Below are 57,671 nucleotides of genomic sequence, written 5' to 3'. Positions count from 1 at the left end.
CGACTGCGACACCGAGCTTAACTCGATAGGTGCAAGGCCAAATATCGCCTCAAGCGGTGCGCCCATGATGGCGCCACTGAGCAGTAACCCACCCAGAAAATACCATTGCCAGCCCAAGCCTTTGGCTTGCGTCTTGCTGTCATCGCTACCCCATAGCGCGCCCGATAAAATGCCGCTAATGCCAGCTATTCGGCCATTGAGCAAGAGCAATAAAATCGCCCCTAGCCCCACTAATACGCCACCGCATAATGCAATCACATAAGATGAAAACATCGAATACTCCTTTCATCTAAAACAAACAGGGGTTTATCGGGGCCTAAGACCCCGTTAACGCTTATTAGACCTTGGCAAATTTATAGGTGCGATAACCACCAATTAAATTACGCGCCTTATAGCCATTATTCACCAGCTGACGATACGCCACATTGCCACGTAAACCGACCTGACAATAGATCACTATCTCCTTGTCTTTTGGCAGTTCATGCATGCGATCCCGCAGCTCATCGACAGGAATGTTGATCGCCCCATCGATAACATTTCCTTGTTGTAACTCGCCAGGATTACGCACATCCAGTAATAATTGCGCATCGCTAAGATGATCAATTTCATCAAAATGAATCGGCATCGCATCGCCTTTCATTATGTTACACGCAACGAAAGCGGCCTGATTTATCACATCTTTTGCGCTGCCAAATGGCGGCGCATAACTTAGCTCGAGATGCTGTAACTGCTCGATTGTCATCCCAGCGCGCTGGGCAACCGCCATCACATCGATGCGTTTATCAATACCATCTTTACCCACAGCCTGCGCGCCAAGGATCTTGCCTGAACTTGGGTCAAATAACAGCTTAAACGACACCACTTCAGCACCCGGATAATAGCTCGCATGGCTCGCGGTGTGCACGTAAGCTTTTTGGTACTCAATACCGTCTTTTTTAAGCTGCTTTTCATTTTTACCCGTGGAAGCCAGCGCTAGATCGAACACTTTACAGATCGCCGTGCCTTGAGTCCCCTGATAGGTTTCTCGAGCGCCAAACATGTTATCGGCCGCCATTCGCCCTTGACGGTTGGCAGGCCCAGCCAAGGGGACTAAGGTAGCTTGACCTGTGACGAAATCTTGCACCTCTACCGCATCACCCACGGCGTAGATAGCCGGATCACTGGTTTGCATCATCTCATTGGTATAGATGCCACCAAGTTGCCCCAGCGCTAACCCAGCATCACGGGCCAGTTGCGTTTCTGGTCGTACCCCAATGGCCATGATTAACAGATCAGTGTCGAGGGAATCACCGTTACTCAAAGATAAATTTAAGTGACCCTTAATATGCTGATGGGCAGTCTCTTCACCCGCCGCGTAGCTTGCCATATGGGTCTGTGGAATATACTCAACGCCAGATAAAGCGGTCCCCAAACGCAAGTCTATGCCCTTTTGCTTAATTTCAGCATGGGCAAATCCCGCCATTTCACGATCGATTGGCGTCATTACCTGATCCGCCAATTCCAACAGGGTGGTTTTAATGCCTAAATAGTGCAGCGACTCCATCATTTCAAGGCCAATAAAGCCACCACCAACGACGGTGGCGTGCTCAACATTATTCATCTGAATCGTCTGCAGAATGCGATCCATATCGGGAATATTGCGCAGTGAGTGGGTCAAAGGGTTATCGATGCCTGGGATCGGGGGCACGATTGGCGAGGCACCAGGGCTGAGAAGCAAGCAGTCATAAGACTCTGTATATTCAGTGCCATCGAGGCTATTTTTAACTGTGACATACTTATCCAGACGATTAATGGCAACCACTTCGTTCATCACTCGCACATCAACATTAAAGCGCGCCTTAAAACTCTCAGGAGTTTGCAATACTAAGGCACTTCGTTGACTGATTTCGCCACTGATATGATAAGGCAAGCCACAATTGGCAAAAGAGACATATTCGCCGCGCTCAAACATAATAATTTCAGCATCTTCACTTAATCGTCTGGCACGAGCCGCAGCCGATGCACCGCCGGCAACACCACCAATAATTACTAACTTCTTCATTTACTGTCTCCTGACTTGCGATTCAAATTCACCTTGGCTTATAGCGAGGTGCCCTAGGTGCTGTAGCTTTTTCCTATGCTTGAGCCTTAGCTTGTTTGGCTGGTTTACAGCAAGCGGTTTTGCAAGGCATCGAGCTGAGCTTTTATGAGCCGATGAGTGTATTACATCTATAGGTACATGCAAAATTCTTTTATTAGAAAAAAACAATAGATTAAGTTTTCATCATTCATATTGAAGTAGCACAGTTAATGACGAATGATGCGAAGCTGTCGCAATTATGGCTAAAGAAGGACTTAGACAGAGATAAACAGATGATTTATCGCCGATGGAGTGTCAATAAGTCTCCTTTTGGCTCTTTACAGCGCTCGCCTAGCCACATAAGATCCAGCCACTCTACGCAAAAGAAAGATACCTCAATGACCACAATAACCATTACTCGCCCCGACGACTGGCATGTTCACCTACGCGATGGCGACGTGCTTGCCGATACCGTTAGAGACACTGGCCGCTATATGGGCCGCGCCATCATCATGCCAAATCTCGTGCCACCCGCCACTAATCTTGACAGCGCCATGGCCTACTATGAGCGCATCAAAGCGGTGACCACCACCAACTTTGAGCCGTTAATGGTGCTGTATTTAACCGACAACACCACGGCCGAAGATATTCGCGCCGCGAAAGCGTCGGGCAAAGTGGTTGCCGCTAAGTTATACCCTGCTGGTGCCACCACCAACTCAGATTCTGGCGTGACCGATGTGAACAACATCTACCCAGTACTAGAGGCGATGCAAGAGGTGGGCATGCTGTTTTTGGTTCACGGTGAAGTCACCGACTCATCGATCGATATCTTCGACAGAGAAGCCATTTTCATCGAGAACACCTTAAAGCAAGTGGTGCGGGATTTTCCCAAGCTGAAGATTGTGCTTGAACATATCACCACCAAAGATGCGGTCGACTTTGTGATGAGCGCACCAGACAATGTGGCCGCAACCATCACAGCCCATCACTTACTGTATAACCGTAACCATATGTTAGCCGGTGGTATTCGCCCACATTTTTACTGCTTGCCCATTTTAAAGCGCAACACTCACCAGCAGGCACTGCTGGCTGCGGCGGCCAGTGGCAGCAAGAAGTTCTTCTTAGGCACAGATTCGGCGCCTCATGCTAAAGATCGCAAAGAGGCCGCCTGTGGCTGCGCCGGCTCATATACCGCTCATGCGGCTATCGAGCTGTACGCCGAGGCGTTTGAGTCGGTCAATGCACTCGATAAACTAGAAGCCTTTGCCAGCTTCAACGGCCCAGACTTCTACGGCCTAGCGCGCAACAGCGACACCATCACCCTAGTAAAACGCAGCTGGGATGTGCCAGCCACTTATCCACTGGGTGATACCGGTGTGGTGCCGATTCGCGCAGGCGAAACCATCGAGTGGCAAGTCGAGAACTAATTAGCCTCAATCTGATTGAACGCTAAGCAGGCCTGAAAACCCACACACCGCCAATTGGCGGTGTGTGGGTTTTCATTCTAGGATGAGTCTTTTTACACAGTGTAAAATTACCCTCATTGCGAGCGCTCATCGCTAGGTAACCAGAGTTTCACCATCAAGCCCGCATCCTCGCGATTATGCAAACTTATCCGCCCATCATGGGCTTCGATTATTTCGCGGCATAATGCCAAGCCTAGGCCCGTGCCTGAATGTTTGGTCGAGTAAAAAGGCAGCAAGGCTTGGGTCAACACTTCTGGGGACATACCGCTGCCCCTATCGTTAACCTCGATGATCACCCCTGAACTACCATCGGCCAAGACACTAAGATAGATCCGCAGCGATATAGCATCAGTATTAGAACCCGACTCGTGGGCATTTTTAAGCAAATTGAGTAACACTTGCTCAATCTGAATCAGATCGAAATAGCCCGGTGCAGTGGGCAGTTCACCTTCGAGAGTAAAACCATAATGTTGCGCCAACTGATCCGTTAAGCGCGCCCAATCGACTCGACCTTTTTTCGGCAAAGGCAACTTGGCAAAACGGGCGTAATTAAAGATAAATTGACTCAAATGGCTGGTTCTATCTTCAATGGTGTCGAAGATAAGTTGCAGTTTAGGGTCTGCTAGCGGCGCGGTGATCTTGCGCCCCGATTTCACCATGGATGCGATAGGTGCCACCGAATTATTCAGCTCATGACTGATGATCCTAATCACCTTTTTCCACACCGCAACCTCCTGACGATTAAGCTCACGGGTCATCTGCTTAAGCAAAATAAGGTGATGATACTGACCATTAAGCAAAAAACGTCCACGAGAGAGATGCCAAGTTTCATCCTCACTCTCTTCATTATCACCGGCGAGTGTAAATAAGCCCCCTTTAGGATTGTGAAGCGCTATGGCCAACTCTTCACTCAACCCGTTGAGCAATTCAGACAGTTTCAATCCTTCGATGCGTGCGCCTTGATTAAACAGGTGCCGTGCAGCATCATTGGCGTAGATAATCCGCTGCTGATCATCGAGCAGTAACATCACATTGGGCGAACTTTGAATCACCTTATCGAGCAGCAGTTCACGCTGATAGATATACTGACGCTCTTGGCGCAGCACTTGCGCCGACTGATTAAACAGGGTCGCCAACGCCCGTAACTGACCATCACCTTGCTCAGGAATATGCACGCTAAAATCGTTATCTTTAAAATTAAGTAGCCCGACCTCTAAAGCACTCAAGCTACGAGCCAGATCGCGGGTAAGATAACGGCTCACCAGCAGTGAGAACAGCACGCCAAACAAGACGGCTGTACCAATAAGCGACCAACCTAAATCACTTATGGCAACCGGGGTTAACCACTCCAAAAGTCCGATAAGTAATCCGATGGCGCATGCGCTAGACAGCATGCAGCCCAAAATGAGCTTAGTGCGTAGCGATAATCCAAGGTCTATTGGAGAGCGCTTATCGACATCTTTATTCGATGATGTAATCACTTATCGATACCAAATTTTTCCATGCGCCGATATAACGCTTGGCGACTTAATCCCAGCGACTTAGCCACCCGAGCAATAACGCCATTGTGCTCCGTAAGAGCAAGTTCAATCGCCTGTTTATCTGGGTCTGTTTTTGACGCCGCAAGAACATGGGTTTGTGTCGCAGCTTGAGGCGTTACCTTTGCAATCGCTTCATAACCCTGTGGCACCGATTCGGCAGCAGATGATGGCTCTCGACCAGTAGATAAATTTAACAGACCAAAATCGGCAATGGTCAGCTCCGGACTCGAGGCTAAAATTACCGCCCGTTTACAGGCATTTTCTAACTCGCGTACATTCCCCGGCCAAGCATGATTGAGTAATGCTTGCTGGGTCGACTTAGACAAGGTAAAGCCTGGGCCGATGAAATAACCTATCAAGGGAAGAATATCGTCTTGGCGTTGATGCAGTGGCGGTAAGGCTAGCTCAATCACATTGAGACGATAGAAGAGGTCTTCTCTAAAGCGGCCCGCAGCAATATCGTCAGCCAGTTCGGCGTTGGTCGCACTAAGCACCCTCACATTAACCTTGCGGGTTTGATGACTACCTAAGCGCTCAAATTCGCCAGTTTGTAACACCCTTAATAACTTTACCTGACCAGAGAGGGGTAAATTGCCTATCTCATCTAAAAACAGTGTGCCGCCATCGGCCGCCTCAAAGCGCCCGATACGCGCCTTATTGGCGCCAGTAAACGCCCCTGCTTCGGCGCCAAACAGCTCGGCTTCGAGCAGGTCCATGGGTAACGCCCCCACATTCACCTTGATAAAGGGTTTATGTTTGAGTGGAGAGTTTGCATGAATAATGTCGGCCAATTTATCTTTACCCGCCCCATTTGGCCCAGTAATTAATACCGACACATCAGATTTGGCAATTTGCAGCGCCAAGTCGATACAGCGCTGCATCGCGCCGCTACCAAACACTATGCCGCATAAGTCGGCATCTTTAATCGCCGCCATCCGCTGATGTTCACTGCGCGCCAGCTGAGTATTCTGTTTAGAGAGTGTGTGCAGCGAAATAAGATTATTCACACTATTGAGTAACTTATCATCATCCCAAGGCTTACCCATATAATCGGCAGCGCCCTGCTTAACCAATTCCACCGCTAATTCGAGCTGAGTCCAGGCCGTGAGTAAGATAATCGGCAGTTGTGGCTGCAACGCCCGCAACTCAAAAAACAAACGTTTACCCTCTTCACCGGATGTGGTGTCTTGCGTAAAGTTCATATCTTGGATCACTAGTGCAAACTCATGTTCGCCCACACAGGCTAAGGCCGCATCGGGTGACAGGCAAATATGTGTGTTAAATCCGTGTAGTTCTAACATCAATGCCAGTGCACTGCACACGGCTTGATTGTCGTCGACAATGAGAATGGTATCCATATCTTCTTATTAATTTTTATACATCTATGCAAGAACAATAAACCTACCCGAAAGTGCCAGCAATATAAAGACCATGGCACTTTCGAGCACTAAACGAGCGCTGAAGCTTAAACGCTACGGGTCGCCATGGCGGGTGAAATATTAGCCGCCTTGCGAGCCGGTAATATCACGGCCACCGTCGTCACCAACAACATCCCCACTACAGTCAACACTGGGTAGATGAGATTTAGCTGGGGCAAATCGTAATGTTGCATCAGTTGCTGCCCTAGTAATACCGCCAATACCCCCCCAATAAGACCACCGACGATGCAGATAATGTAATTTTCGGTTAGGAACAGGCTCAAGATATCACCCTTAGTCGCCCCTAGGGCACGGCGAGTGCCTATCTGCTTGGTACGACGCTGAATATTAAACATCACCATACCTGTCAGCCCTAAGCTGGTGATCAGTAGCAACAACACCACCATCATAGACAACACAGTCACCATTAACTCATGATCGCGATAAGAGTTCTCTTTTACTACAGCAATCGATTGGAAATTATCGATCACTCGGTTCGGGTTTTCTGTCATCAAGGCATCGAGGATCTGCTGCTGCAATGCCTCATGATGTTTGGGCTCGGCACGCACCATGTACGAATTACCGCTATAATCGACATTTTGAATAATGCTGTACTCTAGATCGCTACTATCGACCCAGGCGCCCTGCATCTTGTCGACAACACCGATCACTGTCACTTGTACGTCTCTTCCCGCCCACAGGGTCTTACCCACTGCCGACTCGTTGGGCCACACCTCATCGGCTAACGCTTTAGTGATCAGCAAGAGTATATTTGGGCTGTTGACATCATCAGTGATCTCATCGGCATAGAAATTACGCCCTTCGACTAACGTCACACCAAAGGTCTCCAAGGTATGCTCGGTCCCCATATACATGGCGACCTGCGGCGTCGACTTGGCAGTTTCGGGATCAGGCCCTAGGTTCAAGGTCGTAGACCAGCCACTGCCACTGAGTGGCAACATATTGGTCGAGGCTGCCGCCTTTACATTAGGCAGGCTACGTAAAATACGCTGATCGACCTTGTTTTGCAGGGTGGCATCTATACTGGGGTCGAAATTATAAATGGCAAAGGTGAGGATCTCTTGTTCAGCAATCCCTGAGTCACGCTGCATCATGGTTAGGCGCTCATTAATAATAAAGCTGGCATTGGCCACGATAGCAACCGATAAAATAATCTGCATTAACAGTAATATTGGGCCACTCTTGCTGCGCAGCAAGCTGCTAACAATTGGTTTAATATTAAGCATTTTTTAATCCCTTACTGGCTTTTTAAATAAACACTGGGCTTAGTTCTGCACACCACCCAAGCAGGATAGAGACCCGCTAGCATCGCCGTACCTACGGCAATCGCTGGCGTGATGACCCACATACTTAGCGACAGATGGGTCAGTCCCTCCGCCACACCAAAGCGTGCCGACAAGCCATAGAGCGCCCCCCATGCCCATGCCAAGCCGAGCAATCCACCAAACAAACCTATCACGCCGACTTCGACCATATATTGCGAGAAGATCTGACTTCGACTGGCACCTATCGCCCGCCTGACACCCACCTCGGGAGCACGCTTGAGAAACTTAGTCAACATCAAACCCAAGATATTAACCAAGCAGACACTTAAGAACAGCACACTCAAACCCAGCAAGATTTTATTGTCTTCAGGCACCACATGATTACGTTCAAGCCAAGCATCCACGTTAGACAGCTGCGCAGACTCCTCTGGCGATTTACCATCGGTAAAACGGCCCAGCTCTTTCTGCTGCTCAACATATTGGCTTAAGTAACGCTTATAGGATTGGCGGTCTTCGGCCGTTGGCAGATCAACCCAATACTGTATCCAGACCTTCTCCGACCCCAATCTATCCTGATAGTCATCGAGACGTTCATACTTCCAACCAGACATATTCCCCCAGACAGAAAACTCTTCACTGGCGGTTAGCGAGAAGGGAATATAGATCTGCTCCGCCTTAGAGAAAGCACCACTGGTAGGATCATAATACTTAGGTTGCGGGTGCCAGTCGTCTATCACCCCGACCACCTGATAAGGTTTACGGTTAAGGTAAATCGTCTTACCAACACTGTTTTCCCCCCCAAACAGCTTTTGATTCAGTTTTTTACCTATCACAGCCTGAAAAGCCGCCTGTTCATCGACCGATTTGTCCCAGCTATTGCCATAGATAAACGGCACCTCAAACAGGTTAAAAAAGCCACTATCGGTAACCCGTACCCCATTTAACGAAGGTAAGATTTGCGGATCATCCGTCTGCACCGCCATACCACTGCGAAACATAGCTGCCTGCTCGTTTGCCACCTTGCCCTTACGCAGGTTCATCACGTCCTGATAGGTCACCTGTGAATGATAGTCAGCCCAAGAGTCGGGGCCCTGGCTCCATAGCTGCACCGTATTTAGCTGCTCGGCACGCTCGCCTGCTGGGTTAAAAGCCATCATGTTATACACGTTAAGCGTTGTGATGGTGATGCCTATCCCTACAGAGATGGCCAGCACCATAAGCAGGGATAATATTGGCGTCTTCTTGATGCTGCGCCAAGCAAGATCAACATAGTATAAAAACATCCTATCGCTCCTTAGCTCGCCGCTTGTTCCATCGTATCGACCTGATGGTTTTGACCACCCTGATAGAGGGTAAAGTCACATACCTGACCATCGACAATCTGAATATTACGCTGAGCACGTCGTGCCAGCTCAGGATCGTGAGTCACCATGATGATGGTGGTTCCCGCCTTGTTGATCGCTTCTAAAAGCTCCATCACCTGACGAGCCATCAGGCTGTCCAAGTTACCTGTTGGCTCGTCGGCGAGGAGAAATCTTGGTTCGCCAGCCAAGGCGCGAGCAATCGCCACCCTTTGCTGCTGACCACCGGAAAGTTGTGACGGTAGATGTTTCATGCGTGCGCCAAGTCCGACCTTTTCCAGCGCTTCCTTGACTCGACGTTGGCGCTCCTTGGCACTAAAGCCGCGATAGCGCAGTGGCACTTCGACATTCTCGGCCAAGTTAAGATCGGGGATCAGGTTAAAGCCCTGAAAGATAAAACCAATTTTTTCATTGCGTATGGCAGCCGCCTTGTTATCGTTCAGGTTAGAGATATTGACACCATCGAGAAAATAATCCCCATGAGTAAACCCTTCTAATAGGCCGGCAATATTAAGAAACGTGGTCTTACCCGAACCCGATGGGCCTGTCACGGCAACAAACTCGCCCTCTTGCACCGATAGATTAAAATCGCGCAACGCATGGGTTTCCACTAAGTCCGTTTTAAACACCTTGTTGATATTTTTCATCGTTAACATGGTTTAAATTCCTTCAATTTTTCGCGTTATTCTGTCGGTTATTTCAGTAGCACTGTCAGTTGCGGTATCAGATACGTCAATAACCACTGGTTTGAATCATCGCCAACCTTGACGACGTCGGGAAGTTGGTTTGTGTCGACAGGTTGGAACTGGCCTCCTGTCATTTCGATAATGTTCAGCCCTAGCAGCAACCAATCTGAGGCATCTTGGGTGTAGACTTGCGCCGCTACCAGCAAGAACACTAAGGCGAGGGCTGCAATAAAACGCTCTGGATTCATAGTGATAATATTGCTTTTCATCGTATAGCCTTAGCGAACCAAAACTTGTTCGGCGTTATTAAACAGATCAATATTGGAAATCACCCACTGATCGCCCACCTCGCCACCTTCTAATACTTCTATGTGACTCATGCTGCGGGCTCCGAGTAGAATGTCGGTGCGCTGGGCGATCTCGCCTTGCATGCTATAGACCACGCGCCCTCCACCACTATTAACGAAGGTGCCACGCTTAACCATTAACACGTCCGGGCGGTTTTCTAGCAGCACTCGCGCCGATAGCCGCTGGTTCTGGCGCAGGTGTAGCGCTGCATCTTGCGCGAAGCGTACTCGGGTCGCCACCTCACGGTTGTGTACCTCGGGTGAGATAGATGACAGCTTGCCCATCACCATCACGCCACCAATATTCAACTCGACATCCATGCCCAGTCCCAGTTCATCGGCATAACTTTCGGGGACAGCAAGCTCGGCCTCGAAGGCGCTCAGATCCACCACTGTGAGTATGGGTTGACTCTGGTCGATACGGGCTTTTTGCTCGGTTAACCAATTACCTATGATGCCGCCAACGGGTGCGGTGATATTCAACGCCGCAACTTGACGCTCCAACTCTGCTACGACCAATGCCTGCCGACTCACCTCTGACGCCGTGTTCTGCAACTCGAAGCTTAGGGTGTCCTTCATCAACGCCGCTTCTTGCTTAGCATGAGCAAACTGCAATTTGGCCTTATGCAGCTCATCCTTATTCTTTTCGTAATCAATTTTTGAAATCAGATCGTTTTCGATCAGTTGATCGCCGCGGCGGCTCTCTCTATCGGCGGCGTCAAGATCCACCTTAGCCATATCCAGTGTCTGTTGGGCCTTAAGTTGCTCGCGACGGGCATCTAACTTGGCACGCTCTAGCGTACTCTTCATCCCCTCTAGTAAAGCTTCTTGCTGTTTAAGGCTATTTGTCAGGCCGTGACTCTCTATGGTCGCCACCACTTGTCCCTGCTCCACCTTGTCACCTGGATGAGCGATAAGGCTAACCGTGCCCTTTTCTGGGCTGTAAAGGATCGGCGCATTGGCAGCCACTATTTTCCCTGTCGCCGCGATATCTCGAACTAAGGTACCACGCTCTAAGGTGGCAAAACGCAGCTCACTGCGAGCAATAGACTCGCTCACGCTACTGCCACTAACACTGGCCCACACCAAGCCTGAAACCAAAAGCACGCCAGCACCGATAGTCACCGGCCATTTAATACGGCGTCCGAGACTGGGCGCCACTTGCTTATCTTGTCCGCTGGTATCTTGAATCATTTCTCATCCTTAACAGTGTCCGTTAGCACAAAACCTCGCTATTTATTAATAGTGTTTACAATTGCCATGCCAAAACATATAATCACATCAAAATCAATAATTTAGAATTAATACTGGGTATATTGAGGAGGCGTAAATGTCCGCGAACACCTATAAGTGTCCGGTTATTGAGAGGCGAGTGTCCGATTCATGAGCGGGAAGTGTCCGTCTAACTGGAGTGAGCCAATCGGCTCAATTGGAGCAGGCGCTTTTGTGTTTACCCGAGCGCTTCCGAGAGCTTGTCTGAGTCATAGTGCTAACGCTCTAAGTGCATCACACTCAGCTCATTAGCGCCTATGTTCGGCCGTTAAAAGGCCTGAGCGAAAATGGCAAAGCTGCAGCCGGTGGCGACAAACCATGAGAGTGAACGTAAGGTGCTTTTATCCAGCAGATACAAAATATGGTAAGCCACCCGCGCAATAATATGCCCCACAGCAAGTAACGCCACAGTGTCATTCACCTTATCTAGCGCTATTACGCACAACACCGACAAGCCAAAAATCAGCAGCGATTCAAAGGCATTTTGATGCCCAGCGACCGCTCGCGCGCCAAAGCCGGTTAACTGCGCTTGCTGGGCTCTAGGCTGATGATTGTCATAGCCACCCAATTTTTCCATCGCTACCGCCACCGGCCCCTTGGCCAAATAAGGCAGTAACATGGCTAACAATAAACAAGTTAATAAAGTGGTCATGATGCATATTCCTTTTAGCAAATAACGGGCAAGGGGTTAGTCAGCGTACTTTATGAGCGCGCCTTATCCAGCGCTTGGCACAGCGCCTGGATACCTAGGATAGCGCGCGGCGCGGCGCGATGAAGTAAATCGGCATTAAGTTGATAAATGTGCTGCTGTTTTACCGCTGGGATCTCCTGCCAACTCGACCAGTCTACCCCATTAACATTGCCCTTATCTTGGCTTTGCAAAATCACCTGTGGCATCTTCAATAACACGGCTTCGAGGCTCACCTGCGGATAGGCGCTGGCTGCATCGGCAAACACATTTTCGCCATGACACACCTCGATGATCTGCTCTATCCAACTGCCTTTGGCCACCGTCATTAGCGGCGTCGACCATAACTGATAAAACACCTTTACCTGTGGCTTATCTTGATTTTGCTGTCGCAATTGTTGCAACTGCTGCAGATACTGGCTGGCCGCCTCTTGCGCCTGTGCCTCATGGCCGGTGAGCTGCCCCAATGCCAGTAAATCCTCTGCCACTGCGGTTAACGATTTAGGGTCGCTGTTATAAATGGGGTAGCCTAATTGGCTTAGACGCTCAATCTCTTCGGCCTTATTGCCACTGCCCCACACCACAATTAAGTCAGGGTTGAGCTCAATCACTCGCTCAATTTGAATCCCATAATAGCCACCGATGCGGGGGATCTGCTTTGCCGCCTCGGGAAAATCGGCGTGATCTGTGGTGGCGACAATATTATCACCCGCGCCAATGGCATAAAGCATCTCAACGCCATGGGGCGACAGGGCAATAATCTTGCTTGCCGGGGCCGCCAATGTCACGGTTGGCCAACTTAACAGCAGGGCTAACATCCACTTTTTTATCATTTTATTCTTATCCTTTAATCGCATCACTATCCTTTATACATCTTACGCTGCTTGTCAGGATATCCTCGGCCGCTAGCTGGAAACGGCTCATGGGGCTGCAACCTAAGCCTGACACAAACGACAACATACGTTCTTTTTCTGGATCACGAGTATATCGCTATGCGCTCTGTGGGGGAATCCACCCGCCATCGACAGGGGATGTACGGCTAACGCTGTGGACGTTCAAACATGTCGCCGCGCTTGATATACCACAGGGCTGTACGCGCAAGGAAAAGTATGGCCACAAAAACTAAGCCTCTATGTATTTGCATGCTGGCTGTTGCACCTTAGGTGCCGATTGAAGCCTTGAGGAGATCGGTATTTGAAGATAAAAACAGTCCATGTAAGCAAGCTTAAATGGACTGCGTTCTAGTAAGGTCAGGGGTAGATCTAGGCTAGGTATTAGCGAGTTTAAGCCCTGCAATACCCGCACAGATCAGCGCTAAACTCACCAACTTAAGCACGTTAGCTGACTCACCAAACAGGTATATTCCTAAAATAGCAGTACCAACCGCGCCGATCCCCACCCATATAGCGTAGGCCGTACCGACAGGTAACGTTTTCAGGGCCAAACCTAGCATTAGAAAACTTGCAACCAATGAAAACACCGTACCGACCGTAGGCCAAAACTTCGTAAAGCCATCGGTATACTTCAAGCCAATTGCCCAACTAATCTCTAAAAGACCCGCGATAAATAAAATGATCCAGCTCACATGCACCTCTCAGTTAGTATTGGGGCCGTCCCCTAACGAAATTAGAGAGGTGAGGTCGTCCCCACTTCGGAGTGCATGGCGCCACATCGACTTTGATACGCGCTACTGCCTAACCAAAAGCATTATACATACCACGAACATCAAACCCAATCGAGGATAATGTTAGGTGTTGAGATCACGCTTACACCTTTGCTATGTTCGCTCTCGCTACTTGTCTAGAATGAGATCAAACCCGCCATAAATGAGTCGCTTACCATCAAAAGGCATTGGGCAATTTTCTGGATGCATTCTAGAATCTTGCATCATTTTCTGCCACCCCGTATCTCGAATGGCTTTAGACGGCCAGATAATCCATGAAAACACCACAGTCTCATTGCTCTCGGCTTTCACCGCCATTGGAAATGAGGTGATTTCACCATCAGGCACATCGCTCCCCCACGTTTCAACAACCTTTAATGCGCCGAATTCTTTAAACATTTCCGCCGACATTTCTGCGTATTCAATATATTGTGCTTTATTTTCTGTAGGTACAGCCGCAACAAAACCATCAACATACGACATAGTTAAACTCCTTGTAATAAATGAGCAGAGTTATAACCATAGCTCAAAGACACGGGAGCACGGCGCTGTATCAAGGAGCCAAGACAATGGGTAAAGTCGGATTTCGGTTTATATGCTCTCTCATGCCTATATTTTGACAGGATAACGACTTGAAATAGCAATACGGTTCCATGTATTGATGACAATCGCAAGCCACTCAATGGCAGATATTTCTTCTTTCGAAAGTTGACTTGCTGCTTGCTTATAAATGGCATCAGGCAGTTGACCATCCCAGATCAGGGTGATTGCCTCTACAAGCTCCAACGCTGCACGCTCTTTTAGGGTAAAGTATTCAGTCTCTTTCCATGCGGCAACAACGGCGACACGATCAGCGGTCTCCTCGCTGGCAAGTGCGTCGCGCGCATGTAACCTGACACAAAAAGCACATTGATTTATTTGAGATGCACGCAAGCGCAAGAGATGCGAGAAACCTGTGGCAATGCCAGCATCAGTTATGGCGACAGAAGCAAGTCGATCAAGCTCAACGACTGCCTGATACAACGCTGGTGCCGACTTGCCAATATTCACTCGTTCAATCATGCGACCTCCTTACTTCTGTCTGACTCACATCCAATTTAACTGGACTATTAAGAATCGACTAAACCACCTTCACAGACCCAGAACTTCATACGCCACGCATTAACCATCGCTTGCAGCGCTAATGACTAGCGACTTAGTCGAATAAAACTTCCTTAAAATGGGGATTATCAACGACAATCGTTAGCTTTGCCATCGAGTCTAAAACAACCAATAAATCATCGTGTTCAATCTTGAGTTTTATGCACTCTTCACCTTGATGATTTTTTGCGGTATCAATAGCTTTGCCTGTGAACACCTCCCCCGATTTTAATGTGATTTCGACAGGATAATTAAACAAGCAAACTATCTCTATGTAATCATAATTAGCGCAACTCATCATAAACCGCGTCCTGCTCACTTGGATAGAGTAGGCAGAATAACACCACTTTCAGGTACGTGTCCCCAATGCTAACCTTAGAGGCAACCGCCAAATGAAATTGCCCTTAAAAGAGCCAAACGGTGGACTTCAAGGTTAAGCCAAACAAGATTGAGCCCATGCATGGCGTCCACTTAACTTTTATCAGCTTTGATTAATTAGTGAATAGATCGAAAATATTACCTAAGGCACTCGTCTTACCGCGATAAAATTCGGTATAAGTACAGTTAGTGCAAATTACAGCGGTAAATTTTCGGTTTTGCATATCAAATATTTTAGACCAACCACTTCCCGTCGTTGCAATAGTATCCGTATCATAATCACAACAATCACATTTGGGGCATTTCCAATTTTTAGACATATGAATTCCTTTGTTATAAATATTACCCAATAGATATCCAGACGTTATTAATCAACAACATAACTAAGTTCCTAACCAATATCAATACACATTGTCATGCCCTACATCGGCAAATACACTTTCAACGCCTACTGTTATTTATGAATAAGAAAAACGGTTTATTTGAGTCGAATAGTGAGTTTTATGATGCGGATGGCAAACTCTTTTGGCTAGAGCATTAACTATGCCTGTCTATGTATTCGCTACTTTTAAAAGCGTTGTTTAAAGCGAAAGAGTCAATCAATAAGCACTGAACGAGAGCCCAGAACAAATAGAAACTAAGGCAAAACCGCCTCGGTTAGCGAAGTACAGCCTTGACTAACCGGGGGCGTCCATATATGTCTATTTATTTTCTATAACTATGAATGATTTTTACCACTTTCATACGACTTAGCTTTAACAATCATAAAATAAAATACAAGGAAGCCTAACCAAGAAAAAAACAAAGTCAGAAAGAACCAAGCCAGTTTATGGTAACCGGATACAGCCTTTGACTTTAAAGATAAGATTAACGGCATAATAAAAAGAATAAGGGCAATTATTTGACCTAGTGAAGTAGCATTAATATCCATTTAAAACTCCTTACTTTTATTTACTTATAACGATCTAGTTCACGAGCCGAAGGTCTCGTGTAACGGCTTGTTCTTTACTTTCGGAGAGAGGAGGTTATCGCTACTCAATCCGTGAGTTCATATTCCATGCCCTTGGGGCTGATGTGAGCCCCCTGCGGCGTGAGGGAAGCATCGCTGCTTTACTTGAAGACTCTTGCAGGTCTCTTTGAAAGCTTCGCTTTACGAGCCTTAGCAAGGGCCTTCAAGCTACCATAAATAAGGCGTTTCTTCCATCGCGTTTGGCTCTATCTATGCCTTCGGCTAGACTTAAATATCACTTCTTTTTTGCTAAAAATCGTCTACCGCAGGTCAAGAACGCCCAATTAAGGGGTGAACAACGCCCCCCCCAAACCTAAAGCATTGTGCCATAAACACTAAATTTGAAGTAGAAGCAAAAATGCCGAGCGTTGTGAATCCCTCTTAAATTGCTTGTTATGTTAAAATATGTTCAACCCGCCCCACAGCACTATGCAAGCAATCAGCAATGGTTTAGTCCAAGCCCAAAAATTTAACGCATCAATAGATAACTTTGGTGTAAATATCAAAGTTAATGCCCAAGATAGTACAAAACTTGCTACGAATGACAGCCCACCAATGACCCAGCCTCGTTGAGAAATTAGAATAATGGATGGACCAAAAAGCATTACGGAAGTATATAGTGTTTGGAAAGGTGTCATAGATTAATCTCGAGAAAAACAACTTTAATTTTATCGTGCAACATTATGATTTAGTTAATATTTTTACATAACGCCTCACTAAGAGGCAAAAAATTGTTGGCTAAACTTAGCGACGAAGGAGCAAAAAGCCAACTTTTTTTTGTCCTGCTTGAGTGCCTTGTTAGCAGTTTTTATCTGATGTAGCTGTACTTTTACCTACGATAATTATCGTGACTAGATATACAATCCACAATACACACGAAGCATTGTATACCCAATCAGCCCTCCATGTGACTTGGAGTTCGCCTAAACGTAGAAACGAATCTGCAAGAGAATATAAGCATTGACTTATTAGCAAAAAACCAAGAACTTGAAAATACAACCGGATAGGATAAACAAGTTTTTGGTTCAAGACATTTTTAAATTCTTGCTGAATAAATAATTTCATGTACATCCTCGACTGCTAACGCCGCGTTCACCGGCTTGTCCGGTGCAACGCTTTGTTAGCTATTGCTGTGCATTCTAAAATAATACTATCTAAGATTCTTTCAAGCTTGCGATAGTCATAGCCAGAAACGATTTCATTCTGTTTAAGAAACGCTTTTTTATATTTATCTTTAGCTATCAATGAACCGTGATAGCATTGAGTATCTTCTCTGTAATTAGTCCATCGTATCTTTGCATCCCCGCCATTATCCAAATAGCATTCTATTGCAGCTGCCTTGCTATTAATATTTGATTTCGCTTCACTATTTGGTCCAATGGTTGGAAAGCAATTAAACTCGTCAAGGTCAGGCAATTTCATAATTCTCATATTTTTTGGTAGCTCAAGCTCTAAACAACGATTCATTGCTTGAACTCCTTCAACATCATTATCAAAGATCACTAGAACGTCATTCTGGATATTAATACTGCCTAAACCTTTAACAAAATTGAATAAGTTGCCTGTTCCCGTAAAAGGGTAGCCACCCTCCATATCAACAAAATAGAATAAGTCATTGATATGTGGCCTTAATAGGTCAATTGCTTTTCTCAGTATCCGTGAGTCAGACGTTCCTTCAGTTACTATTAGAAATTTGTTAGTAACCCCATGAGTAATTGCGTCGCGCTCCACCCACCCATTTCTTACTACTTCATCAAAGTTCCATACAACGGGCAACTCTAAGTTCAGTGGGCTTTCAGCGAGAACTCTCAGTTGAGAATATGGACAAAAATTCTCTAATAAAGCACTTAGATCCCAATGATCAAATGCAAAATCTAAATTTCGTGAGGAATAAATCAATTCTTGAATGTGTTGTGGAGCAAACTCGCCTGGCTTCGCCTTCTCACTAAACTCATTTGTTACTTTACTCACATCAACAGTTTTGAGGATTTTTAACACTTCCTCAAAGCTAATAGATAACGGGTCTTCATCACTAAATGGTGATGGGTTTTCAAACTGCTTCTTAGCATATTCGAGTGTGTAGCCTAGAAGTTCTAGCCTATCTTTGACCAGCTCTAGTTTAAGTTCATACCACTCTTTTTTGGCTTCATTCTCGGAATCATCATACGGGGAAGATAGAAGGCAGTTCTCCTGAAATAGTTCACTGTGACTCAGCAGAAGTTCATTTTTGCTCCAAGCAACTTCTAATTTCCCTAAACTTAGATCTGCATATGATCCCATTCCTTGTAACCCTTATAGATGACAAAATATACCGAAGATAGCTAACATTTTATTAGTGCGCATGCGCGTTTACCTCGTTGGACCAGTGAAAACGCGCACAGTTAACTATCTGTATGTAATGAACTTATCAGCATTTTGCTAAATACACCATCTGGAAAAACGCGCATGCGCGTTTTCCAAACCTATTATCTATTTAACGAATATTCTAAGAGATTGACTTTAAACACATTAATCTAAATTGAAATGAGAAAACGCGCATTAACATAGGATAAAAATCGTTCAAAACCCTTATGATTTTAATATGACTGTATACTGATCCAGTTTTTTTGATGGGTAGTAGTGGATTACATCATGCGGGTGTAGCGATAAAAATTTCTAGGCCAGAAAGTCTGATCGTTACTGAACCACCGACAACACGTTAACTCACTTTGGGGCAAAAGCTTCTTAGCCTTTAACTCACTAGTCGTATCAAATGAAGTCCAATCGAAGAGGCGTTAGGTAGAGGTGTAAGCGCGGTTTTGGCCTTCGAAATCATGGATGATTTCGCAGAGCCCACACGGACGTGCTTGCGGCGAGCCAAAAGAGCGCTTGCACATTACCCGCCGGGCAGGCGAGTAATAACAGTGAAGGTTCGACCTTCAAACACTTTCAATAAATGAAAATACAGCCAGCCGCTACTCAAACAAATGTCATCGTTCTTCATTCCAAGACCTGCAGACTTTGGGGCAAAATCTAATTAGCTTTTGAACTGGCAACTCACATAAAATACGGCTAAATCGAAGAGGCGTTAGAGATCGGTGTAAGCGCGGTTTTGGCCCTTGGTGGCATGGCCAAAAATGTTCCTTACATTTTTTTGACATTCCCTCCATCCATGGAGGTCAGATGCCGGCGTGGAGCGTATAGGGATGGCGCACAACGATATCCCTATCTAAAAGCCAGTTCGACAATCCCAGTCTCTCGTTCGTTAGCATGAAGCGACACTTCACTCACCGAGCCAAAAAAGCGTTTGCACATAAAGCCTGCAGCAGGCAATTAACAACCATGAAGGTGTGGCCTTCAAACACACTTAACAAATAAGATACGGCCAAATGCTACTAAAGTTAATCCCAAAAATGCCAAGCCTTCATTCCAAGACCAGCACACTTTGGGGCAAAAGTACCTTAGCCTTTAACTCACTAGTCCAAACTCTCTCTAACTTAATAATCAAATCCGATTTGCGCTTTAACTCCGGCCTCAAAGGCATGTTTTATCGGCTGCACTTCGCTCACAGTATCGGCTAATTCAATAATGGCGCGATGGCACGCCCTGCCAGTGATGATCACATGTTGCATCGGCGGCCTATTTTTAAGAGCCTCAAGAACGCGCTCGAGCTCAATATAGTGATAGCTCACCATGTAGGTCAGCTCATCGAGTAAAATAATGTCGATACTGTCGTCTTTAAGCAAGGTTTCGGCCGCTTCCCAAGCGCTTTGCGCCGCGGCGGTGTCTTTGGCTTTATCTTGTGTCTCCCAAGTAAAGCCTGTGCCCATGACATGAAACGCAACCCCGACTTTTTCTAATACGGCGCGTTCACCACAGGGCCAATTGCCCTTGATAAACTGCACCACGGCGGCTTTTTTGCCGTGACCCACTGCGCGGGTAATATTGCCAAAGCCGCCTGTTGACTTGCCTTTGCCGTTACCGGTTAACACTAACAGCACGCCCTTTTCCGTTTGCGCCTGAGCAATTTTGGCATCGACCGCCGCCTTCACTTTTTGTTGGCGCGCCTTATGACGCTCGGCTTTATCCTGCTCTCTGCTGTCGTGATCGCGCTCAGGGCTGTTATCAGTGCTGCTCTGGTGATTGTTTTCACCCTTGTTAATATCCGTCATCATCTTTGTCTCTTGTGTGGTATCGCCGTGATGTAACGGCTTGTAATTGGGTTAATTTTTAAAGCTAATACTCAGCTCACCTTACTTATATTGGGCTCATTTTATACTGGCTTAAACGCCAGCGATGAGCTGCTGCAGCTTATCCATGTCCATATTTTCGGCCAACATATCGGCTAAGCGATCTAACTGTTGCTGCCTAAGCTCATCGATATCGATGGCGGGGGCGTGGGTCATTCCCGCCCAGCGCAGCAGTAGCTGGCACGCCTTGGGCTGATCAAAAATGCCATGCAGATAGGTGCCCAATATCTGCCCATCGACGGATAAATAGCCATCTTCGATATCAACCCCATGATTGCCATCATCGGCGCGCAGATGCAGTAGGCTTTGCCCCTGACCTAAATGTTGGGATTGACCACAGTGGATCTCATACCCACTCACCTTGGCTTGTTCGCCTAGCAAATTCAATACGCCCGATACCTGCGCCAAACGCTTAGTGGCGGTTAATTCGGTGACCAGCGGCAAAAGCCCCAGCCCCTCACTCTCGCCAGCCTCGCCCTCGACACCTAACGGATCGTCAATGGCCAGCCCCAGCATCTGATAGCCGCCGCAGATCCCTATGACCTTGCCGCCATACCTAAGATGAGTTTGCAGCAATGTGTCCCAGCCATTACCCAGCATAGTGGCTAAATCTTGGCGCACGCTCTTGCTGCCGGGTAAAATAATCAGGTCCGCTTGGGGCGCCGTGCCATCAAACGCAGATGTGACGGTTAAATAACTAAACTCAATATCAGGGTGTAAGCGCAAGGCATCGAAATCGGTATGATTGCTAATGCGCGGCCACACCAATACCAACACCTTAAACTTAGGATGAGTAGATTTTTGCGGCGCGACCATTAGGGCATCTTCGGCGTCCAGATAAAGGTCATTGAGATACGGCAGTACCCCTAATACAGGTTTGTTGATCTCAGCTTCTAGCCAATCTAATCCCGATTGCAGCAGGCTAATGTCGCCGCGAAAACGGTTAATCACCACCCCTTTAATTCGCGCACGCTCGGAGTCGGACAACAAGGCCAAGGTACCAACGATATGGGCAAACACGCCGCCTTTATCGATATCGGCGATCAAGATAACCGGGCAATCGACCGCTTCGGCAAAACCCATGTTGGCAATGTCGCCCTCACGTAGATTGATCTCTGCAGGGCTCCCCGCCCCCTCGACCATGACGAGCTCATACTGCGCCGTTAACCTTGATAGCGAGTCGAGCACAGCTGCCATCGCCTTGGTGCGATACCCTGCGGCATTTTTGCCAAAATAGGCTTGACCGTCCATATGGGAAAGGGCTTTACCTTGCACTATCACCTGCGAGCTGGTGTCGGAACTGGGCTTTAATAAAATAGGATTAAAATCGGTGTGCGGTGCTAAGCCACAGGCCACCGCTTGCAACGCCTGCGCGCGGCCAATCTCACCACCATCGGCGGTCACCGCGCTGTTTAACGCCATATTTTGCGGCTTAAAGGGCGCCACCTTGACCCCGTTACGGGCAAAGTAACGACACAGGCCAGCCACTAAGGTGCTCTTGCCTGCATCTGATGTGGTGCCCTGCACCATCAAGACGTTGGCCACGGCTTTATTTTGCATAGCATTGTTATTGGATTGACTCATGGTCTCATCATCTTATTGTTTATCCCTTTAAGCGCATCGGCAGGCCAGCGGTGACTAAGGTCACCTCATCGGCAAGGGCCGCTATCGCCTGATGCAACCAACCGGCTTCATCGACAAAGCGCCGGCTCAAGGGATCGGCTGGGACTATGCCGCTGCCCACCTCATTAGAGATTAAAATAACATCGCCCGGGAGCGCCGTAAGGGTTGCCAGTAACTGCGCCTTCACCTGCGGCCAGTCGTGCTCGTCGCTGAGCAACTGATTGGTCAGCCACAAAGTAAGGCAATCGACTAAGATCACCTGCTTAGCGTGAGCCTGCTGAGCCAAACATTCACTTAAATCCAGTGGACACTCAAGCATACGCCACGCAATCTCATCGCCCGCACGCTCGGCTTGATGACGTGCAATCCGCGCCGTCATCTCATCGTCAAAGGCCTGGGCAGTGGCGATAAATAACGCCTCGGCGCCGCGGGCAACATAGTGCGATACCAACGCCACACCATGGCTGGATTTACCACTGCGCGCACCACCTAATACCAAATGGATCATAGGGTGATGGCCAAGATAAACAGGTAACAGGTAAGCTCTGCCACCTGCTGCGCCGCGCCTAAGGTATCGCCCGTGTAGCCACCAATTTGACGCCTAAAACCGCGGATAAGCAGATAACGTACCAGCAACAGCAAGGCGCACAAACTCAGCGCATTGGCGATGCCCGCCACCCATAAGGTGATCACTCCGCTGGCCAGCAATATCAGCAACTCATTGACGGTTTGCGATTGTGCCAGCGGCTTACTCTTACTGCTGGCATCTTCACGCACATAAGGCTCAGAAAAAATCAGCGACGCCGCCACGACTCGGCTAAGGCAATGGGCCACTATCAGCGCCGCCGCCACTAAATCGGCCTGATACAGGGCGATTTCGCTGAGCAGCACAAACTTAAACAACAGCGCAAACACTAAGGCCAACACGCCATAGGTGCCGACCCGCGAGTCTTTCATGATGTTGAGCTTATCTGCCAGCGACCAGCCACCGCCAAAACCGTCGGCGGTATCGGCGAGGCCATCTTCATGAAAGCCGCCAGTCACCAGCACACTGGTTACCATCGCCAAGATGATGGCAACGCTGCTGGGCAGCACCATGCTGGCCAGCGTATAAACCAGCGCGCTTATCGCCCCGACTAGCACGCCCACCAAGCCAAAGTAACGGCTCGCCTGATTGAGCCGCTGGCTGTTAACCTCGACCCAGCGAGGCATAGGAATGCGGGTAAAAAAGCCCATGGCAATCAAAAATAGGCTTAACTCTTTCTGCAGCATCTGCTTCACTCCCGTCCGCTTGCCCTGTTAGTGCAATGTTCTAAATCGCTGGTTAAATGGATTAAATCGCGATGCCAACATCTTGCAGGCTCGCCATCTCGTTATAAAACGCCGCAGCAGCGCGCACTAAGGGTAAGGCCAGCGCCGCCCCCGTGCCTTCACCTAAACGCATCTCTAACTGTAATAGCGGCTCAGCTTGCAGATGTTGCAGCATCAACTGATGCCCAGCCTCATCTGATTGATGGGCAAAAATCATGTAATCACGCGCCGCTGGGGCGATGGTCACCGCCAGTAGTGCGGCTGCGGTGGCAATAAAGCCATCGACCAAGATCAGCATTTTCAGCTCGGCCGCCGCCAACATGGCACCGGTCATCTGCACAATTTCAAAGCCGCCCAGCGCCGCCAATATCTGCTGTGGTGTGTTTAATTGCCCTTGATGTAGCTGTATGGCTTGAGTGATTAAGGCCTGTTTACGCTGCAAGGTTTCGCTGTCGATACCAGTGCCGCGCCCAACACAAGCGGCGACATCCACAGGTAAGAGCGCCGCCATAATCGCCGCCGCCGAGGAGGTATTGCCAATGCCCATCTCGCCAAAAGCAATGAGATTTGTGCCATTGTCATGATGCAAGGCCACCCGCGCCTTCGCCATAGCAAAGCCTTGCTCAACACAGGAAGCTGACATGGCCGCCTCGAGATGAAACGCGCGCGTGCCGGCGCCAAGGCGCTGATCGATAAGCGCCTCATGGCCTGTAACTGGATGGGCGATACCACAATCGATCACCTCCATCTCAAAGCCTGCTTGGGCACAAAACACATTGATGGCCGCGCCGCCATGCAGAAAATTAAGCACCATCTGGGTGGTCACTTCGCTAGGGGCAATCGACACGCCCGCGCTGGCAATACCGTGATCGCCGGCAAACACCAGCAGCTTAGGCTGCTTAATCGTCGGACACGTTGCCCCCAGCACCTGCGCCACTTGCAGCGCCAAGGGTTCGAGTCGGCCTAATGCGCCTAATGGCTTGGTTTTACAATCGATTTTTTGCTGAATCTCGCCATCAAATTGGTGGTTCACCGGCGTTACGCTAAACATGGGTTATATCCTTAACGGGTCTGCAGCTGGCCTCGTCTTTAGCCGCGGCGCTTGCTGCCTAAAATAAACAAGAAAAACACACTGCCGATCACCGCGGTAATAATGCCGATAGGCAGCTCTTGGTAACTCAGCAAGCAACGGGCTAATACATCGACCCAGATCATAAACAGCCCGCCCACCAAGCCTGTGGTCAACAAGGCGAAGCGACCAGGCAGCAACAGGCGCACCATATGCGGGATCATCAAACCCACAAAGCCGATTCCGCCACAGTTAGCCACCAGCACGGCTGTGATTAACGAGCACAAAAGCAACATGGCTAGGCGCAGGCGCTGCACATCGATCCCTAAAGTGTGGGCGGTTTCATCACCGGCTTTCATGGCAACTATCTGGCGTTTAAACAGCAAGATGATCACAGTTGCGCCGGCCACCACCAACAAGGGCAGCCCCAAGCCAGACCAACTGGCCTTGGCAAAACTGCCCAAGCTCCAAAACAGCACAGAGGCAGCCGCCTGAGGCCCCGAAAAATAGAGTAATAAACTGGTAAGCGCACCAAACATAAAGGAGATCGCCACCCCAGAAAGCAGCATGCGCTCGATTTGAGTGCTCATGGCGCGGCCGCACAAGGCCAATACCATCAGCACTGCGAGACTGGCGCCAATAAAGGCGCCCATCGGCAGGCTGACGCTGCCAAGCCATGATATGGATAAGGCGTTCGATAGCGCGCCCGCACCGCCAAACAGGGTAAGCACCACTACGGCACCAAAGGAGGCGCCAGAAGAGATGCCAAACAGATAAGGGTCGGCCAGTGGATTGCGGGTCACAGTTTGCAGCACGGCGCCGGCGATGGCTAAACCAAAACCGGCGATAAACGCCAGCACGATGCGCGGCATCCGCAGCTCCATCACAATGCGGGCGGTGACGCTGCTTGGACGCTCGCCGCCAAGGGTGGCCAGCACCACATCGACCACTTGGTTAAAGTCGATGTGCGCCGCACCAAAACTGGCGGCTAACAGCGGCGTCATTAGGCTTAATACCCCAAACCCTGTGACCAATAGCAGGCCGCGCCAAAGACGCTCGCTGGCCGATAATCCGGGCGAGCGCATCATGGCGTCTCCCCTTGGGTGACATTATGGTAGCCATAAAAGTAATTAATTTGCGGATTACCGTGTTGGGGGTGCGGGCTCACTTGGCAGCACACCTCAAAGACCTCTGCAATACGCTGCTCAGTCAACACCTCATTGGGGCGGCCTTGGGCAACCGCGTGGCCTTGGTCGAGCAGCAGCAATTGGTCACACAGGGCGCTGGCTAAATTAAGGTCATGGATCGAGATAACCACCGTCATCTCTAAGCTACGCAGTAGCTCTAAGATCTGTATTTGATAACGGATATCTAAATGATTGGTGGGCTCATCGAGGATCAACAGCTTGGGCTTTTGCACTATGGCGCGGGCGATCAACGCCCGTTGTTTCTCGCCGCCAGAAAGTTGCTCATACCCTTGGTCGGCCAACGCGGTTAAACCTACTGTGGCTAAGGCGCGGCGCACCTCGTGCTTGTCTTGGTCGCTGGTGAGCGAAAACGCTCCCTTATGGGGCGTCAGCCCTAACGCCACCAGCTGCGCCGTGGTCATGTCAAAATGGTGCGGCGTGTCTTGCAGCACCACCGCCACTTGCTGGGCAAAGGATCGCGCCGAAAAGTCGCTCACCGCTCGGCCAAATAAAGTGATATCGCCTTGGCTTGGGGTCAAATAACGATATAGACAGCGCAGTAAGGTGGATTTGCCGGCGCCATTAGGGCCGATGATCCCCAGCATTTGACCTTGGGGCAGTTCGACACTGACATCAGCCAAAATGGCGCGCTCGCCCACGCGCCAACTAAGGTGTTGGGCAGATAACGCCATAGGGATTGACGTCACAGGCTCACCATCCAAGCCGCAAAGCAATAGGGTAAAATGTGTTGCGACCGCGTAGGTGTCGACCTGCCGCTGTCAAGCGGGGCTAGCGCCCCAAGTCGATTGTTCATCTTTAGCTCCCTCAAGTCACCCGCTTGAGTCATTAGGCTATAGCATAAGGCAGGTATCCTGACTTGTGGTTGCAGACAAGGCCAATTGCCTTACTCAACACACTCACAGTTGCGGGTACAGTTTGGGCTGATGACCTTAGGTCACTCCCCAATTCCCTATTAAGTTTGAGTTACTCGACCCACGTTAAGTGAGTCGCTGCTCAACACCTTACGCTCGGCGTCATCTGTATGCTAGACACCTAAAATTGTTGGCTATTATGCGGTATTTCCCCTAGGAGGCAAACCACCTTTTGTATTTGCCGCGCTGGTTAACGACAAACGCTGGTAACTAACGCCCCAACATTGAGCTTAACCATTAACTCCAATGCAAGCGCCAATAGCCTTTACCATCGTTATCGACCAAGTGGCTTAACTTAACCACACTGGCATAATCGAGACTTAACTGGGTATAGAAGCCGACTTCGCCGCGGATCCCCAGCGCCAGCCCCATCAAATGGCGGATAACCCCACCATGGGTAATAAGCAGCAGGGTATTGCCACTGTGCCTATGTAACACTTGCTCGATACAGGTCTCGATACGCTGCTCAAAGGCATCTAGCGGCTCACTGCCTGGCAATGGTGCGCGCCAGGGATCTTGCCAGTAGGCGTTAAGCGCCTCGCTATGCTCAGCGAACAAGGTATCAATCATCTCACCGTCCCAGTCGCCAAAGTCAATCTCCATCAAACCCGCCTCGACATGGCAAGGTAACTGCTTTTTTTTAGCGTAATACTCGGCAAACCCTTGGCAGCGGCTTAGGGGGGAGGTCACCAGCGCATCTATCGTCTCGGGTAATTTAGTCGCACAGGCCAGTTGCATCTGGGCAAATCCCAGCTCACTCAAAGGTAGGTCGCTTCGGCCTCGCAACACATTGCCGCCCTCGCACTGACCATGGCGCATTAAATAAAAAATCGTTTGTGTCATTGGCTTACCTTGATATTTGTCATGCCGTGGCAGCATACGCCGAGACAAGGCGACAATGCAATATGGTTCACACTGCCCCGCGGGCTGCCATTGTGCCAAAATAAACATCACCCACAGGCTAAGCGGCAGCCTATAAGCCACTGGGCTAACGAGGGGGAAAACTGATACTCTTTTGACTTGCCCTAAGCCTAATAAGTCGCTTACTATAGCAATTACTATAGACGTCTATACGTTTATACATCTAAAAATAATAGCAGGGTGATCACACCCTCGTCGCACTGCATCGGCAGTCGTGAACATGCATCGAGTAGGATATAGGTAGAATTTTATGGCGACCCGACCCCCTGTTACCCCAATAAGACAGATAACAGCGCAGATCAGCGAGCAGCTCGAATCACGTATTTTAATCCTCGACGGTGCCATGGGCACCATGATCCAAGATCATAAGCTTGAGGAAGCCGCCTTTCGCGGCGAGCGTTTTAAAGACTGGCCCTGCGATGTCAAAGGTAATAACGATCTGCTGGTTCTGACTCAGCCAGCCATTATCAAAGATATCCATAAACAGTACCTACTCGCTGGCGCCGATATCATCGAGACCAATACCTTTAACGCCACTCGTATCGCCATGGCCGACTACGAGATGCAAGATCTGTCTGTTGAAATTAACCTTGAAGGCGCGCGTCTTGCCCGCGCCGCGGCCGATGAAGTCAGCGCAGAAACGGGGCGTGCGTGTTATGTTGCCGGGGTACTAGGCCCCACCAACCGCACCTGCTCGATTAGCCCAGATGTTAACGATCCCGGTTACCGTAATGTCAGCTTCGATGAGCTGGTCGATGCCTATATTGAGTCGATTGAGGCGCTGCTTGAAGGCGGTGCCGATATCATCATGGTGGAAACCATCTTCGATACCCTCAACGCCAAAGCCGCGTTGTTTGCTATAGAAACGGTATTTGAACAGCTTGCGCTGCGCGTGCCCATCATGATCTCAGGCACCATCACCGATGCCTCGGGCCGCACCCTCACAGGGCAAACCACCGAAGCTTTTTACAACTCGCTGCGCCACGTTAAGCCACTGTCGATTGGCCTTAACTGCGCCCTTGGCCCGCAAGAGCTGCGCCCCTACGTGCAAGAGTTGTCAAAAATTGCCGAATGTTATGTGTCGGCGCACCCCAATGCGGGGCTGCCTAATGAGTTTGGTGGCTATGATGAAAGCCCCGAAGAGATGGCAAGCGTTATTGGTGAGTGGGCCCAAGAGGGCTTTTTAAACATTATTGGCGGCTGCTGTGGTAGTACACCGGCCCATATTAGCGCCATTCGCGAGGCGGTTATCTCCCATGCGCCGCGAGCGCTGCCCGACATCCCAGTGGCTTGCCGCTTGTCGGGGCTTGAGCCACTGACCATAGATGCCAACTCGCTGTTTGTGAACGTGGGCGAGCGCACCAATGTCACCGGCTCGGCTGCCTTTTTACGGCTGATCAAAAATGGCGAATATGAAACCGCCCTCAGCGTCGCCCGTGAGCAGGTAGAAAACGGCGCGCAGATCATCGACATCAACATGGATGAAGGCATGCTCGACGGCGTCGAGGTGATGCAGAAATTCCTTAACCTTATCGCCTCAGAGCCCGATATCAGCCGGGTGCCGATTATGATCGACTCCTCTAAATGGGAGGTGATAGAGGCAGGCCTTAAGTGCATTCAAGGCAAAGGCATAGTCAACTCCATCTCGTTGAAAGAGGGCGAAGCGCAATTTATTCACCACGCCAAATTGGTTAAACGTTATGGCGCCGCGGCCATCATCATGGCGTTCGATGAGCAAGGTCAGGCAGACACCAAGGCACGTAAGATCGAGATCTGTACCCGCGCCTATCGGGTGTTAGTCGATAAGGTGGGCTTCCCGCCAGAAGATATTATTTTCGACCCCAACATCTTCGCCATTGCTACCGGTATTGACGAGCATGACAACTACGCCGTCGACTTTATTGAGGCCACGCGTGAGATCAAACGCACCCTACCCCACGCGATGATCTCGGGCGGGGTATCGAACGTGTCGTTCTCATTCCGTGGTAACAACCCGGTGCGTGAGGCGATTCATGCCGTGTTCCTCTATCATGCGATTCAAGCGGGAATGGACATGGGGATCGTCAACGCGGGTCAGCTGGCGATTTATGACGATATCGACAGCGAGTTAAAAGCGCGCGTCGAAGCGGTTGTGCAAAACCTGCCCTGCCCAGTGGCAGATTCAAATAACACCGAGCAACTACTTGAGATCGCCGAGAAGTTTCGCGGTGATGGCAGCCAAGCGGCCAAGAAAGAGGATTTAGAGTGGCGCAGCTGGGAGGTGAGCCAACGCCTTGCCCATGCCCTAGTGAAAGGCATTACCGACTTTATCGATGAAGACACCGAAGAAGCAAGACAGCAGGCGACTCGGCCACTGGATGTGATTGAAGGACCGCTCATGGATGGCATGAACGTGGTCGGCGATCTCTTTGGTTCGGGCAAGATGTTTTTGCCCCAAGTGGTCAAATCGGCGCGAGTAATGAAAAAAGCGGTCGCCTACTTAAACCCCTATATCGAACTGGAAAAAGTCGAAGGTCAGTCTAACGGCAAAATTCTGATGGTCACTGTTAAAGGTGACGTGCACGATATCGGTAAGAACATCGTCGGCGTGGTGCTGGCCTGTAATGGCTATGAGGTGATCGATCTGGGGGTGATGGTCCCCGTTGAGAAGATCATCGAGGTCGCCAAGGCGGAAAATGTCGATATCATCGGCATGTCAGGCTTAATCACCCCGAGTCTCGATGAGATGGTGCACAACGTTAAAGCCTTCCATAAGGCGGGGCTTACCATTCCGTCGATCATCGGCGGCGCGACCTGCTCGAAAATTCATACCGCGGTTAAAATCGCGCCCCACGCTCCAACGGGCGCCATCTATATTGCCGACGCATCACGCGCCGTGCCTATGGTATCGAAACTTATCAGCAATGAGACGCGTCAAGCCACTATCGATGCCACCTATGATGAATATCAGATGATGCGCGACAAGCGTAACTCACAAGAAAAACGCAAACAGATCATCCCCATTGCCGCCGCGCGCGACAACCGCTGCCAGCACGATTGGGCCAATTACACCCCATTTGTCCCTAATCAACTAGGGCGTCAGGTGTTCGATGACTACCCACTGGAAGACTTAGTCGAGCGTATCGACTGGACCCCGTTTTTCCGCAGCTGGGAACTGCATGGCCATTTCCCGAAGATCTTGGACGACAAGGTGGTCGGTGAAGAAGCCCGTAAGCTATTCGCCGATGGTAAAGCCATGCTTAAGCAGATCATCGACGAAAAATGGCTTACCGCCAAAGCGGTTATCGGCCTGTTCCCCGCCAATACCGTTAACCATGACGACATTGAGCTCTACACCGACGAAACCCGCACCACAGTGGAGATGACGACCCACCACCTGCGGATGCAGATAGAGCGCGTAGGCAACGACAACTTCTGCTTGGCTGATTTTGTCGCCCCCAAAGACTCAGGCGTGGCCGACTACATGGGCGGTTTTGCCGTCACCGCAGGTCATGGTATCGACGAGCATATTGCCCGTTTCGAAGCCAACCACGATGACTACAACGCCATCATGCTCAAATGTTTAGCCGACCGTCTGGCCGAAGCCTTTGCCGAGCGCATGCACGAGCGAGTGCGTAAAGAGTTTTGGGGCTACGCCGCCGATGAAGATCTCGATAACACGGCACTCATTCGCGAAAAATACAAAGGTATCCGCCCAGCACCGGGTTACCCCGCCTGTCCAGATCACACCGAAAAGGGCTTGTTATGGGACCTGCTTAAGCCAGATGAAACCATTGGGCTTAATATTACCGAAAGCTACGCCATGTTCCCCACCGCCGCGGTATCGGGTTGGTACTTCGCCCACCCGCAATCACGCTACTTTGGCGTGACCAATATTGGCCGCGATCAAGTGGAAGATTACGCCAAGCGTAAGGGTATGAGCATAGAGGAAACCGAACGCTGGTTAGCGCCAGTATTGGATTATGATGTTTAGTGGGAAGTGATCTGGAGTCATCACCTTGACTCCTTTGATCACCCAAACTTCGTTTGAATATTAGTACTGAGGCTTCGCCTCACTAACCCATACGGCCTTACGGCCAAGGTAAGTCGCATCTGTTTATGGATCGGAAGCCCACTAGAGCCTCAGACGCAAGTCCATCATCTAGATGGATGAAAAACCCACCCCACGAAAAATGGTGGGGTGGGCAAAATAACCTTATTTAGGCCAAGTTATTCTTTAGACTCAAACTCTTTTTCGGCTTCTTCCCAAGACTTCTCCAGATCTTGATAGGCATCAGAGAACCCCAGTTTCATTTCATCCCATGCATCGGCTGAGCTGGATTTCATACTGCCATACCACTGGGCGACCTTATTCTGTTGCTTACGGAGTGCTTTGAGATTTTCACGGGCTTCTTTACGCGCGGCTTCACTCATTGCATCCCAATTTTTATCTGTCTTCGCCTCTAACGCATCGATGTGCTTGTCTAACCTATCAAGGCCCTCTTTGACTTCTTTAACCGCTTGATCTCGTTTATCGGCGCTGTACGCCCCAATCGTTTTGAGCATCTCTTGGGTTTCTTGCTTAATATCTTCAATCGACGTTTTTTCACTCGCCTTGTCATTATCGGTCTGTGCATGACTCATTGGCACATAACTCAGGGGTAAAACCCCCATTACGGCGGCTAATATCAATGCATTAACATATGATTTCATTAGCTATCTCCTTATTATCTTGATCTGCATTTGGCTTCATCATTAGCTGATGTTATTTGAAGCGATTCACCGCTGATTTAAGCGCCCTGTCGAGTGAATCCCACGCACTGTTGATGCCCGCTTTGACATCCTCCCAAGCATCATCACTCGACTCTCGAAGCTCAGTTAATTGATGCGCAACATCCCTTTGCATTGTCCGTAACTCGTCGATTTTTTTATAATACTCTATTTGTACCTCGGCTTCGGCCTTATCTGCTTTGGCTTTGAGCTTATCTATATCGGCGCTCCATTCGTTCAATTGAGCCCGTAATTTCTTTTCATATGCTTGTTTCATACTCATAGCGTTCTCCTGTGCAATAAAAAAGTTAACAAACATTTTTAACACTTCATTGTTATCGCTTTAATGCCATTAGCTTATATACGCTCGCGCCTACGACTTAAATTGACTAATTAAAGAAAACAATAATTAACTTAAAAAAAGTGGCTTCATTTTGTCGTGATAAATTGACTAATATGTTTGATGCTAAATTAACAACGACATCAGAAAACGTTGACTTCTACGCATGACAGAACAGTCGTAAATAATGTGAGTGAAGAGGTAAAAAAAAGGGGGGCAAAAAATACACTACGCCTCCTTTAAATTCAATGAATGATTAAATCAAGGCTACCGCATAAACGTTTATCACTCAAAAACTGTTCAATAAATGCTCATGACCTATACGAATGTTAAGCTGAAAACAGATATTGCTGAGTGCAATTGAGTGTACCTTTATTGTTAAGGTCAATTATGAACACTCATGTACTCAACCTGATGATAAAGCCTAGCCAATACAACTTCGAAATTCAAATGTAGCATTGAGACCACAACTAAGGACTTAACCCCAGCGATCATAATAAAGCCTGACTGAGTATGTCAGTCAGGCTTTTATTCAAATGCTACTTATTCAAATGCTTACTTATACACTAGAAGGGCGCGTTAATGTCGACCACGTTGATGAGTTTATGGTTTACAAACTCTTTTAAACCTAAGTCAATTAACTCGCGTCCATAGCCTGAGCGGCGCACACCACCGAAAGGCAGATCCGCCTTAACCATAGTAGGATGATTAACAAACATCATGCCAGTTGAAACCTGCTTAGCTACCCCCAACCCACGTTGGTTATCTGCAGTAAATACCGAACCACCAAGGCCATAAGGGGAATCATTAGCGATAGCAATGGCGTGCTGCTCATCCCTGGCCTTGAAAATGGTCGATACTGGGCCGAAAAACTCCCAATAATAAGCGGGATTATCCGGCGTCACATTGGTCAATATCGTTGGTTGTACAAAGGCACCTTGCTCTGGTACTTTAGTGCCAACTTCAACGGCTGTTGCACCATATTTCACCGCATCACGGATCTTCTGCTTCACTTCATCCGCAGCACCTTGAGACGATAAAGGTGCTAATGTTGTGGTCGGTTCCATAGGGTCGCCAGCCTTCAGTGCCTCAACCCCCTTAATATAACCTTGCATAAACTTATCGTAGATCGCATCAACCAAGATCATCCGTTTTGACGATACACAAACCTGACCAGCGTTCCAGTGACGGCCGAATACGGCCCAGTCGATAGTTTTAGGCAGTTCGGCATCTTCGAGGACAATAAAGGCATCGGATCCGCCCAATTCTAGCGTCGATTTTTTCAGTGCTTTACCCGCCTGGGCGGCTATTATGGCACCTGCACCTTCAGAGCCTGTCAATGCCACGCCGTGGACTTTAGGCGAATTAATAATCTGTTCAACCTGATCCCGCGTCGCATATAAATTCTGGAACGCGCCTTGTGGTAACCCAGCATCGAGCATCAAGCTTTCAAAAGCGGCGGCGCATTGCGGCACATTGGACGCGTGTTTAAGCAACAGTGTATTGCCAGCAGACAATTGAGGAGCCAAGATCCGTGCTATCTGATAATAAGGGAAGTTCCAAGGTTCAATGGCAAGTAAGACGCCTAGGGGATCGTGCACTATCATGGCATCCCCTTCGGCGGGATCGGCAACGGGCAGTTTTTGCGGCGCGAGCAACCGTTCAGCATGTTCTGCATAATATTCGAGGATCTGTGCTGACAGCTCCACTTCGGCCTCGGCCTCGGAGATAATTTTACCCATCTCCAGCGTCAGCAACTTAGCATACTGACGCTTGTTATCTCGGAGTATGGCGGCAGCTCTGGACAAGATGGCAGCCTTGTCGGTAAACGAGACATTACGCCAGTTCAAGAAGGCCTGATGAGCCGAGTCTATCGCTTGCGTTACTTCAACATCTGTTGCATTTGGGAACTCTTTGATGAGCTCACCCGTAAAAGGACTGATCGTTGCATAAGCCATATGTTCCTCCAAGTGTTTAACAAATAAGATTTTAATGCCGCCCCTATGAACAGCCGAGGACAAGCCATAAGTACGCTGGATTGATGGTGCTAATAACGTTATCGATTTTGGCTTCTGGAGATTTTCCTATTCCGATACGAACCCTGTTTGAGAGGGCTTTTTTAATACAAGATTGACGCCATCGCCCGCTTACAAAAATAAGCGCGAACTTCAAAGTAGTAAGTCAGCGCAACACCAATGCCTACAGCAAAAAAGCGGTGTGTTTTTAGTGGAAGTGACTGTAGGTGGGATCGCGTGCCCATGACAGATAATCCACTTAATTAACTCTACCATAGGCCCCATATTAATCTAAGGTTTAAACATCTGTATTAATCACACTCAACAGCAGATATGACTAACAAAATAAGAACAATGAAGATATAGAACCTTTTTGATTAAATACAGTAGAGCCATTAACTAATTGGTAACAAGTTTAAATCGGGAAGTGTACTCTCAACCAAGATTAATCAATCACGCAGAGGGCATATGAATATATTTAGTGAATGTATTTTGTGATGTCGATGATTTTTGTAATGCTTTTATTCCTAAATGGGAACAACAATGCTTAACAGATGGCACCCGCAAGTTTAAGCGCGCTGGCAGAATGACGATGAGTTAAATTATTCATCTCACGTAAGTGGTCAACCAAACTTTGAGCTCGGGTTATGGCATTTCTCAGCCCTTCCGATAGCTCAAAATAAATAGGAAGCCCACCACTATCCACGGCTAAATGGATGTTTTTAGAGTTGCCGCCACAAACTACTCTTTATATCATTATCTGAAATGGCCGCGGCAGTACTGTGCTGATGAGCTTTAACAATAGAGCCGTCTGCAAAGACCCAATCGTAATCTGATGGTTTGGCTCAACCATTGAATAACAAACTCAATAAACCCTTCTTTGACCACAAGTTAAAGCGGCGACAAATGGTACTCCAGCGGCCAAACTCAGTTGGTAAATCTCGCCATGGGATACCTGTTCGCAGCCAGTAAAGTATCTCTTCAAACGTCATGCGGTGTTCTGGTTTGTTGTATATGCGGCCTGCGCTCTTCATTACTTGAAGTCGCTTTAACCACCGCTTATCAGTTAGCCTTGGCATGGTATTGAGTTTTTAATTTATTTTTGGTGAAACAAATTATAACGCTTTACCATGCCGCTCAAAAACTAGTCACGAAAGATCAACAGGCCCTAGTGCCGTTATTCCAATGTGCAGTTATTTTTCCTCTTTAAAAAGCTGAGATACTTATCTGATTTAAGGCATTATCACATTTTGACGACATATTTGAGCAAGCGCCTATCCGCTGTCAAAACTTTATTTCAAAAAGCAAGTCACAGGTAAACCACTGACGACTTGCGGTAATAACCATTAATATGCACACTAAAAAGTCAGAAACAGGTTAACTGCCTCCAACTTTTTCCAGCGATAAAGGCCCCTTAGAAGGGCGCAGGGCGCGGTGTATTAGCATTAGATGGCGGTAATATTGGCAGGACAATTTGTGGCTGCTCACCAGTTAATGTCTTTAAAAACGCGACCATCTGGTTAATTTCAGCATCACTTAACTTTTGCCCCAACTGGATATCAGCCATGGTATCGACCGCTTCTTCAAGGGTCCACACACTACCATCGTGGAAGTAGGGATAGGTCAGTTCGATATTTCTCAGTGTCGGTACTTTAAACACGTACTTATCGGCTTCATTACCTGTCACATCTTTACGACCCTGCGCAGGATTGTCGGTATGAAACGGCTTAACCAGCCCCATCTTCATGTACATGGTGCCGCCGACCGCTGGGCCGTTATGACAGCTAACACAGCCTTTATCTTTAAACAGCTGATAACCCGCTTTCGCCTCGGCATCTATGGCATCTGCATCGCCAGTCAAATACAGATCAAACGGGCTATTGGGCGTCACCAAGGTTTTTTCAAACGCGGCTATGGCATCGGTAATGCGATCGATATTCACCTCATCTGAGGCATAGACATGATTAAAGCGCGCCACATAAGCCGGCATAGAGGCGATAGTGTCCACTGCAAGTTCGTGGGTGTAAGCCATCTCTTTAGGGTTGGCAATTGGGCCTGCCGCTTGAGCCTTTAGATCGGCCGCGCGGCCATCCCAAAACTGCGCCAGCATATAGTCAGCATTAAGCACTGTCGGTGAGTTAATGGGCCCCTCTTGCCAATGGTGACCTATCGAGGTCGGCAGGGCATCGACGCCCCCTGTCGACAGGTTATGACATGAGTTGCAAGAGATAAAACCCGACATCGAGAGTCTAGGCTCGAAAAACAACATTTTGCCGAGTTCAACTTTGTCAGGGTTAGTGATCACTGCAGGTTTTATCGGCTCAATAGGTTCACCGGCCGAAGCGGCTGACATGGATAATAAAGAAGCAAGTATTATGGCAACAGGGGTTAACTTAATCATGAAAATACACCTATCTTTTGTATGGCTAAATGGCCGTCATAATAGGGTAAGCATTACCGCAAGTTAAACGGTAATTTCCGATTAGGTCTATCGTGTATCTGGATACTAAACATGGGATGCAAGTCACTGTTTATTTTGAAAAACAAGTTATATTGACTGGCTATTTTGTTTTTATAATACATAAATAACACCAGTATTAAACAGTTTGGCAAACTCTTGTCTATTAGGCTCGTATCTAAGCTAACCTCGTATCTCCTGCCCCCTCATACTTGATAAAACCTGTAACCTAGCATCAAACGTCAACCTGTCTTACTCTCTTTTTTGACTCACTTAATCTGCGCCCACGACGTTCAATAATGTGCATAATGGTCGAGATAACGTGATAATTCGATTTATCATAGCCCTATAGTGTTAACCTAATGCCTTTAGCCTGGTGCTTTATAAAGAGTGGAGTAGACTGATGATTTTAATAACTGGTGCCAGTAGTGGCTTGGGCGCGGCATTAGCAACCCAATATGCCGAAGAGGGACACACTGTCACCATTAGTGGTCGCTCGGCAGAGCGACTACACACAGTGAGCGAACAACATACCAATATCCACCCTATCGCAGCCGACTTGGCCAATGAAGCCAGTGTCACCATGCTATTTGATAAACTGTCTGCCAGCACGCCAAACACTGTGATCCACTGCGCAGGTAGCGGCTATTTTGGTGGCATCGACACTCAACAAGCTACAGAGATAAATACATTACTAGAGAACAATGTCACCTCCACCATACTGTTAGTACGTGAACTAGTTAAACGCTACAGAGATAAAAAAATCAACGTGGTAATAGTGATGTCAACCGCAGCCCTTGCCGCTAAAGCTGGCGAATCCACTTATTGCGCAGCTAAGTGGGCCGTGCGTGGCTTTATAGAATCGATACGTTTAGAGCTGAAAAACAGTCCGATGAAACTTATCGCGGTGTATCCTGGCGGCATGGACACCGACTTTTGGCTGAGCAGCGGTAAAACACTAGATACGTCGAGTTTTATGTCGGCCAAGGAAGCGGCGGGGATGTTAAAACAGGCGCTTACCGCCAGCGAACATGGCTATATCTCAGATATCACCATTCAGCGGGGGTAATCAGTCCGCCAATCGCGCTCGGCAAGGCGCCTGTGCCCCCCCCTTTTAGGTGCCACAATAACTGACAAAGGGACCAAAGCTTGCGGGAGCAGGCTTAGCATAATCCTCGGCGCCCTCTTGCGCGGTATAGGGCGTGGCTAATACCTTAACTAGACGCTCAAAAGGTTGATAATCGCCGTGACGCTGCGCCGCTTCTATGGCCTGTTCAACTTGATGATTGCGGGCAATATAAAGGGGATTAACACTATTCATCAGTATCACGCTCTGCTCAATCGTTAACGGATCTTGCGTAATACGCGCCAGCCACAGCCCGCGCCAAACGTTAAACTTATCGGCATTGTTAAATAGCTTTTGGCTGTCATTGCGTTGATGAGCTAAATCGCTTGCCAGTTGGCGGAACAGATTAGTGAAATCGACGTTCTCCCCCGCCATCGCATCGAGTAGCTGCTCGCCCAGCGCCTGATCGCCAACCTCCTCGGTAGATAAACCTAGCTTGGCACGCATGCCATTAACCCAATGGTGCTTAAACACATCCCAAAACTCGGTCACCGCCTGCGTTGCCAATTCGATTGCCACAGATTGTGACTCATCGATAAGCGGTAACAAGGTTTCGGCTAGGCGTGCTAAATTCCACTGGCCTATCGCCGCTTGGTTGCTATAAGCATAACGCCCCTCTCTATCGATAGAGCTAAAGACACTGTCTGCATCGTAATAGTCGATAAATGCGCACGGACCATAATCGATTGTCTCGCCGCTAATCGTCATATTGTCGGTATTCATCACCCCATGGACAAACCCCACTAGCAACCATTTGGCAATAAGGCTGGCCTGGTTATTACGCACCGCACGTAAAAAGTTTAAATAAGGGTGCTCACTCTGAGCGAGCTCAGGATAATGGCGGGCAATCGCATAATCGGCCAGCTGCTTAACCTTGTCTTGCTCACCGCGAGCGGCAAAAAACTGAAAACTGCCGACACGCAGATGGCTCGATGCGATGCGGGTCAGCACGGCACCAGGCTGTAACATATCGCGTCTCACCGACTCGCCGGTGGCGACAACGGCTAGCGCGCGGGTGGTGGGAATATTAAGTGCATGCATCGCTTCGCTAAGGATATATTCGCGCAGCACTGCGCCCATCACAGCTTTGCCATCGCCACCGCGAGAAAACGGGGTTGGCCCTGAGCCTTTTAGCTGCAGATCGAGGCGCTGCCCCTCAGTATCTAGTACTTCGCCCAGTAACAGGGCGCGGCCATCACCCAATTGCGGAGTAAAGCCGCCAAACTGATGCCCTGCATAGACTTGCGCTAATGGCAGTGCCCCAAGTGGACTCGCACTGCCAGATAACACTTGGGCTAACTGCACAGGATCCTCATTGGTTAACCCAATGCGTTTAGCCAAAGCCGTATTTAATTTCACCAACTCTGGCGCTGGCGCACCATCGCCCTCGCAAGCGACATAAAAGCCACCGAGCTGTTTGGCGAAACTGTTGTCGAAATTTAATCCTAACTCTATTGCATTACTGTTCATGATCTACATCCGTTCGGCAGGGACAATCCAATCCGTGTACTATTTAAGTTGCTGCGAACCCAGAATGAGCGGCAATGATGATAAGCGGCTCAGCGGATCTCATCCTGTTATTGAGTAACAAATAAGAGTGGCTCTTAACATCGATTGACTTCACTGCAGTGAACTTAAACACAGGGCAAAAATAACCCATTGGGATTGATTAAAACCTGTCTAAAATCTGTTCTTTATATTTTAGCGCAAGCCGCTTGATAAAGAGAATGAAATCTCACTATTGTCCTGCGTTCTACGCTTAACGCTTGGCTAACTTCCAGACGGTTTGATCTACATAGCCTGTGCCAGTGTGAAGGATATCGCCTTAATAGTCTCGCTGCTTCATATACTGCTTAGGTGGCTGACCTAATGCGTGTTTAAAAAAATTAATAAACGCTCCTACCGACTCATAACCTAAATCCTCCGCGATGCGCTGTACCGATTCTCCACAGGTTAGCCATTGCAAGGCTAGCACCAGATGCAGCTGACCACGCCATCGCCCAAACGATAAACCCACATGTTGTTTGACCAAACGCGACAGGGTGCGTTCACTCATGGCAAATTGGCTCGCCCACTCCCTTACCGTTTGTCGCTCGGCGGGCTGTGACAGTAAACACATGGCTATTGCCTTTAGCCGCGGCTCGCTCGGGATAGGAAAATTAAACTGCTCGGTGGGCATCACCCGCAATTGATCTAGCAGCACATTAACTAAATTGTCGGTAGTGCTGCCAGCTTGATAGGTTTGTTCCTGTGAGGTCAGATGCACGATTAACTCACGTAACAGTGGTGATATCGACAGGGTACAAATTTTAGTGGGCAAGCCTGCGACCTCAGGATCGATGAACAACATACATACATTGGCCTCTTTCGACACCAAGTTACTGTGACGAACTTGACTTGGGATCCACACAGCACAATGGGGGGGCACCATCCAAATGGCATCGGCAATGTTGCATTTAACGAAGCCACTCAACGGCATCACCAACTGGCTCTTATAGTGCTGATGTAATGGCGTTTCAGTCTCACGATCACCGCCCATGAGGCGCAGTGACACCACCTGCTGTGGATAAATATCGGAATCGAAATCGGGAAAACGAAAGGGATCGGCAAGCATGATTTGACCGTTTTTAAACATATAAAGTCACTATACACCAATACGGTAAGCTTATTGAAGGGTATGCTAGCCCGTCACCACCTAAGAGGAACCCATGTGACCCAGCTTCAGCCAGCCAAAATCGCGACTAGCGCCTTAGTCTTTACCGGTATTTTATTAATTTCATTGAGTCTGCGTAGCCCCATTACAGGCATAGGCCCCTTGCTCGATGACATAAGCCAGCAATTGGGGATCTCGGCCACCCAAGCGGGAATGTTAACCACCTTGCCTTTACTGGCCTTCGCACTATTCTCCCCCATAGCCTCAAGCATGGGAAAACGCTTTGGCCTCGAACGCTCGCTAATGACCTCTTTGGTATTAATCACCCTAGGCTTAACGCTGCGATCATTAGGCAGCACCGATATGTTATTTATCGGCACCACAGTTATCGGTGCGGGTATCGCCATCGCCAACGTATTGCTGCCTAGCCTTACCAAGCGCGACTTTGCTGACAAAGCAGCGACCGTCACCTCACTGTATGTATTAATGATGGGGGTGGGTTCGGCCATTGTTGCCAGCATTGCGATTCCGGTCGCTAAGTGGGTGGACAGCCAAGCCATTAACCTGCTGCCCAACTGGGCATTATCGCTAGCGACCAACTTAGTATTCCCACTGGTAGCGATATTAGTGTGGCTTCCCTTGATGCGTAGCAATAAGATCTCGGTGCACACACAGGCTACACATGAGAGACATGGTTATGTTTGGCGTTCGTCAGCAGCGTGGCACATTACACTGTTTTTAGCCTTGAACTCATTCTTAATGTACATATTAATCAGTTGGTTACCAAGTATTTTAATCGACAGTGGTTTTAGCCATGAACAGGCGGGAGTGATCCATGGTGTGTTGCAATTAGCCACCGCCCTACCCGCATTAATCTTGATCCCATTAATGGCGAAGGTGCAAGATAAGCGCAAATTAACCTTAGCACTGACGAGCATGGCACTGCTGGGCATCATAGGGCAAATCATCGCTCCTATGCAGGCATTATGGTGGGCATTATTGATGGGGTTTGGGATTGGTGGCAGCTTTATTATCGGCTTAGCTCTAATCAGCCTGCGCACCGCTAACAGCTACCAAGCGGCGACGCTGTCGGGCATGTCACAGTGCATCGGCTACTCTTTTGCCGCCACTGGGCCACTTATCATGGGGGCGATGTATCAGCAAAGCCATGACTGGCGCACGCCCTTGCTGATGTGTGCCGGCGCCGCGGTATTGTGGGCGGCGTGCTCTTTTTTTGCCGCCAACGGCAGGCTGATCAGCAGACCCCTTGAGAGCGATACGCGCCTGCTCCCCCTTGAAATATCATAGTGAATAAACCGATAAAAAAGCCTCATAACACGATGAGGCTTTTTTGTTAGTTTAGCTGCCAGCACGATGGCTGCTCCCTTGGACATTAACGGGCGATTTTCACCTCAGGTGCATTCATCATTGCCAGTAATGGATTGTCTTGCATCACCTTAGACTTCAGCGCTGCACCTATGGCTAACCCCGCGACAAACCCACCAATGTGCGCCCAATAGGCTACGCCCTCGCCCGCCATGAGTAAGCCGATAATATTGAACACAAGCCAGATACCGAAAAATGCCAATGGGCTGAGCTTTTTCTGATAGATAACAAACATAAAGGTAAGGCTTGCATGGCGGAACCAGATTAAGTACATACCAAATAGTCCCGCAATGGCGCCACTGGCACCAACCATGGGAATACTCGAACTCGGATCGGCGATGATCTGCGCCGCCGCAGCGGCAAAACCACAGAGTAGATAAAGACCTAAAAACTTCGCTCTACCTAACGCATCTTCAAGGTTGTCGCCCACCACATAAAGAAAATACATATTGCCAGCCAAATGCAGTAAATCGCCATGTAAAAACATATGACTGACTAATGACCAAGGATGATGGCCGGCGAGTAGATCGCTCGAACGCATGGCAAAATTGTCAAATACCGTATCTGTGGTATTGAGATCGAAGCCATAGCCGATAAAAATTAAGATATTCAGCGCCAGCAACAAGTAGGTCATTATCGGACGCGATGCGGGCTTGAGGCTGAACTCCACTGGCATCTGCGATAAAAACTGAAAGATCCAAGTCTTAGCACTGATCTTGGCATTCAAGTCAGCCAGGTGCTTTTTCACTAGCGGTGAATGCACCACCTTGGCGCGCTCATGTTCATCGATAAATACACCGCTACATTGATGACAAACATCAACTTCAATTTCATAGCCGGGCATTAAAAAATGGCGCCGCATAATGCATTCACATTGCACGCATTGACGCGCCGAGGCACCTAACTGCTGGCCGAGCGTCTCTTCGACGCGCACTTTATCGTCGCCATTATCGGCTCTGGATAACGCCCCATTTAACTCGCCATTTTCAAACCACATACCGCCACATGATCGGCAGTTATCGACCTCTTCACCGTGAAAATGGTGCACTTTCATCGCAGCTTTATTACAGCCAGGACAGATCATCATCATTAAATCCCTTTATCTATCTACAAAAATATCGTTACGTTTGAGCTCATCGGCCAAAGCGGTGTAGTTGGCTTTTAATGCCGGCAAGGTGTTATCACTCACCTCTTGGGTGAGCGTTTTAAGCAAACCTGCGCCATATTTAACCCCATAGATGCGCTTCTCCATCTTATCTATGATATCGGCTGACTGCATGTAGAAGCGCCGAGTCTGAGAAAGCAAGGTGGACGGTGTCTCTAAGGTATAAGGGGAGTAACGCATGTTTTCCCATACAAAGTTGGCCATCACTGGGTGGTGGTTTTTAATATCGTAGGGTGCCTTGCTCGCAACAAAATCGGCATACTCGTTGATAATATTAACGTTGTCATTAACTTCATCATAAAGCGCCTGACGTAGGTAATAGTTATTTTGCTTGTTAGTCAGGTTGTCAAAGGTGATAGCCTGAGACAAGCCCTCTTGTGCCGCCAAATAAACGCCTATTACGGTGGCGATGATCATAAATATTTGGCTTATCCAGAAACTGGTTTTAATCAGCTCGCCATTATCAAGTTGGGGAAAACGCTTAGTCGCCGCGGTGGCGCTCTGGTGCGCGAGGCCAGACTTTGGGCTGGTATTTGAGTTGATCTCCATATCGTGCAGAACTCCTTACTTGGTTGCACAATCAAAAAACACTAACGTAGGTGACATACAAAAACGGCAAAATGTTAGCACAGCTGGGTATAAAAAACGCGGCATAAATGGACTTTAAATGAACAGAAACAACTATTAACGCCATCTATATCATAAATATCAACTAAAGTTGCAGTCCTAGACCCATTTCGATTTGCGCCGCATCAACCTCATTGCCACCTAATGAAACATCTTTAGCGCCCAGCACATATATTCGATAAATTCGAACTTTATAAGCATTATTTAGCGATTTTTATTCGACAACCTTGTTGTTAACCTACACTCCTGAAGATTGAGTCACAATCGCCAACATCAGCAACTATCATCAATAGTGATGTTCATTGGCCGCCCCATTTGGAGAAGACGATGAAAGTAGTAAGTCAATATAACGCCTTACCGGCCATGGACGGTGACGGTGTCAACATTCGTCGCGTCGCCGACTTTACTCGCACCAAGTTTGACCCCTTCTTGATGCTTGATGAGATAAAGTCCGATGATAAACAAGACTTTATCGGCGGATTCCCACCTCACCCCCACCGTGGGATTGAAACCTTTACCTATATTCGTAAAGGCGGCTTCGAGCACAGAGACCAACTAGGCAATGTTAAGGCGATACGTGCCAGTGACGTTCAGTGGATGAGTACCGGCAGTGGAGTGGTGCATTCAGAAATGCCTCTGGCCGATGCAAACGACGGCCTGCATGGTTTTCAGATTTGGCTCAATATGCCTGCCAAAGACAAGATGCGTCCGGCAATTTATCGTGACAGTAGCGATACCCACAACCCAGAAATCACCAATTCCCTCGGCGCAACGCTGCGGGCATTGGCTGGTGATTGGCAATTTGCTGACATGGACACTCACATCAGCGCGCCAGTGCAAGGTTTGGCTGGCCAAGGGATGGTGGCCGATTTAATGCTGGCAGCCAACGCGCAGGCGCAGCTCGACTTGAGTCATCGCCAATATGCTGGGCTTTACCTGTATCAAGGCAGTATCAGTAGCACGCAGCAAGATACGCAAGCGCATTTTCAGCAGGGGCAGTATTTAATAGTTGATAGCCAAGGATTATTGTCGCTACAAGCAGGCGATGATGGCGCGGGACTCTTAGTATTTGCCGGCGATCCTATTCGCGAAAAAATCGTCCATATGGGGCCATTTGTCATGAACAGCCAAGCCGAAATTGAGCAGGCCATTGCCGATTATCAACAAGGACGCTTCGGCGAAATTGTTAGGTCCTGTTGATCTTTCAAGGTTGTTTTTGCAGCAAGTTGCTGGGTATTTATACCAGGCAGAAGCTTTGTAGTGTAGTTACTCTACATAAGAAGCTGAGAACGCAGTAAAAATACCCAACAAACGCTGCCCGAAGGGTCCGGCTAAAAACGTTTTACTCTTTGTTAAGTGAATTTTGCTTAGATGACTAGGCTGCCATCCACTCGCCTTGATTAACACGTTTTTGTCTCGAACAACACTCAACCAGCAAAGAGCAACAGGCCCTAGTAGCTAAGCGCAATTGGCATAAGTCTGCAGGTGTGGTGGACAGCCCATCGCACCGGTTTACTTAAAGGTGACACCTTCCCCTGTGGGAATCATTAACCGCTGATATCACATACACAATAGATAACTCCCCCCCCCTCAAGCTTTCAAACTGTACGCCCTAAAGCAGCCCCTCTAATCGGCGCGACCGATTTGCAGCCAGCCCTGTGATTGACAACCTAAGATCAGCCAAACAGCGGGCTTAATCGCAGCTAAGATGTATAAATTTGCACTCTATCAAGCTTTATCTGGCGATATCTGTGGTAATTTTTAATTAAATAGCCAACTACGGGCCCTCTCAATGAATCCATTTCAAGCGTTAAAACTGCACCTTGCTCCGATGCCAGCTAAGCTCATGCTGTTGCTTGCCATGCTCTTTAGCCCTGCCACACTGGCCAGCAGCACTATGGCTTCAGCTGGCTCAACCTTAGATCTCACCGCCACCTTGGGTGGCTATGTCGCACTAGCCATCTTTATTTTGGCCTACTTATTTGTGATGAGCGAAGAGGCGCTGCAACTGCGTAAGTCCAAGCCGGTACTGGTCGCAGCTGGGCTGATTTGGGGGATCATCGGCTTTATCTATGTGGGCCACGGCATGTCAGCACTGTCGGAAGCGGCTTTCAAACACAACCTACTCGAGTATGCCGAACTACTGCTGTTTTTACTGGTAGCCATGACCTACATCAACGCCATGGAGGAGCGTAAACTGTTTGATGCGCTGCGCGCATGGATGATCAACCGTGGTTTTAGCCTGCGCAGCGTATTCTGGTTAACCGGCTTTATGGCATTTTTTATCTCGCCTATCGCCGATAACCTCACCACAGCACTTTTGATGTGTGCGGTCGTGATGAAAGTGGGTGGCGACAACCGTGCCTTTATTACCCTCGCCTGTATCAATATCGTGATCGCCGCCAATGCTGGCGGCGCCTTTAGTCCCTTTGGCGATATCACCACCTTGATGGTATGGCAAAAAGGGGTGGTACAATTTGAGCAATTTATTGCGCTATTTTTACCCTCGCTGGTCAACTATCTTTTGCCCGCGGCGATAATGAGCTTTTTTATCGCTAACACGACCGAGCAAGCTGCAATTGAGAAAGTCACCATGAAACGTGGCGCTCGGCGTATTGTCGGCCTGTTTCTACTGACCATTGCCACAGCGGTGTGCTGTCATTCGTTTTTGGGGCTTCCCCCCGTACTGGGAATGATGACCGGCCTGGGCTTGTTACAGTTTTTTGGCTTTTATCTGCGTAAAACATTTGAGCAAGCCGTGGTAAAGGCGCGCGAACGGGCTGAGCGAGAAAACAATCTCAAACGCTTAGAGCAACTAGGTAATGTGGTGCCCTTCGATGTATTTACCCGTATTGCAAGGGCCGAATGGGACACGCTGCTGTTCTTTTATGGCGTGGTATTGTGCGTTGGCGGCCTAGGGTTTATGGGGTATTTGGCCTTAGTGTCTGAGCTCATGTATCAGCACTGGGACATCACCTATGCCAACATTACCGTCGGCTTGTTGTCGGCCATTATCGATAATATTCCGGTGATGTTTGCAGTATTGACCATGAACCCAGAGATGAGCTTAGGCCAATGGCTGCTTGTCACCTTAACCGCTGGCGTCGGTGGCAGTTTGTTGTCGATTGGCAGCGCCGCGGGAGTCGCCTTAATGGGACAGGCTCGTGGTGTCTACACCTTTACGGCTCACTTAAAGTGGACCCCCGTTATCGCCTTAGGTTATGCGGCCAGCATCTTAACCCACCTTTGGCTAAACGCAGGCTTATTTTAATCCCATTAATGAAGCTAAAAATTGCCCATAAAAAAACGGTGTTGGATAGACTCCAACACCGTTTTTATGACTAAGCTGATGTAACGACTTAGTTAACCCGTTTGTTTAGGCTAACCATAAGAAGCCCATAAACGTTAGTACTGCTGCAATAAGCGCATAAGGTAACTGAGTGACCGCATGGCTCACCAAGTTACAGCCCGAGCCTTGAGCCGCCAGTACCGTTGAATCGGAATAGAAGCACGCTTGGCTACCAAAAGAGGAGGCCGATAACAGCGCTCCAATCACCAAAGGAATATTAGCATCTACCGCTTGTGCTAGTGGCATCACGATAGGAATAGACACCGCAAAAATCCCCCAGCTTGAGCCCGTCGCAAATGCCAATATCGACATGGTTAAAAATACCACGGCAGGCAAGAGTTGTGGCGTCATAAAGGCGCTGAGATTACCAATCACATATTGCGGCAGTAGCATCTTGTCACACACATCTTTAAACACGAAGGCGGCGATAACAGTGCCAATGGCTGGCAGCATCGACTTAAAACCGTCGATCATCTGGTCCATCATCTCTGACAATGGCATCAAACGTTGCAGACCATAATAGGGCAAAGTCACCGCTAAAGTGGCAATTAACCCTTTAAGCACATCAATATCGAAGTACACGGTAAAGGCAACCAAGAGTATGATAGGCACAAAAAAATTGTGCAGCTTACCTAGGTTATCGGCGTGTTTAAACTCTTCTTCAATGGCCTTAACACCATAATCATCAGAGGTTTGCACCTCTTCTAAATCCATCTGTTTTAGCGCAGGCTCACCCTGAGCCGCCGCCTGTTGCGCCTTTTTCATCGGCCCAAATGCGGGCACTATACCCAAAATCACCAATAGCACCATGGCAACCGCAAGCCAGGCATACAACATGTATGGAATAGCCGACATGTAAATCGCAATGCCTTGGCCTTCACTGGCCACACCGTTGTCGACTAACAAGCCACCAAAAAAGACCGCCCAGGTAGATAGCGGCACTAACACACAAATCGGCGCCGCGGTTGAGTCAACCACATAGGCCAGCATCTCACGTGATACCTTAAACTTATCGGTGACACGTTTCATGGTCGAGCCAACCGTTAAGGCATTGAGGTAATCATCAATAAAAATCACCACACCTAAGATAAAGGTCATAAACAGTGATGACTTAGGTCCCTTAGCAAACTTAAGCGCATGGCGGCCAAATGCCATCGAGCCGCCGGTTTTCACCAGCAAACTGATTAAGGCACCAAATCCACCGCATACCAGAATCAACCAACCTATGGTCTCATCTGCCATCACAGAAAGGGAGATAGTCGAAATATTATTGAGTACATCGCTCGGCTGATACATCGCCAGCCCCACTAAAGACCCGATAATTAATGAGAGAATTGGACGGCGTAACCAAATAGCTAACACCAAAACCACCACAGGTGGGATAAGACTTAAGGCTGTCGCTTCAGACATGCGTTAAGGTCCTTCTTAAATTGAGCCAATACGGCAAACTAATTTCACTAGGCGAAATTGGTTATTATTCCAACTACGCTTAATTGCTGCTTTATTATGGACATACCACTAACCATGAGATGATGGTCAATGCCATTTTGCACCTTAGTTAAAACATCGGCGGCAAAATAATCCTCAATGGCCGATGAGTCAATAACAAATACTTATTTGATTAAAAAAATAATCGCCTACGCTGACACCAACAACCTAAACCACTGAAAGCAAAGGATATAACTAAAATTTGTTCGCGCTTAGATTATTGCTCTTTTGCTGTTGCATATTTAGCTAAGATGCATAATTAAATATTGCCTATGGTGAATTCAGCTTGAGTATGTCGGCTTTAGGTTAATCACAAATTTTTCTCTTCTTGGGTGACAAGTTTTTTTGGCGTGCTACTCTCCTCTGGTGTCAATCTAAGGAGTGTGACAATGACCCATTCAAAATCAATAACAAACCCTATCGACATTTCCAGCGTCACCATCGCCCCCAACGCCAACGCGCGTCCGATCATTCTCGATTGCGATCCCGGCCATGACGATGCCATATCTTTAGTTTTAGCTTTCAGCAGCGGGCAGCTCAATCCCTTGGCTGTGACCACCAGTGCCGGCAATCAAACACCAGATAAAACGCTTAATAATGCACTGCGCATGCTGACACTGCTTAATCGTTCAGACATCCCCGTTGCTAGCGGCGCCATTAAGCCATTAGCAAGAGAGTTAATTATTGCCGACAACGTACACGGTGAAAGTGGTCTAGATGGCCCACAACTGCCCGAGCCTAGCTTTGCTGCCCTTGAGCAAAACGCCCTTGAATTGATGGCCGAAAAAGTCCGCCAAAGCAAAGATCCTGTGACCTTAATTCCGTCGGGACCACTAACCAATATTGCCCTGTTTTTGGCCAACTACCCTGAACTGCACAGCAAGATTGAACGTATCGTATTGATGGGTGGTGCCGCGGGGGTCGGTAACTGGACCCCAGCTGCCGAGTTTAATATTTTTGTTGACCCAGAAGCCGCCGATATGGTGTTTAAGTCAGGCATCCCCATCACCATGTGTGGGTTAGATGTGACCCATAAAGCCCAGATCATGGATGAAGATGTTGAGCGTATTCGCCAAATTCCTAATCCTGTGGCGCAATGTGTTGCCGAGTTACTCGACTTCTTTATGATCTATCACAGAGATCCTAAGTGGGGCTTTATCGGCGCACCACTACATGATCCCTGCACCATCGCTTGGTTGCTCAAACCTGAACTCTTTAGTGCCCAAGAGTGCTGGGTAGGCGTGGAAACCAAAGGTGAGTACACTCAGGGCATGACAGTCGTCGACCGCTACCACTTAACCGGCAAGCCCGCCAATGCCACCGTACTATTTGATCTGGACCGGCAAGGCTTTGTCGACCTTATCGTTGAATGCTTGACCGCATACAATCAATAATTCACTTATATTAAAGGGGCCTTCGCCCCTTTTTATCTGAAGAACCACTCATTATTAGGACGATAATCATGACCAGACTCCTTATCTTAGGTAGCGCCAATATTGACCATGTGATGAATTTCGATTTCCTCCCCGAGTCTGGACAAACCTTAATGAGCCGCGATTATCGCCTCGAATATGGTGGCAAAGGTGCCAACCAAGCCGTGGCCAGCGCCCGCCTTGCTCAACCAGGCACTCGGGTCGATTTTATCTGCCATGTGGGAGACGATGTGGCCGGGCAACAACTCTGTAATGCTTGGCTCAGCGATGGTATCCATCCCGATGGCGTGCATCAAATAGCAAAAACCTCTACAGGTAATGCTATGATTTTTATCGATAAAAATGGTGAAAACATGATTGGCGTCTCGCCAGGCGCTAATGCCACACTCACCCCTGACGCCCTGTTACGCCATCAGCCGCTTATCGAGGCCGCCGATTGGTTATTGGTGCAGTTAGAAACCCCAGTGCTCAGCGTATTAAATGCCCTAAAGCTAGCAAAATATCAAGGCTGCAGCACCATACTAAACCCAGCCCCAGCAAGAACAATAAGCAAAGAGTTGTTTCAATTGGTGGATATTATTACCCCAAATGAAACCGAGGCAGAGGCAATAACCGGCATAGAAGTCACCGATAGTGCCAGCGCCAAACTGGCCGCCCAGATGATGCACCAATTAGGGCTGAAAACAGTGATCATCACCTTAGGTAAACAAGGAGCCTACGTTAGCAGTGAGGAATTTTGTGGCTTACTGCCGGGCTGTGAGGTCGATGCTATCGACACTGTGGCAGCTGGTGATACCTTTAATGGCGCCTTAATGGTGGCATTGAGTGAAGGGTCTACCATAGATGCGGCGGTGAAATTTGCCCACCGAGCCGCGGCCATCGCAGTCACCCGAGCTGGCGCGCAGCGATCGATCCCTTATCGCCATGAATTAGCAATCGCCCCATCAGCGCCATGAACGTAGAAATAACGATGAGTTAGCCTTGTTGGCACTCCTGTAGCAACTGCTGAAAATGCACACCTAAATCTTGGGTGGCAAATTCACCGCCCGAGCGTGCCAACTGTTCTACCGTTTGCAATGCCTGCTCTAGCCCTTGCTGGTCAACCAATGCCGATGCATAAGCGGCTAAGTCGGCCCCTTGCAGCAACAGATCAAATAGCTGTGAAAAACTCACCTCTTGCTCCATAGCAGCTTGTAACTGTGTCATTAACTCAGCTATTTTTGCCTGCTCCACCAGCGCTCCTTCGACGCTCACTAACTGACCCAATGGATCCTTTGACAGCTGGCTCGCCACACACTGTGCTACCGACCCAGCCGCCGCACCTTGGGCAACGGTTGCAATACCTTGAGCGCGGATCTGCTCTACCACGGTTTTTAATTGTTGATCTTGCGCTAACCATGCTTGCTCCATTTGCGCCTTATCATCGCCCACAAACCCGCAGGCCGTTAACGACAATGCCGATACCGCAAGCACTAGATTCAATACGTTATTCATAAATCACTCCCCCTTTAATAAGCGCAAATAAGTGAAACTGCTACACTATACGAGCTTTTATTTAAGCGAGAATTAATTTAGTCATAATCACGCTAACAGCCTAATCAATGAGCCGTATGTCAGCTGCACTGCTGTGGCCGTTATTCTTATGTCACCGCAGACAAACTCGGCGATAAATTTACTGGCAGACACATCTCGCTGATTGCTCACACGGTGGCGCACTGGCGACCTCGCAACGACCAGTGGCATTGCCGCTCGCCTTACACCACTTTAGGCAATCAAACTGATCGGGATGACCAGTATCGTTACTGTGAGCATGAACCACCCCTTTACCTGGGTTTGACTCCACCAATACCACATCCGTTAAACAAGCCTCGCCAAACATGCGCCCATTGACATTGCCATCCTCATCGGTGCCGATATGACAGCCCGCCACGTCTGGCGCCACCCCATCGGAGTCGAGCCACCAAGTGGTTTCGCCTGCTTGCCAGTCCACTGGTGTGAAAGCAAATACCCCCTTGGCTCCCGCCATCTGCAGGGCATCACTGGACGGCGGCGCTAACTCTTCAGCCTTGACCTGCGTTAACATTAAGCCTCCCATCAGGATTAACAGCAAAAAAACTAAACATTTAAATCCATTAACTTTTATCATATTCATTCCTTAAATAATGGGTCAATATCAAGCCTGCCTGACACGCTCAACTATTTAAGTGTAGCGCCGCTGCGAATCCACGCCACAGACGCCACTCCAGTGATAACAATAATGACTAAAATTCGCTAGAAATGGGCTTTACTTTATCTAAAAAATAGGCGTACTATTGCGCAGCTCAGCCAAGACGCAAATAAGCGCAGGCTAAACGCCACTCTTGGGTAGCAAGAGCAGTTGCTGCTTGATGAGAGCGCGTTAAGCGATAGTGTTATTCAGTACTGACAACCGCTAATCGGATTCAGTTTTGAATCGCTCATTAGGATAAAGAGGAGATAAGATGAGTAAAAAAAATCATCGACGCACGATACCCCATGACAGTGGCCGTGGCATCATTAAAGACAACGCCTTAAAAGCTATCGTCACCAGTGAGTTATTTAGAATGCGCACTGAGAAGCCTAAAAAAGGCAAAGGATCATACAACCGCAAACAACAAAAAGGGCAAATGCTAAAGGGCGTTGCCCTTTTTGACTTTTTAAGCCTATTTATTCCTGTCAGTTCATCAGTAAATTCCTAGAATAAAAACTGCACTGCCTCCCGCCTTAACTGCTATATCGAACACCAACACGCCATTCCCCCCGACTAACTGATTAAGTTGCTCCCCTAAACACCGTCAGATTACCGTTTTTATAACAAACTGTTACCATAAATGAGGCTGAGTCACCTTATTATCACCATTATTTTGCTAGTGGCGATATTCCTTGATAGCAATAGCGGTGCAACTCAGTCAAAATCGGCCTTTATCAGCGATTGCTTAATCATTGTCATAGGGCGTTGTTCACCATGTCATCTCAAGCCGTTTTACCTAAACTTGTACCATTATCATTTTTAGCGGTAGTGCTTATCTGGTCAACCACGCCTCTCGGTATCGTGTGGAGCAGCGAGTCGGTTCATCCGACCATGGCAGTCTTACTGCGCATGCTAATCGCTTTAGTGCTTGGTTTGCTGGTTATTATGATGACTAAGATCCGCCTCCCTTGGAATCGCGTCGCCTTTAAGCTCTATGGTTTTTCTGCTATCGGTATCGTTGGCGGTATGTTACTCAGTTATTTTGCCGCTCGTTATCTGCCTTCGGGCACCATGTCGTTAATATTTGGCTTATCGCCATTGATCTCAGGGCTGTTGGCCCAGAAGCTGCTGAACGAGCCCAAATTTGGCCCCATGCGTATACTGGCATTACTGCTGGCATTTACGGGCTTAGGAGTGGTGTGCTCGGCTAAATTGGCACTAGGCAGTGATAGCTGGATTGGCCTAAGTCTTATCTTATGTGCCGTGTTGTTATTTAGCCTTAGCGGCGTATTAATTAAAACCGTCCACATTGCCATTCACCCCATTGCGAGTACCGTGGGAGCCTTGCTTTTTTCCACGCCATTATTTGCGCTAGCTTGGTTACTCTTTGATGCCAGCTTACCTATCGATACTTGGTCGGTGCGTTCCATGGCGGCCATAGCTTATTTGGGGGTTTTTGGTTCACTTATAGGCTTTGTGGCTTACTTTTATATTTTGCAGCACCTAAACGCCAGCACTGTGGCATTAGTAACACTTATCACCCCTGTCTTTGCCATGGCCTTGGGGGCACAACTCAATGGCGAGGCGATAACCGAAGCACTGGTGATAGGTGCGGGCTTGGTGCTGGGCGGACTGGGCTTATACCAATTTGGCGATAGACTAAGGCGCCGACTCAGTCGCATAGGCCAGTAACCCTATGAATGCAACATAGGCCAGGCTCGTATCATCACCCCTCTTCGGCGAGCGAGATTTGCATTCGGCTGATATCGCGATTCCATAGTTGAATGATCTTGCGGGTTTTCTCTTTATTCCAAAAGCACTTACCAAATAAGATGATCCCAGCCCCTTCGAGATCGCGGCGATGTTCAATAGCAAAACGCTGTTGTAACTCCTCTTTAAAGCCATCGATTGGGATCCCCACATCTTTACAGTCGGCTGGGTTAAGCCAGAGCATCGCCTTATCGGTATGAGAAATGGTGCCCCAATACATACGCGGCGCCCCATTGTCAGTGGGGCTAGCCTGACTAAAATTAACAAACAGATTTTTAGCGCGCCAACGATACTTGTCATCGGTATACACCCATAAATCTGAGCTAGCCAGCTCGCTGCCACGCAATAAACTGTGTAACAGTTTCTCTAACCCTTCGCGGGCGATGCGTTTATCGGGCGTGGGAATGCTAGCCTCACTGGGCGTTGGCGTGCTCTCTTTAACGGGAGGTGTGATGGGCGAATGAGCCGTTTGGGGCATTGGTGCTGCTGGCTCGGAAACTCTGTTACCTGTAGCCGTTGCTGCGGTTTTTGCCTTAGTGCTATGGCTTGATGCGTGTTTAGAAAAGTCGATTCGCAGCGCATCGCTGTCGACAATAAGCTGGTTAACCTCGCTGGCATCTTGCTCTTCACGTTGGCGGCTGGCGCTGGGTTTAAACTCGCGGCAATCTAATTGATGATAACGCGAGCCAAAGCAGGCTGCCTTACCATCTTTAGAGGCTTTACGAAAATACGCCTTACCAGCACAGGCTGGGCAATATAGGTGCTGACGCAAGCGTTCAATCTCCGCCTCATCGAGGCGTTGAAACTGAAATACCGAATAGACGGTTTGCGATAACTTATCCATACGACAAATAGCGTCAAGCATTCTTTGTATCCTTTATCTCGCCATGCGCCAGCATTATGCCCCAGTCAATAGGCTCAAACTATCCTATAACCTGTAAGATGACAAACGAGTTTACTGCCTGATCTTTAAGGTGATCATGACAGGTGCATGATCTGTGCTATGGCTGTCGCGAGCATACTCAGGGTTAAGCAAGTGCCTATCATAGGTGTGGTAGTGCTCAACTTCTGCTAGGCATTGATCATTATGAGGGTCAAACTCATTAGACAGTAAGATGTAATCTAACACCGCCCCTTGGGTTAAATGGTAGTGAGTGGCTGGCCGCGCAACGGCTGTCACGCTGTAATGGGATTGCTCAAATAACTGATAGGCATCTTGCAAGCGGTAATCGTCAAAGCCCTGCTCGCCATAAGTGGCAATCAAGCGGGTATCCGTACTGACCAGACTCGATAGTACACCGCTATGCAAGGTATCGTTAAAATCACCCATCAAGATCACGGGGTAAGCCGTGGCGGCGCGCCGCTGGGCAATGAGATAACGCAGCAGGCTCGCCTCGCTCCCGCGCACGATAGCGGCGCTCCACTTGGCAGCGGCCTCGATGGCAAAACTGGCTTGCATCGCACTCGGGGCAACACCAAGCAGCTCTTGAGCTTGTTCCACACTGAACTGGCCGCGCTTAGATTTAAAATGCACCACATAACAATCGCATGGCCCCAGATCAGGCAGCACCACAGTCGCCCGCACCGGTGTGCGACTGAATGTAAAGTCGGCACTGAGCCCCAATAACGCGGCAAGTTCAGGGGCGGCGCGGCAGGCATGAATGGCACTTATCGGGTATTTAGAGGCCAAGGCCACCACTGGGCTGCGATAGATAAACTCATCTGCGACCTCTGGGATATCGACCACGGCAAAATAGGGATAACCAGCAGCGTTTAACAGTTCCCTTAACGCATCAGTTGAAAACACCTCTTGAAAACCTATTACATCGGGACGGTATTGATTAACATAAGCCGTTATCCAGTCGCACTTTTGCTGCCATTGCTGCTCGCTATAGATGTTATTGAAATCGTAATAGGCATCTGGCGGCGCAATAAAATTGAACAGATTAAAGCTGGCTATTTTTAGCTGTACTTGAGCTGCAGATTCAGTAGACAAAAATACCTCTTAACCTAAATAACGACCCATAAGCTGGCAGCATAACATGACAAAAAGTGAACCACACTGTCAGCACTTATCGACAAGCTGCCAATCAGCCCATCGATGACACTCAACCATGCGTTACATATCATGCCTATCATCAATATCATTTTGCCAATATTTGTGATTTTACACCATGTTCATTGAATGGTGACTGGCGTAGAATCGCCACATCGTTCATTGCTCGCACATAGGATAACCTGCATGCAGCCAATCAGTTTTTTTGCCAATAAACGCTATACCACTAAGGTGTTTGACCCCACTAAAAAGATCGCCGATGAGAAAATTGATGAGTTAAAACAGTTGCTCAGACTCAGCCCATCGTCGACCAACTCGCAACCTTGGCACTTTGTGTTAGCCGCCAGCGAGCAAGGCAAGGCGACCATTGCCCAAGCCACCAGTGATTTTGGTTTTAACACAGATAAAATCCTCAATGCGTCTCATGTACTAGTGCTGTGCACCAAGACAAGTATGGATGAAGCGCACTTACAAAGACTACTGGATCAAGAGGCGAGCGATGGCCGCTTTGCTAACGACGAGGCCAAGCAAGGGCAACATGCTGGGCGCTCCTTTTTTGCCAATATGCACAGAGTCGAACTCAAAGATGCCCAGCATTGGATGGAAAAGCAGGTGTATCTATCGCTAGGCACCCTGCTGCTTGGCGCCAGTCTACTCGATATCGACGCCTGCCCGATCGAAGGGTTTAATGTGACTAAACTTAACCAACTACTGGACTTACCCGCCCAAGGTTATTGCGCTTCGGTGGTGGTCGCCCTTGGCCATCACAGCGAAGAGGACTTTAACGCTAAGCTGCCTAAGTCACGCTTACCCTTAAGTGAACTGTTCACCGAGATTTAAGCCTGAGCCATGGCGCGCCTGTACATTATGGGCGCACCATTAAAGGCTTGCGTTCCATCTTTGCTATTGCCATAGTAAAAATTATCATTGGTTATGGATGATCCCTATGTTGCTAGCGAAACAGCCCCAAGACCCAGCCTCACTCGATGCCCATGCCGAAGCGAACTCTGAAGCCAAGTACGCTGTGACAACGCCCGCTTCGATTAAAGGTGATAATCCGCTTATCTGGCCGCTGCTCTCACTACTGCAAAGCACGCCACACAGCTGGAAAGTGCATCATCTCGCGGCCAAATTGCAACAACAGGGCCTGATGCAAGATCTCGACAGCGACCCACAAAAAGCCCTGTTTAAACAAAACTTCCTACTCATGAATGCCCTGTTCCAACTGCAACAGATGTTACTGCCTGACAGCTGGCTGCAG

General features: G+C 48.5%; 51 protein-coding genes, 2 pseudogenes and 1 riboswitch (2 of these 54 running past the window's edge). Of the genes and pseudogenes, 13 read left to right on the top strand and 40 right to left on the bottom strand.

Annotation, left to right across the window (positions count from 1 at the left end; translation table 11 throughout):
• Together DVO77_RS05875 and DVO77_RS05870 are read right to left on the bottom strand one after the other, a co-directional pair.
• Positions 1 to 273, bottom strand: partial view of a YeeE/YedE family protein gene (locus DVO77_RS05875; protein ID WP_119977671.1) — the 5' portion only. The gene continues 171 nt to the left of window position 1, outside the view; only the first 273 of its 444 coding nucleotides appear in the window; it begins with the start codon at positions 271 to 273; the stop codon falls past the left edge of the window.
• 64 nt (positions 274 to 337) lie between these two features.
• On the bottom strand, positions 338 to 2,041 hold the full coding sequence (locus tag DVO77_RS05870; protein ID WP_119977670.1) for an FAD-dependent oxidoreductase: 1,704 nt from the start codon (positions 2,039 to 2,041) through the stop codon (positions 338 to 340).
• Positions 2,042 to 2,457: 416 nt separating this feature from the next.
• Here DVO77_RS05870 and pyrC point away from each other — a divergent pair, with 416 nt between their 5' ends.
• Complete coding sequence (gene pyrC, locus DVO77_RS05865; protein ID WP_110457311.1) at positions 2,458 to 3,486, top strand: dihydroorotase; 1,029 nt, start codon at positions 2,458 to 2,460, stop codon at positions 3,484 to 3,486.
• Between the two features lie 113 nt (positions 3,487 to 3,599).
• Here pyrC and DVO77_RS05860 read toward each other — a convergent pair whose 3' ends face one another.
• The 24 genes from DVO77_RS05860 to DVO77_RS05740 all read right to left on the bottom strand — a co-directional run bounded on the left by DVO77_RS05860 (position 3,600) and on the right by DVO77_RS05740 (position 27,508).
• Positions 3,600 to 4,919: a sensor histidine kinase gene (locus tag DVO77_RS05860; protein WP_119977750.1), complete on the bottom strand. Its 1,320-nt coding sequence runs from the start codon at positions 4,917 to 4,919 to the stop codon at positions 3,600 to 3,602.
• 83 nt (positions 4,920 to 5,002) lie between these two features.
• A complete protein-coding gene (locus tag DVO77_RS05855) occupies positions 5,003 to 6,424 on the bottom strand; it encodes a sigma-54-dependent transcriptional regulator (RefSeq protein ID WP_119977669.1) in 1,422 nt (473 codons plus the stop codon).
• A gap of 107 nt (positions 6,425 to 6,531) precedes the next feature.
• Positions 6,532 to 7,731, bottom strand: coding sequence for an ABC transporter permease (locus tag DVO77_RS05850; RefSeq protein WP_119977668.1), 1,200 nt, complete (start codon positions 7,729 to 7,731; stop codon positions 6,532 to 6,534).
• An 11-nt stretch (positions 7,732 to 7,742) separates the two neighbouring features.
• On the bottom strand, positions 7,743 to 9,053 hold the full coding sequence (locus tag DVO77_RS05845) for an ABC transporter permease (RefSeq protein WP_119977667.1): 1,311 nt from the start codon (positions 9,051 to 9,053) through the stop codon (positions 7,743 to 7,745).
• A gap of 11 nt (positions 9,054 to 9,064) precedes the next feature.
• Positions 9,065 to 9,787 carry an ABC transporter ATP-binding protein gene (locus tag DVO77_RS05840; protein ID WP_110457307.1) on the bottom strand — a complete coding sequence of 241 codons (723 nt, stop codon included), beginning with the start codon at positions 9,785 to 9,787 and terminating at the stop codon, positions 9,065 to 9,067.
• A 38-nt stretch (positions 9,788 to 9,825) separates the two neighbouring features.
• Positions 9,826 to 10,086, bottom strand: a complete 261-nt coding sequence (locus tag DVO77_RS05835; protein WP_119977666.1) for a hypothetical protein — start codon at positions 10,084 to 10,086, stop codon at positions 9,826 to 9,828.
• A gap of 9 nt (positions 10,087 to 10,095) precedes the next feature.
• Complete coding sequence (locus DVO77_RS05830) at positions 10,096 to 11,358, bottom strand: efflux RND transporter periplasmic adaptor subunit (RefSeq protein ID WP_119977665.1); 1,263 nt, start codon at positions 11,356 to 11,358, stop codon at positions 10,096 to 10,098.
• Positions 11,359 to 11,704: 346 nt separating this feature from the next.
• Positions 11,705 to 12,088, bottom strand: coding sequence for an MAPEG family protein (locus DVO77_RS05825; RefSeq protein ID WP_119977664.1), 384 nt, complete (start codon positions 12,086 to 12,088; stop codon positions 11,705 to 11,707).
• A 50-nt stretch (positions 12,089 to 12,138) separates the two neighbouring features.
• The gene (locus DVO77_RS05820) at positions 12,139 to 12,957 is read right to left on the bottom strand and encodes a cobalamin-binding protein (protein ID WP_110457303.1); all 819 of its coding nucleotides are present in this window, start codon (positions 12,955 to 12,957) and stop codon (positions 12,139 to 12,141) included.
• 434 nt (positions 12,958 to 13,391) lie between these two features.
• Positions 13,392 to 13,709, bottom strand: a complete 318-nt coding sequence (gene sugE / locus DVO77_RS05815; RefSeq protein ID WP_110457302.1) for a quaternary ammonium compound efflux SMR transporter SugE — start codon at positions 13,707 to 13,709, stop codon at positions 13,392 to 13,394.
• A gap of 207 nt (positions 13,710 to 13,916) precedes the next feature.
• Positions 13,917 to 14,270, bottom strand: a complete 354-nt coding sequence (locus DVO77_RS05810) for a DUF1428 domain-containing protein (RefSeq protein ID WP_110457301.1) — start codon at positions 14,268 to 14,270, stop codon at positions 13,917 to 13,919.
• Between the two features lie 126 nt (positions 14,271 to 14,396).
• Complete coding sequence (locus DVO77_RS05805; RefSeq protein ID WP_110457300.1) at positions 14,397 to 14,849, bottom strand: carboxymuconolactone decarboxylase family protein; 453 nt, start codon at positions 14,847 to 14,849, stop codon at positions 14,397 to 14,399.
• Positions 14,850 to 14,982: 133 nt separating this feature from the next.
• Positions 14,983 to 15,225, bottom strand: a complete 243-nt coding sequence (locus tag DVO77_RS05800; protein WP_275426006.1) for a Rho-binding antiterminator — start codon at positions 15,223 to 15,225, stop codon at positions 14,983 to 14,985.
• 193 nt (positions 15,226 to 15,418) lie between these two features.
• Positions 15,419 to 15,625, bottom strand: coding sequence for a zinc ribbon domain-containing protein (locus tag DVO77_RS05795; RefSeq protein WP_110457298.1), 207 nt, complete (start codon positions 15,623 to 15,625; stop codon positions 15,419 to 15,421).
• A 398-nt stretch (positions 15,626 to 16,023) separates the two neighbouring features.
• On the bottom strand, positions 16,024 to 16,236 hold the full coding sequence (locus DVO77_RS05790; protein WP_119977663.1) for a hypothetical protein: 213 nt from the start codon (positions 16,234 to 16,236) through the stop codon (positions 16,024 to 16,026).
• A gap of 1,170 nt (positions 16,237 to 17,406) precedes the next feature.
• The gene (locus DVO77_RS05780) at positions 17,407 to 18,594 is read right to left on the bottom strand and encodes a HEPN/Toprim-associated domain-containing protein (protein ID WP_119977661.1); all 1,188 of its coding nucleotides are present in this window, start codon (positions 18,592 to 18,594) and stop codon (positions 17,407 to 17,409) included.
• 1,196 nt (positions 18,595 to 19,790) lie between these two features.
• Entirely contained in the window at positions 19,791 to 20,468 is a 678-nt protein-coding gene (cobO, locus tag DVO77_RS05775) for a cob(I)yrinic acid a,c-diamide adenosyltransferase (RefSeq protein ID WP_373317383.1), read from the bottom strand.
• A 108-nt stretch (positions 20,469 to 20,576) separates the two neighbouring features.
• The gene (locus DVO77_RS05770) at positions 20,577 to 22,127 is read right to left on the bottom strand and encodes a cobyric acid synthase (RefSeq protein WP_119977660.1); all 1,551 of its coding nucleotides are present in this window, start codon (positions 22,125 to 22,127) and stop codon (positions 20,577 to 20,579) included.
• Positions 22,128 to 22,146: 19 nt separating this feature from the next.
• Positions 22,147 to 22,674, bottom strand: coding sequence for a bifunctional adenosylcobinamide kinase/adenosylcobinamide-phosphate guanylyltransferase (gene cobU / locus DVO77_RS05765; protein WP_119977659.1), 528 nt, complete (start codon positions 22,672 to 22,674; stop codon positions 22,147 to 22,149).
• Positions 22,671 to 23,438, bottom strand: coding sequence for an adenosylcobinamide-GDP ribazoletransferase (locus tag DVO77_RS05760; protein WP_119977748.1), 768 nt, complete (start codon positions 23,436 to 23,438; stop codon positions 22,671 to 22,673). The genes cobU and DVO77_RS05760 overlap by 4 nt, the downstream gene beginning before the upstream one ends.
• Positions 23,439 to 23,499: 61 nt before the next feature.
• Positions 23,500 to 24,528 (bottom strand): nicotinate-nucleotide--dimethylbenzimidazole phosphoribosyltransferase, encoded by a 1,029-nt coding sequence (gene cobT / locus DVO77_RS05755; protein WP_119977658.1) that lies wholly within the window; start codon positions 24,526 to 24,528, stop codon positions 23,500 to 23,502.
• A 38-nt stretch (positions 24,529 to 24,566) separates the two neighbouring features.
• On the bottom strand, positions 24,567 to 25,631 hold the full coding sequence (locus tag DVO77_RS05750) for a FecCD family ABC transporter permease (protein WP_119977747.1): 1,065 nt from the start codon (positions 25,629 to 25,631) through the stop codon (positions 24,567 to 24,569).
• Positions 25,631 to 26,425, bottom strand: a complete 795-nt coding sequence (locus DVO77_RS05745) for an ABC transporter ATP-binding protein (RefSeq protein WP_119977657.1) — start codon at positions 26,423 to 26,425, stop codon at positions 25,631 to 25,633. Before DVO77_RS05745 ends, DVO77_RS05750 begins: the two co-directional genes overlap by 1 nt.
• Before the next feature lie 153 nt (positions 26,426 to 26,578).
• A riboswitch (cobalamin riboswitch) is annotated at positions 26,579 to 26,749 on the bottom strand.
• Positions 26,750 to 26,902: 153 nt separating this feature from the next.
• A complete protein-coding gene (locus DVO77_RS05740; RefSeq protein WP_162924152.1) occupies positions 26,903 to 27,508 on the bottom strand; it encodes a histidine phosphatase family protein in 606 nt (201 codons plus the stop codon).
• Positions 27,509 to 27,836: 328 nt separating this feature from the next.
• Here DVO77_RS05740 and metH point away from each other — a divergent pair, with 328 nt between their 5' ends.
• Positions 27,837 to 31,559, top strand: a complete 3,723-nt coding sequence (gene metH, locus DVO77_RS05735) for a methionine synthase (protein ID WP_119977655.1) — start codon at positions 27,837 to 27,839, stop codon at positions 31,557 to 31,559.
• Positions 31,560 to 31,795: 236 nt separating this feature from the next.
• Here metH and DVO77_RS05730 read toward each other — a convergent pair whose 3' ends face one another.
• The 3 genes from DVO77_RS05730 to DVO77_RS05720 form a co-directional block, all read right to left on the bottom strand.
• On the bottom strand, positions 31,796 to 32,278 hold the full coding sequence (locus DVO77_RS05730; RefSeq protein ID WP_249038111.1) for a sll1863 family stress response protein: 483 nt from the start codon (positions 32,276 to 32,278) through the stop codon (positions 31,796 to 31,798).
• 52 nt (positions 32,279 to 32,330) lie between these two features.
• Positions 32,331 to 32,618, bottom strand: coding sequence for a sll1863 family stress response protein (locus DVO77_RS05725; protein ID WP_119977745.1), 288 nt, complete (start codon positions 32,616 to 32,618; stop codon positions 32,331 to 32,333).
• A 623-nt stretch (positions 32,619 to 33,241) separates the two neighbouring features.
• Positions 33,242 to 34,633, bottom strand: a complete 1,392-nt coding sequence (locus tag DVO77_RS05720; protein WP_119977654.1) for an NAD-dependent succinate-semialdehyde dehydrogenase — start codon at positions 34,631 to 34,633, stop codon at positions 33,242 to 33,244.
• Between the two features lie 538 nt (positions 34,634 to 35,171).
• On the opposite strand from DVO77_RS05720, the pseudogene DVO77_RS05715 reads away from it, so the two are divergent.
• Positions 35,172 to 35,288, top strand: a pseudogene (locus tag DVO77_RS05715) (IS982 family transposase); the annotation flags it as partial.
• On the opposite strand, the pseudogene DVO77_RS05710 reads toward DVO77_RS05715, so the two are convergent.
• Together DVO77_RS05710 and DVO77_RS05705 are read right to left on the bottom strand one after the other, a co-directional pair.
• Positions 35,289 to 35,769, bottom strand: a pseudogene (locus tag DVO77_RS05710) (IS5 family transposase); the annotation flags it as partial. It abuts the pseudogene before it with no gap.
• A 335-nt stretch (positions 35,770 to 36,104) separates the two neighbouring features.
• Complete coding sequence (locus tag DVO77_RS05705) at positions 36,105 to 37,091, bottom strand: cytochrome-c peroxidase (RefSeq protein WP_119977653.1); 987 nt, start codon at positions 37,089 to 37,091, stop codon at positions 36,105 to 36,107.
• A gap of 460 nt (positions 37,092 to 37,551) precedes the next feature.
• On the opposite strand from DVO77_RS05705, the gene DVO77_RS05700 reads away from it, so the two are divergent.
• The gene (locus tag DVO77_RS05700; RefSeq protein WP_119977652.1) at positions 37,552 to 38,217 is read left to right on the top strand and encodes an SDR family NAD(P)-dependent oxidoreductase; all 666 of its coding nucleotides are present in this window, start codon (positions 37,552 to 37,554) and stop codon (positions 38,215 to 38,217) included.
• 45 nt (positions 38,218 to 38,262) lie between these two features.
• On the opposite strand, the gene DVO77_RS05695 is transcribed toward DVO77_RS05700, so the two are convergent.
• Positions 38,263 to 39,744, bottom strand: a complete 1,482-nt coding sequence (locus tag DVO77_RS05695) for a protein adenylyltransferase SelO (protein WP_110457283.1) — start codon at positions 39,742 to 39,744, stop codon at positions 38,263 to 38,265.
• A gap of 355 nt (positions 39,745 to 40,099) precedes the next feature.
• Positions 40,100 to 40,909, bottom strand: a complete 810-nt coding sequence (locus DVO77_RS05690; RefSeq protein ID WP_239473269.1) for an AraC family transcriptional regulator — start codon at positions 40,907 to 40,909, stop codon at positions 40,100 to 40,102.
• A gap of 75 nt (positions 40,910 to 40,984) precedes the next feature.
• Between DVO77_RS05690 and DVO77_RS05685 the strand changes: the two genes are divergently transcribed.
• Complete coding sequence (locus DVO77_RS05685; RefSeq protein WP_119977651.1) at positions 40,985 to 42,235, top strand: MFS transporter; 1,251 nt, start codon at positions 40,985 to 40,987, stop codon at positions 42,233 to 42,235.
• Between the two features lie 85 nt (positions 42,236 to 42,320).
• Here the strand turns inward: DVO77_RS05685 and DVO77_RS05680 are convergent, their stop codons facing one another.
• On the bottom strand, positions 42,321 to 43,403 hold the full coding sequence (locus DVO77_RS05680; protein WP_119977650.1) for a rhomboid family intramembrane serine protease: 1,083 nt from the start codon (positions 43,401 to 43,403) through the stop codon (positions 42,321 to 42,323).
• A gap of 9 nt (positions 43,404 to 43,412) precedes the next feature.
• Positions 43,413 to 44,027, bottom strand: coding sequence for a hypothetical protein (locus DVO77_RS05675; RefSeq protein WP_119977649.1), 615 nt, complete (start codon positions 44,025 to 44,027; stop codon positions 43,413 to 43,415).
• Between the two features lie 405 nt (positions 44,028 to 44,432).
• Here DVO77_RS05675 and DVO77_RS05670 point away from each other — a divergent pair, with 405 nt between their 5' ends.
• The gene (locus DVO77_RS05670) at positions 44,433 to 45,305 is read left to right on the top strand and encodes a pirin family protein (protein WP_119977648.1); all 873 of its coding nucleotides are present in this window, start codon (positions 44,433 to 44,435) and stop codon (positions 45,303 to 45,305) included.
• A 631-nt stretch (positions 45,306 to 45,936) separates the two neighbouring features.
• On the top strand, positions 45,937 to 47,376 hold the full coding sequence (nhaD, locus tag DVO77_RS05665; RefSeq protein WP_119977744.1) for a sodium:proton antiporter NhaD: 1,440 nt from the start codon (positions 45,937 to 45,939) through the stop codon (positions 47,374 to 47,376).
• A 105-nt stretch (positions 47,377 to 47,481) separates the two neighbouring features.
• On the opposite strand, the gene DVO77_RS05660 is transcribed toward nhaD, so the two are convergent.
• Positions 47,482 to 48,864, bottom strand: coding sequence for a Na+/H+ antiporter NhaC family protein (locus DVO77_RS05660; protein WP_110457278.1), 1,383 nt, complete (start codon positions 48,862 to 48,864; stop codon positions 47,482 to 47,484).
• 467 nt (positions 48,865 to 49,331) lie between these two features.
• Between DVO77_RS05660 and rihA the strand changes: the two genes are divergently transcribed.
• On the top strand, positions 49,332 to 50,336 hold the full coding sequence (rihA, locus tag DVO77_RS05655) for a pyrimidine-specific ribonucleoside hydrolase RihA (RefSeq protein WP_239473268.1): 1,005 nt from the start codon (positions 49,332 to 49,334) through the stop codon (positions 50,334 to 50,336).
• A gap of 68 nt (positions 50,337 to 50,404) precedes the next feature.
• Positions 50,405 to 51,331, top strand: coding sequence for a ribokinase (gene rbsK, locus DVO77_RS05650; RefSeq protein ID WP_119977647.1), 927 nt, complete (start codon positions 50,405 to 50,407; stop codon positions 51,329 to 51,331).
• A 19-nt stretch (positions 51,332 to 51,350) separates the two neighbouring features.
• Here the strand turns inward: rbsK and DVO77_RS05645 are convergent, their stop codons facing one another.
• The gene (locus DVO77_RS05645) at positions 51,351 to 51,869 is read right to left on the bottom strand and encodes a hypothetical protein (protein WP_119977646.1); all 519 of its coding nucleotides are present in this window, start codon (positions 51,867 to 51,869) and stop codon (positions 51,351 to 51,353) included.
• Positions 51,870 to 52,047: 178 nt separating this feature from the next.
• On the bottom strand, positions 52,048 to 52,458 hold the full coding sequence (locus DVO77_RS05640; protein WP_249038110.1) for a hypothetical protein: 411 nt from the start codon (positions 52,456 to 52,458) through the stop codon (positions 52,048 to 52,050).
• Positions 52,459 to 52,855: 397 nt separating this feature from the next.
• On the opposite strand from DVO77_RS05640, the gene DVO77_RS05635 reads away from it, so the two are divergent.
• Together DVO77_RS05635 and DVO77_RS05630 are read left to right on the top strand one after the other, a co-directional pair.
• On the top strand, positions 52,856 to 53,092 hold the full coding sequence (locus tag DVO77_RS05635) for a ribosome alternative rescue factor ArfA (protein WP_119977645.1): 237 nt from the start codon (positions 52,856 to 52,858) through the stop codon (positions 53,090 to 53,092).
• A gap of 266 nt (positions 53,093 to 53,358) precedes the next feature.
• Positions 53,359 to 54,276, top strand: coding sequence for a DMT family transporter (locus tag DVO77_RS05630; RefSeq protein WP_119977644.1), 918 nt, complete (start codon positions 53,359 to 53,361; stop codon positions 54,274 to 54,276).
• A gap of 34 nt (positions 54,277 to 54,310) precedes the next feature.
• Here the strand turns inward: DVO77_RS05630 and DVO77_RS05625 are convergent, their stop codons facing one another.
• Positions 54,311 to 55,219 carry a hypothetical protein gene (locus tag DVO77_RS05625; RefSeq protein WP_119977643.1) on the bottom strand — a complete coding sequence of 303 codons (909 nt, stop codon included), beginning with the start codon at positions 55,217 to 55,219 and terminating at the stop codon, positions 54,311 to 54,313.
• 90 nt (positions 55,220 to 55,309) lie between these two features.
• Entirely contained in the window at positions 55,310 to 56,350 is a 1,041-nt protein-coding gene (locus DVO77_RS05620; protein WP_119977642.1) for an endonuclease/exonuclease/phosphatase family protein, read from the bottom strand.
• A 246-nt stretch (positions 56,351 to 56,596) separates the two neighbouring features.
• On the opposite strand from DVO77_RS05620, the gene nfsB reads away from it, so the two are divergent.
• The gene (gene nfsB / locus DVO77_RS05615; RefSeq protein ID WP_119977641.1) at positions 56,597 to 57,250 is read left to right on the top strand and encodes an oxygen-insensitive NAD(P)H nitroreductase; all 654 of its coding nucleotides are present in this window, start codon (positions 56,597 to 56,599) and stop codon (positions 57,248 to 57,250) included.
• A gap of 106 nt (positions 57,251 to 57,356) precedes the next feature.
• Positions 57,357 to 57,671, top strand: partial view of a DNA-J related domain-containing protein gene (locus DVO77_RS05610; protein WP_119977640.1) — the beginning only. Its footprint extends 369 nt past the window's final position; the window shows 315 of its 684 coding nt (coding positions 1-315); it begins with the start codon at positions 57,357 to 57,359; the stop codon falls past the right edge of the window.

This window comes from Shewanella algidipiscicola (assembly GCF_003605125.1).
Classification (GTDB): domain Bacteria; phylum Pseudomonadota; class Gammaproteobacteria; order Enterobacterales; family Shewanellaceae; genus Shewanella; species Shewanella algidipiscicola.
Note: the sequence above shows the minus strand (reverse complement) of the source record. Positions and strands in the feature narration are given on the sequence as shown.

What these genes read in the sequence shown, in the direction of transcription:
- DVO77_RS05870 (WP_119977670.1), bottom strand. Translation starts at nt 2,041, where the DNA reads ATGAAGAAGTTAGTAATTATTGGTGGTGTTGCCGGCGGTGCATCGGCT.
- pyrC (WP_110457311.1), top strand. Translation starts at nt 2,458, where the DNA reads ATGACCACAATAACCATTACTCGCCCCGACGACTGGCATGTTCACCTA.
- DVO77_RS05860 (WP_119977750.1), bottom strand. Translation starts at nt 4,919, where the DNA reads ATGCTGTCTAGCGCATGCGCCATCGGATTACTTATCGGACTTTTGGAG.
- DVO77_RS05855 (WP_119977669.1), bottom strand. Translation starts at nt 6,424, where the DNA reads ATGGATACCATTCTCATTGTCGACGACAATCAAGCCGTGTGCAGTGCA.
- DVO77_RS05850 (WP_119977668.1), bottom strand. Translation starts at nt 7,731, where the DNA reads ATGCTTAATATTAAACCAATTGTTAGCAGCTTGCTGCGCAGCAAGAGT.
- DVO77_RS05845 (WP_119977667.1), bottom strand. Translation starts at nt 9,053, where the DNA reads ATGTTTTTATACTATGTTGATCTTGCTTGGCGCAGCATCAAGAAGACG.
- DVO77_RS05840 (WP_110457307.1), bottom strand. Translation starts at nt 9,787, where the DNA reads ATGTTAACGATGAAAAATATCAACAAGGTGTTTAAAACGGACTTAGTG.
- DVO77_RS05835 (WP_119977666.1), bottom strand. Translation starts at nt 10,086, where the DNA reads ATGAAAAGCAATATTATCACTATGAATCCAGAGCGTTTTATTGCAGCC.
- DVO77_RS05830 (WP_119977665.1), bottom strand. Translation starts at nt 11,358, where the DNA reads ATGATTCAAGATACCAGCGGACAAGATAAGCAAGTGGCGCCCAGTCTC.
- DVO77_RS05825 (WP_119977664.1), bottom strand. Translation starts at nt 12,088, where the DNA reads ATGACCACTTTATTAACTTGTTTATTGTTAGCCATGTTACTGCCTTAT.
- DVO77_RS05820 (WP_110457303.1), bottom strand. Translation starts at nt 12,957, where the DNA reads ATGATAAAAAAGTGGATGTTAGCCCTGCTGTTAAGTTGGCCAACCGTG.
- DVO77_RS05810 (WP_110457301.1), bottom strand. Translation starts at nt 14,270, where the DNA reads ATGTCGTATGTTGATGGTTTTGTTGCGGCTGTACCTACAGAAAATAAA.
- DVO77_RS05805 (WP_110457300.1), bottom strand. Translation starts at nt 14,849, where the DNA reads ATGATTGAACGAGTGAATATTGGCAAGTCGGCACCAGCGTTGTATCAG.
- DVO77_RS05800 (WP_275426006.1), bottom strand. Translation starts at nt 15,225, where the DNA reads ATGAGTTGCGCTAATTATGATTACATAGAGATAGTTTGCTTGTTTAAT.
- DVO77_RS05795 (WP_110457298.1), bottom strand. Translation starts at nt 15,625, where the DNA reads ATGTCTAAAAATTGGAAATGCCCCAAATGTGATTGTTGTGATTATGAT.
- DVO77_RS05790 (WP_119977663.1), bottom strand. Translation starts at nt 16,236, where the DNA reads ATGGATATTAATGCTACTTCACTAGGTCAAATAATTGCCCTTATTCTT.
- DVO77_RS05780 (WP_119977661.1), bottom strand. Translation starts at nt 18,594, where the DNA reads ATGGGATCATATGCAGATCTAAGTTTAGGGAAATTAGAAGTTGCTTGG.
- cobO (WP_373317383.1), bottom strand. Translation starts at nt 20,468, where the DNA reads ATGATGACGGATATTAACAAGGGTGAAAACAATCACCAGAGCAGCACT.
- DVO77_RS05770 (WP_119977660.1), bottom strand. Translation starts at nt 22,127, where the DNA reads ATGAGTCAATCCAATAACAATGCTATGCAAAATAAAGCCGTGGCCAAC.
- cobU (WP_119977659.1), bottom strand. Translation starts at nt 22,674, where the DNA reads ATGATCCATTTGGTATTAGGTGGTGCGCGCAGTGGTAAATCCAGCCAT.
- DVO77_RS05760 (WP_119977748.1), bottom strand. Translation starts at nt 23,438, where the DNA reads ATGCTGCAGAAAGAGTTAAGCCTATTTTTGATTGCCATGGGCTTTTTT.
- cobT (WP_119977658.1), bottom strand. Translation starts at nt 24,528, where the DNA reads ATGTTTAGCGTAACGCCGGTGAACCACCAATTTGATGGCGAGATTCAG.
- DVO77_RS05750 (WP_119977747.1), bottom strand. Translation starts at nt 25,631, where the DNA reads ATGCGCTCGCCCGGATTATCGGCCAGCGAGCGTCTTTGGCGCGGCCTG.
- DVO77_RS05745 (WP_119977657.1), bottom strand. Translation starts at nt 26,425, where the DNA reads ATGGCGTTATCTGCCCAACACCTTAGTTGGCGCGTGGGCGAGCGCGCC.
- DVO77_RS05740 (WP_162924152.1), bottom strand. Translation starts at nt 27,508, where the DNA reads ATGACACAAACGATTTTTTATTTAATGCGCCATGGTCAGTGCGAGGGC.
- metH (WP_119977655.1), top strand. Translation starts at nt 27,837, where the DNA reads ATGGCGACCCGACCCCCTGTTACCCCAATAAGACAGATAACAGCGCAG.
- DVO77_RS05730 (WP_249038111.1), bottom strand. Translation starts at nt 32,278, where the DNA reads ATGAAATCATATGTTAATGCATTGATATTAGCCGCCGTAATGGGGGTT.
- DVO77_RS05725 (WP_119977745.1), bottom strand. Translation starts at nt 32,618, where the DNA reads ATGAGTATGAAACAAGCATATGAAAAGAAATTACGGGCTCAATTGAAC.
- DVO77_RS05720 (WP_119977654.1), bottom strand. Translation starts at nt 34,633, where the DNA reads ATGGCTTATGCAACGATCAGTCCTTTTACGGGTGAGCTCATCAAAGAG.
- DVO77_RS05705 (WP_119977653.1), bottom strand. Translation starts at nt 37,091, where the DNA reads ATGATTAAGTTAACCCCTGTTGCCATAATACTTGCTTCTTTATTATCC.
- DVO77_RS05700 (WP_119977652.1), top strand. Translation starts at nt 37,552, where the DNA reads ATGATTTTAATAACTGGTGCCAGTAGTGGCTTGGGCGCGGCATTAGCA.
- DVO77_RS05695 (WP_110457283.1), bottom strand. Translation starts at nt 39,744, where the DNA reads ATGAACAGTAATGCAATAGAGTTAGGATTAAATTTCGACAACAGTTTC.
- DVO77_RS05690 (WP_239473269.1), bottom strand. Translation starts at nt 40,909, where the DNA reads ATGTTTAAAAACGGTCAAATCATGCTTGCCGATCCCTTTCGTTTTCCC.
- DVO77_RS05680 (WP_119977650.1), bottom strand. Translation starts at nt 43,403, where the DNA reads ATGATGATGATCTGTCCTGGCTGTAATAAAGCTGCGATGAAAGTGCAC.
- DVO77_RS05675 (WP_119977649.1), bottom strand. Translation starts at nt 44,027, where the DNA reads ATGGAGATCAACTCAAATACCAGCCCAAAGTCTGGCCTCGCGCACCAG.
- DVO77_RS05670 (WP_119977648.1), top strand. Translation starts at nt 44,433, where the DNA reads ATGAAAGTAGTAAGTCAATATAACGCCTTACCGGCCATGGACGGTGAC.
- nhaD (WP_119977744.1), top strand. Translation starts at nt 45,937, where the DNA reads ATGCCAGCTAAGCTCATGCTGTTGCTTGCCATGCTCTTTAGCCCTGCC.
- DVO77_RS05660 (WP_110457278.1), bottom strand. Translation starts at nt 48,864, where the DNA reads ATGTCTGAAGCGACAGCCTTAAGTCTTATCCCACCTGTGGTGGTTTTG.
- rihA (WP_239473268.1), top strand. Translation starts at nt 49,332, where the DNA reads ATGACCCATTCAAAATCAATAACAAACCCTATCGACATTTCCAGCGTC.
- rbsK (WP_119977647.1), top strand. Translation starts at nt 50,405, where the DNA reads ATGACCAGACTCCTTATCTTAGGTAGCGCCAATATTGACCATGTGATG.
- DVO77_RS05645 (WP_119977646.1), bottom strand. Translation starts at nt 51,869, where the DNA reads ATGAATAACGTATTGAATCTAGTGCTTGCGGTATCGGCATTGTCGTTA.
- DVO77_RS05640 (WP_249038110.1), bottom strand. Translation starts at nt 52,458, where the DNA reads ATGTTAACGCAGGTCAAGGCTGAAGAGTTAGCGCCGCCGTCCAGTGAT.
- DVO77_RS05635 (WP_119977645.1), top strand. Translation starts at nt 52,856, where the DNA reads ATGAGTAAAAAAAATCATCGACGCACGATACCCCATGACAGTGGCCGT.
- DVO77_RS05630 (WP_119977644.1), top strand. Translation starts at nt 53,359, where the DNA reads ATGTCATCTCAAGCCGTTTTACCTAAACTTGTACCATTATCATTTTTA.
- DVO77_RS05625 (WP_119977643.1), bottom strand. Translation starts at nt 55,219, where the DNA reads ATGCTTGACGCTATTTGTCGTATGGATAAGTTATCGCAAACCGTCTAT.
- nfsB (WP_119977641.1), top strand. Translation starts at nt 56,597, where the DNA reads ATGCAGCCAATCAGTTTTTTTGCCAATAAACGCTATACCACTAAGGTG.